This window comes from Elusimicrobiaceae bacterium (assembly GCA_017528825.1).
Classification (GTDB): domain Bacteria; phylum Elusimicrobiota; class Elusimicrobia; order Elusimicrobiales; family Elusimicrobiaceae; genus Avelusimicrobium.
The window spans coordinates 1-57,671 of sequence record JAFXOI010000003.1 but is presented as its reverse complement, the minus strand read 5'-3'; the positions used below and the strand labels follow the sequence as shown (position 1 = coordinate 57,671).

Genomic DNA, 57,671 nt, shown 5'->3' with positions numbered 1-57,671 from the left:
TTATCCCGGATACGCTCTCCCGTTACTTCACGCTCAAACTGGGCAAATGAGAGTAGCATATTTAATGTGAGCCGCCCCATACTGGTGGTGGTATTAAAATGCTGGGTGATAGACACAAACGAGGCATTATGCTTGTCTAATATCTCCACAATTTTGCTAAAGTCCATTAAACTACGGGTTAAACGGTCTATCTTATACACAACGATAATATCAACAAGGCCGTTTTGAACATCTTGGAGTAGGCGTTTTAAAGCCGGGCGTTCCATGTTACCACCTGAATACCCGCCATCATCATATTCGGTAGAAAGCAATTGCCAATGCTCATGCTTTTGGCTTTTAATGTAAGACTCGCACGCCTCCTGTTGGGCTTGTAAACTATTAAACTCTTGCTCTAATCCTTCTTCGGTTGATTTGCGTGTATAGATAGCGCAACGTATTTTCTTATCACTCATTTTTTCACTCCAAAGAATACCTTCCCGTTCCAACTTTTACCTGTAATGGCCTTGGCTACACCGGATAGGCTTTTATAGAGTGTATTCTCATATAGGTACCCATTGGTAACGATTTCTACTTCGTATTTAAGCCCTTGGTAGGAACGGATTAGTTTTGAGCCTATCTCAAGAGTAGCTTTGGGGCGTTTATCAGTAGTTTTAGCAGCTTGTGCCACTTCATGAAAAAAGCCAAGTGGAGAAATCTTCTCACGCTTGGCTTGTTCATACCACAACAGATATTTGATAATTAAACTTCGCCCAATTGGTGGTATAGGCCGGCCTACCAATTCCAGCCATTTTAACTCCAATTCCCGGGTGGTTAAATGTGTATAGTTTTGCATATTCGCTCCTATACACATTACCGCTTATAACGCCCTAGAAGTCAAGTTATATTATTTAAGTGGGAAAAACCCTTTGGCGATATTTTCTACTGTGAAAACAGACACCCAATCGTTCTGCCCTTCCAATAAGGTTTGCAGTTCTTGATAATTCTTCCGAAGATCCACATACCCCCCAAATGCTTCGGCCAATTTGTCGTTGAGTATTACTTTCTTCTTAACATCTTCGGCACGAACTATATCCAAAGAAATTCGGGGAATTGCCAAATAATCAGTAGGTTTCCAGCCATATTCTTCCTTCAAGGGAATTACAACTGTTCGCGCTTCTTTTGGAGCAAGAGGCTTTTCAAAATCAATAAATAGAACTCGTGGATTGGGTAATGAATCCTCCGTAGGGGCCACTAATCCCAATACTAAGAGTTTCTTTAGTGAAGAATTAGTTTTATTTTCTAATTTCATAGATAAGTTCTTACTATCTATGGCCTTGTCAGTTATGATAATTTTAGATAATTCTGTTTTAATTTTCTTAGCGGCAACAATAGCATCAATCGTATTCATCAATTCTTCTTCATATTGTTCCTTAGCCCTTTCCATTTTTGATTTCATGACCTGATCACTCCGAGATATTATTTGCTTGTAATTAAGGCCGTGCAAGGATTTTTGGAATGCTTTCTTAGCTTGTTCATCTTGCTCGTCATCGGTCATGATAACTCCATCAACAACGTGTTCCTTAACAGATTCCATGGCCAAAATACTGATAGAAAAGTTAAAATTTTCTTCCTTTTCTTTTGGTACGGACTGACTTACACGATCCAACGAGGCCTTATATGTTTCCGAAGTGCTACTATCTACCGTTGGTAATTTTTCCCCACAAGCAAAAATAAATAAACTACTCATCAAAACAACAAAAAATTTTCTATTCATAACCATTCTCCTTATTTTATAATGATATATTTTTCCAAAAAGAAATGACTTTGTTTACAATCATTTCCACAAATATCAGTCCAATCGCCAATAAAACCCCATGCATAGTTCCGGTAAAGCAAAGGCCGACAGCCAAGCAAATGCAAATACCTAGACGTAATTTAGAGTTTTGAGGCACCATAGCATGTAGTCCACCTACAATCAACAATACAAATACTCCGATCCCACCCACTAATTCCATAGTTATTCTCCTTTTATATCTTTGTAAAATTTTTCTACGGCCGGATTCGGCAAAATATCCGACTCTTGCAACGGTTTTTTGAGCCACAATCCGTCAACGGTGCGCACACGACTTAAGGCCACATAGGTTTGTCCGATACTAAAAGCTCCCTTTTCGCCCATATCCACATAAGCAGAGTCAAAAGTCATACCCTGTGCCTTATGGATGGTTGTGGCCCAGGCCAGTTGTAAAGGGAATTGGCAAAAATAATTTTCCATATCCGGTTCCTGACGGCCCGTTTTTTTGTTAAGTATCGTCTTATACCAAGTACAACAATGCACTTCCACTTCGCGATTTCCGGCAACTTCCACGGTAATACTTTTAATCGTCTTTTCCTTCACGCAGTTGATACTTTTAACCCGCCCCAACATACCGTTTACAAATTGTTTTTTCTCATCATTGCGTACAAACATAACCTTAGCGCCAATTTTAAGATATAGCACTTTGGGAGCAGGGCAATTACTTTCTTTCCAGTCATTGTCATAGCGACTGCTTTGAAAAGCCGAAATACGATATGTAGGTTGCGGCAACTTATCTAATTCGGTTTGATTAATTTTCTCCGCATCAATTTTACGCGCGCATAAACACACGGCTTCTTGCGGTCGTTTATCGGTTACCCGCTTGTTGAAATAAGCAAGTGCTTTGGTAAAATTCTCACTATTCGGAGATTCCAACGCGGCCAAATTACCTGTAAATTCCGTATCCGTTTGACGAAAAATTTTTGTAAAGAAAACATGCTTAAAATTCATTTCTTTCCAGCATTTGGCTTCAAACACATAGGAAGTTTCATAAGTTTCCTTACACTTTTGGTCTTGCTCTAAATTGGACTTTTCGTTCAGTACCGGGGCTAACTGATTCAAATCCCCCACCACAATAATTTGTTTATGGGCAAAAGGGCGTTCATCATCTAATACCTTCTGCAAACGCTCGTTCATTTTGTCAAAAATATCCGCCCGCACCATGGATATTTCGTCCACAACTAAAATATCCAAGTTTTTCCATGCAGTTTTTAAGGCATTGCGGTTAGCATAGTCCAACGGCGCATGCATATCTTGCGGGTTAATGTGAAAAAATGAGTGAATTGTTTGCCCGTGAATATTCAAAGCTGCAATACCCGTAGGAGCCACAAACATGGCAACTTTACTTTTGACATTTAAATGCGCCCGCAACCCTTTTAGAAAAGTTGATTTACCCGTTCCCGGCCTACCGTGAATAAACACATTATCCCCATGGTTAATATGATAAATAGCATCTTTAATTTCAGTTGTCATTTCCAAGTTAGAAGGCATAAGTTCCTTTGTCATAATAATCTCCTTATAAAGCGATATACGGCCAAAATCCTTTTAGAAAATCATAAGTATATTGCACATTAGCACCGCAAGCACGAGATTTTTGGATGATGTCGTTATCCGCGGTTACTACACAGACATCATGAGCATAGTTTTGCGTATGTTCGTAAACGGAATTCACGATTAGTTTGTCTGCTTTGTGGTTGGCAGAAAAAAATACGCTAAGTCCGCGCGGGCGGCTTATGGCACGCTTAAAACCGTCAAAGTAACACTCAATCGTGCGGGAAGTATCGGTATTAAGACCGGATAGATATTGAACCAATTGATTAGCCAAGCGGGCTTCTAGGTCAAAATTTGGCTTACCTTGCAGGCCGTAAGCCGAACGAATCACGTTGGAACCGTCAATGATAAGACTTGTCATATAATTCTCCTTAGCTATACCCTTTTGTTAAGGGTGATATTAAGATATGCCAACTATGGGATTACTCCCTACCGGGTGTGGCCCCCTACACTATAAGATTAAATCTGGCATTTTTTGACATTTCCCTATACAAATCATAGACACCAAGCTGTGAAATTCAATTTACTTGGCCAATTATGCTGCCGAGCTTTTAGATTCACTTACGGCACTTATCACGAGCTAACAAGCTCTTTTTAAGGTTATGAGAGTAAACCAGAAAGTTTAGGTTTCCAGCTATATGCGCCTACAAGCTAATATGCTGTTTCCGTAAAGCCTGTTTCTACCTGAAAAATCGGGGCAGATAGAAACCTATTTTGAGAAATCCGCGGAACGGGAACCATTTCTTTCAACGGTTGGACCCAACGCACAGTTGGCGGAGGTCTTTGCCCTAACAAAAGGCAGATTTCTTCTATTTCCGGGCTTCCTTTCGCAGCAGAAAGTTATCCCATAAACCGCACATAACTTTCTTACGCACTAAATATGTAAATACTTCACAACCTTAAATACCCTATCGGGATAATAAGCCAGTTCGTTTCCAAGTCGCCCTTCTGTAACGGACCGCCCCTGGCCCAACTACCTAGACAGTAACTGTTGTCTATACTACACCACGTATTTTTAACAAGGGCCCTATCCCCTGTCTTTCACAACGCTAAAATTATTTACCGGTATGCGGGTCTTCTCCGTATTTATTAGGGCCTTTTGTGCCAGAGAAGAGAAATAACCCAAGCCCCAATATCAAGTTAATTCCGGGGATAAGAGCCAACAAAATTATCCATCCGCTCCAACCGATATCGTGTAACCGTTTAATTTGAGTTGGGATCAGAGCTAATTGGGCTAGAAACATAAGCACCTGAGCTGCCCCTTCGCTACCTCGTCCATCGGATACCCCAGCAGCGAGTATAGCGGTTCCGAAAACTATCAGTATAAATGCCAACAAATATTGACGACGGCAAATACGTCCTTCCCAACTAAACAACTTCAACGCATTAACGAACATAATTTTCTCCTTGATTAAGAGTAAATGTAGGGCGGCGATCACACCGCCCAATTGCTTAATGGCAATGGTATATGCCAGTTCTATGGTCGTAATGGCAGCCCCAAGCATTTGTTCTGCCACTATGGGCATAAGCGGAAACCGCTGATACCGCAAATATTCCAATTACTGCGAGGAATAAAATTATTTTCTTCATGTGTTTCTCCTTATCTGATTAATGTGTCCTACACTTAAGGAGCCTATCTGGCGTTTTTTGACATTTTCCCTATACAAACGACACTTTAAGAGAAATTCCACACAAATAAAAAAGCCCCTTCACTTAAAGGGGCTTCCTGGCATTTTGTGACAATTCTCTATACAAACAATGATTTTTAAGGTATTCGCATATAAAAAATAAAGGCCCCTTATTTCGAGGGACCTTTTGAGTGTAAAAAACGATGGGGTTAGGATTTCTTAGTACGTGAGATTTTTAATGCTTTCTCGCATGCTATTATTTTTTCCTCAACATGTAATGCAAATTTTGGAAAAAATAGGGTCGGGAAAATATCATTAGGATGCAATGCTTTCTTGTAGTCTTCTAGCGCCGCTGCGTAGTTCTTAAGGGAAAAATAACACTCTGCGCGTTGATAATATGCATTATCGATATAGTTTCTGCCTAAGCGCACGACTGGCCAAATAAAAAAAAGTTCGTTTTTGGCCAAACATTGTCTATAATAATTTTCGAAACATTCACGAATGCTTGGGATATCTCTTTTATCATCTTTTTTAGTGTATATGGTATTCAAAGAAGGACCATCTTCAAATATCTCCAATTCTAATACCTCAAAAAACGATTCAAAAGCTAAATTCAAAAATTCTTTTTCTTTTTCCTTATTTCCGCATTTAGCATAGCATAGGGCCTTATTGGCAGCCAATTCTGTTATTGGCCCTGAAGATTGCAAGCAATTAAAGTGTTTTAACGCCTCCTGATAGCAACCCAATTTATATAAACACATCCCCTCAAAAAAATCAATGTTAGGATCAAAATTTTCTAATTTTTCTATGCAAGCTAATGCTTTCTTATATTTACCGAAATAACAATAGCATCGTATTTTTGAAAGGAGCTTTGTATTTGCGGGCATCTCATTCCTGCTGATCACATTACGTTTAATAGGATCTCTCCACTCACTAACCACCAAATGATCCCCGATATAATGACTACGAAACATTCTTTTGAATTCCACAGAATTAGATGCAGAACCTATTGAAACCATTCCAGTTTCGTAGGTTATTGACTCCCAACTTTCGCCAATTGCTATACTGTTGTATATGTCTCGCATATATCCGTTGAATAGGGGTTTGGAAACACAAGCTTGTTCGGGATCCAAGTCCATTGCTATTGTGTAATCATTTATAGCCTTTGTATATTCGCTACATTCCGCATACGCACGTGCTCTATTATAGTAAGCTGGAGCATACGTCGGATCTATCTTAATAGCTTTACTAAAATAAGGGATTCCCTTGGATCCCCGACTGGTCCGTAATGAATCATTATCATACGAAAACCAATTTGCCACATAGCATCCCATTTCATTTAAAATTGGTGCCGTTGGATGTTCTATACACATCCGATTATAAAATACAGAACGCATGTCGGGTTTTGTAGGAAATCCCAAATTGGCTAGTTTGAGACTTTGTTCGTCTTGTTTATCGAACCAATCCGCATATTCCAACGGAAATTTTTGAATTTGTCTTCTCAATTTCCACAATTCTCGAAACTGTTTGAGACTTTCCCTTTTGTTATAGTTCGTTGGCAAATGAGTCAAACGTTCATATTCTACCTGAAAACGAACTCTATTCAATAATTGTTGCCGTTCGTTAGGAGAAAGATCTTTGTAATTCAAATGCTGCTCGTACCATAAATATGCTTTCTTATACTTCTTTTGTCGACAGTAGTATAAAAAGATCCATACATAAATCCCATAAAAGAGACCTATTGGGAAAAACCATTTTTTAGCACTTTGTAATTGAGTATATTTAGCACAATCTTTGAGTGCTTTTTTTTCTTCTTGCTGTAACAAATATATTGAGGCTCTGTTTGCATATGCCACTGCATAATTTGGCAATAACCTAATGGCTTTAGTAAATTGAGCGATTGCTCTTTGATAATGGCCAGCCTTAGCCTCGAAAACCCCCAAATTATTATGTAAATATGGATCCCGTGGATATTTGGCAGAATATTTGGCAAAGTTCTTTAAAACCTGTTGAAGAGAAATATTAAATTCGTCTTGATATCTTTTCCATTCACGATATTTTTCCAACTCTATCAGATTGGCATAGAAAGCACTATTTTCTTGGGCACACTTATTGTCACTCCTAATTTGTTTAGTTGCTTTGTTCATGGCGCTATCTCCCCATATTATCTTCGACAGTGAGGGGCAGATTAAGCCATGTATTTCTTCAAGAAGTTTACTATGGTAGTAATGAGCTGCGGCATGTTTGGGACTCAAATGAATACACTTGTTGAACAGTTTTTCTGCTTCTCGGTTTAAATGGTCATTCTCTCTCCTGTCGAAAGTTCTTGAATATTGTCTTAATAAATAAACTCCAAGCCCTTTTAAGAAATATTCGTCCGCTGTTGTAGAGTATTTTGGAGGTTTAGATAATATATATTCGGGAAATCGTAATTTCAATTCTTTAATTAAATCTTTTTCCAAACGTGTAAAACTTTGATACCGTTTCTTGGGATCGGTAGCCAAACATTTCTTCAATAAATCGTTTCTTGCTATTTTAGTTTCGTCAAGAGAGGGTGAAGATGTATTGGTAAAAAGTTGATACAATACTACTCCAAAAGAGTAAATATCACTTTGTTCTGTTAAAGCTTTTTTTCATTATATTCTGGTGGAAAGTATCCTTTTGTCCCACCCTTTTTGTTGGAAGCGGATAGCCCAAAATCAGTAATACGAATGGTATTATCTGGGGCAATCAAAATATTATCTGGTTTAATATCCTTGTGTACAGAAATCCCGTATTTATGTAAATACTGCATGCCTCGACAAAATTCAATACCCCAAACCAAGGCCTGCTTATATTCTACCTTTGTATTTCGTAAGACATGCGTTAATGTTTCACTCTGTACAGGTTCATCAAAGCTATGGGGTTGTTTCCCTACAAAATCCATGACCAAATACATCTTTGTTTCATCCAAAATGAGTGTCCGTGTAAACACCACATAGGGTAAACGAGGCATTTTAAATGTAAGAAGAGCCTCTTTCCTAAAATCTCCTAAAACTTGAGATTTCTCTTTATCATCTCTTTCTTTAAACGTTTTTAATACATAAAACTTGTTATCACGTTTATCTCGGCAGAAAAATACGTCCCCCATGCCACCTTCGCGGGCTTTATCCGATATTTCAAAAAATTCGGACAAAATATCCCCGCGCTTCATAAACAAGGGTTGTGATTTTTCTTTTTGTTGTATGTATTGAGTTTTAGGCATAATTTACTCTACAAATGATTTCTCGGCAAAGCTCTTCATAATAGTTTTGCTGCGGCGTTGCGCCTTTACTTCTATGTACCACCCTATCGGCAATCGTCCTAACAATGGATGTTTTACTCCCTGTAATAGTTGCCCTGCAAACAATACCGATCCTTCCCAAAATACTCCGATCCCGGCAATGTCCGACAGCCAAATATCACGTGTCAGCGACTCAAAACTTTCCGTATAATCAATATTTAACTCGCCGACACTACCAATTTGTCTGTCTAATAAATTAAACAACTTATCTTGAGATAAAAACCACAAATTTCCTTCTTGTTCGTGTTTAGGATGCACCAACCAATCTTGCCTGTTTGCCTGATATTCAAGCGTTAACATATCGCGTGACATAGCCAATCCGTCAGGTTGGCACACATTAATCTGCGGAATATCCAGCGGATCTTCTTCATCCAAGCGGCCAATGGCAATCTTAGGGGAACGCAACGCATTCAAATGATATTCATCTTCTTTGCCACAAGCACAATATAAAGATATAACTGTTCCCATAGTTGAATTTGTAGAAAGAGTAACGGTGTCATTAGACGTCAGCAAATCTTTAGCTTTTTCAATTTTGCCATTGCGCTTATATGCCAATGCCAAATAGTATTTGTGTAATTCACAGTGAATTTTATTGTACCGTTCCTTGTAATACTGCACTAATTCTTGGGGAGTTGTAGCGCTTATTTGTCCGTTATTGGGTTTATGGACAGGATAAATTGGCTTATTCATTATTTCTTGCAAGCGGCCATAGCGATATTCCATTACTTCACGCATAGATTCTTCGGCTTGTTTACATTTGGCACAAGTTCGTCTATGTTCTAAATAAGCATAATTTATGGGCGCTTTTTCGGTTTTAATAAACTCATTTCTTATCAGGAGCAGCCGCTCTTTATCGTATTGAGAACATCCCTTAAATACTTCCGGCAATATGATATGCATTTGGTCTCTTCGGCTTACCGCCTGTTTGGGCAAATCCTGCAGTCTTGTTTGCAACGGAGCACGCATAATAGATTGTATAATTGGCTCTTGTAACTCTACGAATTGACCAGGAAACTTATCAAAGAAAGAACTTACAATTTGTATCAACTTTTTCTTCTCACGACTTGAATTGGTAATGTGAGCGGCCTTGTACAGTTTCCCATATTGTTGTTGCTGGACTTTTTGATCAGATAAAATGTATTTATTACCTAAAATCCGATCAAAACAAGCCCAAAAGGGATATAGTCGTTCTAAATGCAGCCTTTTTGTTTCATAGGACAAATGCCCTCCTTGAGCCGGCATGCTATTTTGGACTTCTTTGGGCATGTCGGATGGAGATTTGGCTGCATTTACAACTATAAAGTTGTGGGTGGACAGGAAAAATACTAAAAATTTGTTAAAGGTACTGCTAGGCAATGACGATAGAAATTCCTTTAACTTTCCTATAAAATCATCCACATTTGTGGCCTCTTGCGGTAATTCCGCATCTACTTCTTCGTTACCTGATTTGCCTTCTCTGTCGGAAACATATTCTGAAACAACTCCCGCTTGTGGGCATTGTTCCCAATCTTCGCCTTTCCCTATCTTGGATATGCAAAAGTCCGCAAACTCTCTTTCATGTTCGCTAATTTCGCCGTATTTACCCCAAAATTCATGCAAATCGATAGAGCCACTTTGCCATAATTCACAAAACCGGGAAGCCCTTTCATCGCTCTCCTTATTGCATGGGAATACCATCAATGCAACATACTCTAACAGAGCATATTCTGCTTGCTTGCGATCTTCCTGAAAATCTCGTTTTGTGGGTATGGCTAGATTCATAATAATTTCATTGTATCTTATTTCCAATGCGAATTGTCAAAAAATGCCAGATTGGCAATATATTTAGAAATGGTATGGATTTAAGGAGACCTTATGGCTATAGGTAAAATATCACTTATGCTAACCTGCGTACTGTTCTTGGCCAACTGTGCCCATGTAAGCGCAAGGCAACAAAAAGATATGGCAAATTTTGACAACGCATCCTTGATATCTGTATATGACGGAGATACGTTTTACATAGATATTCCCTCTTGCGATATTGACGTTTTCTGCAAACATATTTCCGTTCGCGTACGAGGAGTAGATTGCCCTGAAATGAAAGGTGGTACCGCAGAAACGAAAGCACGCGCCAAACAAGCCAAGGAGTTTAGTGAACGCTTTCTTAAAAGCGGCAAAATTCTACTGTACAATTGTGGACGAGATAAGTATTTCCGGCTACTTTGTGATGTGGGGGTTAACGATAAAAGCTTAGGTGCAGAGTTAATTAAGTCCGGACATGCTGTTTCTTATGATGGTGGAACAAAAAATCCTTAAAATTTAAAGCAAATTCATTATTTTTCCCTGCATTTACCCTGTTTAACAGGGAAATAGCATCCCTCGCCTGTTTGTCCCCTGTTTAAAAGCCATTTTCCTCGCTTTATCGTCGCTTTGGGAGTTAGCATTCTCGCCGCTTTCTCCCCGCTTCAAAATTTATCAAAAAGTACCATTTTCAGCCGCTTTTCTGCCGCTTTGGCAAAACAAAAAAACTAGCACTTTTTGCCGCTTTATTGCCGCTTTGGAAAGAAAAAAGTGCCATTTTTTGCCTGTTTTCAGCCTGTTTTAAAATTAGCATAGTGCTAGCAAAACTACACCCACCGTATTTTAGTTTTAATTTTAAGCAAAAAGCCCCGTTAGGATTAACTCCCGACGGGGATTTTTTGTGGACAACTGATAGCATGGGAAATTTAGCGGATTTGTGCGCGTTTTGGTAAAAATTCTCTTTTTATGCTGACAAGAGTAGGTAGGAAGTCGCGCATTTGCGATTAGTAACGGTCAATTCTATACAGAATTTTGTAATATTTTGTTAGGTGGTGCGTATTAACTAGTGACGGACCTAAAAAAGGAACACTTATGCAGTTTGAAGAATTGTATGAAACTTTCTTTATACGTGTTTACAACTATGCACGTTACCGCTGTGAGACGGATACGGAAGCGGAAGATTTAACGGCGTGTATTTTTGAAAAATTGTATAGAAAGTTTAATTCATACAATGCAGATAAATCCCCTATTGAGGCGTGGATTTTTACCATTGCCCATAGTGTAACGGTAGATTTTTTCCGGCGTAAGAAAATCCATTCTTGGTTTTCGTTTACACCACAGCAAGAAGAAAATTTACCTGCCGATGATAATCCGGCCCACACGTTGGAACGAACCTCCTTGGAGGAAGAACTGCAAGCTGCTTTAGAGGTGTTGACAATCCAAGAGCGAGAGCTTATCAACCTGCATTATTATCAGCATCTTAAACAGACCGAGATTGCCGCTATTACAGGGCTCTCACAAAGTAACGTAGGTGTTCTTTTACACCGGGCCGTTAAGAAGTTAAAATTTAAATTAGGAAATGAGCTATGAAATACAATGACAAATTGAACACGATGTTAGGGAGCGGTTTCCAACCCGGTGTTATGGCTAAAGAACGTGTCAAAATGGCCTTGGAACGGAAATTGAACTCTCATGCCCATCGGCGTTTCCAATGGGCGTTAGCTGTGGGAAGTTTGCTTGTACTTTTAGGGATAGGCTTGTATGTACGTCAGCCCCACCCAGTAGAATTGTTAGGGCCGTCGGCTTTACATGCCACGAATATATACGTGGCACAGAATTTTGGCGAGTGCGGTCCCCGTGGGCTTGAAAGCCAACCCAATTATATTCATTTCCAATAAGGAGCGCTTATGTCTCGTAAACTGATGATGTTAATTGTTTTGTGCGCAGGACTTGTCCTCTCGGCCATGGCTAACCCAAATTGTGAGGCGGCTTTTGGTCCAAATGCAAAATTAAATCCCAAACAAGATGAAGTCAATCTTCCGTTTGTAGATGATCCCCAACTGCAAGGGAATTGGGTATCGGTGGATTTTGTAGATAAAATCGAAGATTTTAATCCTTCTCAAAAATCTTTCCGCGGCGAGCTCTTCCTGCAAGAATTGACTTTCTTACCGGAAGGGAAAGTGGTCAATTCCGGTTTTACTTGGACCAAAGGCCATATTTTACACCAAGGAGATAAAACCGATTCCGTTTATGAGATTAAGAAAATCAACGGCCAGGATTACTTATTCTTTGAATGGAAAAGCGGCGATTATACATGTTTGGGGTTAAAACCCTCGTATTATGTACTTCGCAAAACGTCTAATTTGCGCACCGATAACATCAATATGCCTTTCAAAAATGATCCTCAGGCGGTTGGCAAGTGGGAATCGGTCGATTTCGTCTTTGAGCCTAGCCAATTCAAACCGGGAGAAAAGTTTTGGAAAGGCGACCTGTATATGAAAACTATGACTTTACAGCCCAATGGGAAAACGCCCATGTCTCCCGCTATTACGTGGACAAAAGGTTATGTCCTACACAAAGGAGATAAGACTGCCTCGGCGTACGAAATTAAAAAGATAGGTGGTAAAGAATATATGTTCTTTGAATGGAAAAGCGGAGATTATATTTTCCGTGGCCAAAAACCCGCCTATTACGTATTAGAAAAAGAAGATAAATAACTCTATATTCAAAACCCTGCAGAAATGCAGGGTTTTTACATGATTTAAAATATTAGCATAGTGCTACTCAAACTACACACACCGTACTAATTTAAGAGCTCCGCGTAAGCGGGGCTTTTGATTTAGTAGGGCATAAAACACCCCAAGCGCAACGCTCGGGGTGTTTTAATATATAGCACTACTTATTTTAAGATTTCTACAATTCCTTTACTGCCGTTTACGCGTACTTTTTGACCGTTTTTAAGCGTCTTAAGTACATTGCGTACCGACATAACGGCCGGCAGTTTCATCTCACGCGCCGTAACAGCCCCGTGCGACAAGGGCCCACCGCTTTCCGTAATTAAAGCACACGCATTATAAAAAAGCGGCGTCCATGCCGGATTGGTGGTTCGGGCTACCAATACCGCATTTTTAGGAAATTTGGCAAAATCTTCGGTGGAGTGTACGATAAACACTTTGCCTTCGGCCACACCGGGACTTCCGGCCAACCCCGTCATTTGCGAAGAATTAGATGCATGTTGTGTAGTTTCTTCCGCTTGCAAATCCCATACAGGAGTGCGTTCTTTGTTTTTCAAATAGGCGACTTTTTCCGCGGCAATTACTTGTTTCAACTGCACCTTTGTTAATTTTCCTTCTACAAATTGTTGCAAACTATCCATATGGCAGAAAAACACATCATACGGATTCTTAACAATTCCAGCTTTTTTAAGCAGTTTGCCCATTGCCAAAGTTCCTTTCCGAATAGGCAAAGTAAGCCGCGTCGTTTGATAATGCTCAATGTCATCTAGCGAAGTATACGCCCGCACCAAACGCAACATTTCATAGTAAAAGAAATGTAAATCTTGCGGCAATTTACTAAATAATTGGGCTTGAGCTTCCTGATTAGCTATCTTGATTTCGTATTCCTTTTCTAACGGGGTTTTCGTTTGCGGAGTGGTGATAATAAGTTTCAAATTATCCAGCACCACCCAAGGCGCTTCCACCCAAGTAGGAATGTAATAATCAAAATCTGTTTCCCGATGCCCGTGCATACTTAAAAAATTGCTAAAGGCTTTGTCAAAAGCCGGAAATTTCTTTAGACTGCGTTTTTGAATAATATCCCGGGAAGGCGTTTTGGAAAGTAGCGTCAAAAGCGCTTTATCCTTTTTGGCAAGTTGTGCCAGCCCGTACAATTCCGTATTGACCAAATTTGTTTTTGTTTCAGTAGTAGCAATCAACAAGGGAAATAAGTGTTTGGCCTCTGCCTCCCCAACCGCCAGCGTAATGAAATACAGAAACATCTTATACAAAAGTGCTTGTGTGATGGAAATAGCAATATTCGGGCGGAAATAATTCGTTCCCAACTCTGCTACACGCAGCAAGTAGTCCCACACTTGCGAAACATTTTTCTTAGACAAATCTTCCGCCATCAGCGCACCGATACCCAGCAAATAAGTGTCTAAATTGCGCGTCCATTTAACAGGCAGTTCTTGGACATATGAAAAGCGATCCTTTAAGAACCCAATTTTATTGCGCAAATCATCTAAATTGGCAATTTGCACAGGTGTCTGCCCCATATAGAGCCACACGGCATTTTGGTTGCCGTAAATATAATTATCAAACATAGCAAACCATTTTCCTTCAAAAGGAGGCAGGCCCATCAAACGGAAAGAGTGATTGAGTGAAATGTGAAAAGCTTTTTCCACAAAATCCCATGTAAAAGGTGTGATAACACTTGGATACCGTTCTGCCGATTCATCCCGCGTCCAACGAGCAGGCAACGTAGTAATGGGACGGGCTTGGAGTAAAAATAACTGACGCCCTTGAAATGCCCATTCAATATCTTGCGGAAAACCATAGTGCTTTTCCACTTTTGCGTTTAATGCGGCAACTTGTTTAATTTGGCTATCGGTTAAACAGGGTTTCAGCGCTTCTTTACCGCTTAATTTTACTGTTTTTGTACCGCGGGACAACGAGACAATTTTTTCTTCTTTTTCGGCCACCGCACGCTGTAAAATACGGCTGTCTTTTTTGGATATAATAAACTGGTCTACCGTACTTTCCCCGCTCACAACCGATTCGCCTAGTCCGTAGTTGGCATTGATTAAAATTTCATGTACATTCCCGTTAACCGGATTGATAGAAAAACCGACGCCGGCCGTATCTGCCTGAATCATCCGTTGCACCACTACCGCCATAGTGGTATCGTGCTGATTAAATCCTTGTTTATGACGGTAGGCAACGGCACGGTCATGCCACAAAGAGAGGAAACATTGCTTGATTTTATCTTCAATTTCTTTCTCTCCCACGCAATTTAAGAAAGTATCGTGCTGTCCGGCAAAGGCCGCGCCCGATAAATCTTCCATCGTAGAAGAAGAACGCACGGAGAACGCTTTGATATTCTTAAATTTGCCCAATGCCTGATGAATTTCTTTACGCAAAGAAAGCGGTAAAGATAAGCCGGCTAATTTCTTTTTAAGGGATTGTGTTTGTTTAACTAATTTTTGAGGGTGGGCATAATCAAAGTGTGCAATTTCTTTCTCTAAAAAATCGGCTTGCGCAATAAAATGGCTATAAGCCTGTGCCGTTACAATAAAGCCTTGCGGTACCGGAAATCCGGCACGTGTCATTTTAGATAAATTAGCTCCTTTTCCACCGCTAAAAGCAATGCTTTGGGCTTGTTCATCCGTGAATAACAAAATATCTTTCATATCAGTTTCCCTCCCAATGTTTCATATAGTACTCAGCAAATAAGAACATGGTAATTGCTAATACAAATCCGACCAAACAATCTACCGTATAATGGTACCGCAAATATACCGTAGAAATCCATAACCCCACACAAGGCACCAAATATCCCCAAAATCGCAACTTATGATATTTAGAATCAAAAAGCAGAATAAATAAAGAAACCGCACAATGCAGACTTGGGAAAACATCCGTATAGTTTGTCCCCTTAGGGTACATATAATGCAAAAAATCCATGACGGGTCCTGCCTGTATAGGCCCGCCAAAAACATCTGACATGGCTAAATAAGGGCCAACGGCCGGGACAAGTAAATATCCGGTAAAGCCGAAAGCATACAGCGTAAATAATCCCACGTAAAAACCTTTTGCCGTTTTAAGCGGCTGAAATAAATAATAAATACAAGCTACAGGCAGTTGTATCATAAACAGCATATAACAAGCCGCTAAAATTTCCGTCAGCCACACACGCATATAGGGCGTTAACCATACGGATAAGTTACCGCCGATAAGCAAATTATCCCAATGCTGTAAAAGCGCATCCATTTTACCTTGCGGATTGATGAGCGGAGAAATCGTTCCCAAACTGCCAAAGACTAAATTCATTACTACAAAATAAATTACCAGTCGCCATTTCCATCTGTTACGAAACACATACGCATACCAACCTAATGCCAACGGGAGCAAGGTATATAACACACTATTAACAGAAAATCCAGTCATCCACCACAACCGAAGAGCCGTAATGAATAAAAACAAATTAAATAATAGTTCATGAGGTAAAATTTTAGTGAACAATTTTTTCATATAAAGCCTTACGCAACTCATTAAATTTTTTCATACCTTTTGGCCAACGCAACCAGTTGTATAAACTAACCGTATGCTTTTTCCATGCTCCGTAAATAATAAAACCAAGTAAAGAAACAGCCAACGACAGTATAGTTAATTTGGGGAACAATACAAGTTCCAAAACCGTTAATACTAACCACAACGTAAAAGAAGGAATAATTTTCCACAGAGAAATTACATTGTTATCATCAGCAAACTTTTTAGAGCAGAAATACCCCGCTGATATTGGCAGTAAATTCCACCCAAAAGCATATAATACAAAAGGCGCCGTAATACACCAAGTCCATACGCTATTTAGTAGCGAGCGCGGGAAAATCGGCACTCCTTTATATAATTTGAGTCCCGCGTGATTTAATTGGGCTAATATATCGGCTGCTTGCTGGTATAAATCTTTATTTTCATAAATTTTACGCAGAAAAATGTGATAAGGAACATCCCCATACAAAGACAAAAACGCCGCAGCCTGTTGTATCGTGCGTTGCTCTTCTTCATCTGCATAATCTATACCCACTCTTTCTAAGGCTTCTGTAAACAAACGGTGAATTTCTTTACGGTCTGTGGGTTGCGTAAAGACAATGGGTTTTCCTGCCACCACTTCTACTTTACCGCCCAAACAGGTTGGGTCATCATAAAACACACCGCAAGGCACCACCGTCAATGATTTTGCTTTTTCAAAATTGAAGCGGGAAGCCAAAATAGCCGCTCCCTCCTTAAAGGGCAAGTGGGCGGGGCCCAAGGTACTTGTGCCCTCCGGGAAAACAAACAAACGCCCTTTTTCTTCCAAAAATGAAATACATTTTTTAAGTGCGGCGATATTACTATGCACGCCTTTATCTTTATCGCGTGTGACTTCTATCCCGTCAAAAAACAGACGGACAATTGGATTACGCCGCAGTTGTGCCGCCAACATAAATACCACCGGCGCTAATGCCCGATGATATACAAAACCGTCCACCGCTCCGTTTTTATGTAACCCAATAAAAAGGACAGAATCTTCAGCCGGTATATTTTCTTTTCCGTAGAGCGAAACTTTACGAAAATATACCAGCGTAATCAGCGTAATAAAGCTTGAATACCAGCATTTTTTAAATAGATTCATTGGTGGCAGCCATTTCTTTGAGTTTCACGTAATCTACTTTGCCCGTACCCATCAGCGGAATTTCTTCCACTACGCGAATGGTTTTGGGTACGGCCAGTTCACTTAGGCCTTTTTCTTTAAAAGCGGCCAGTAATGCCCCGCGTTCTGCAGTGGGTTCCGTGCTAAACAGTACCAACTGTTCTCCTTTTTTCTCATCGGGGATATTGACTACCGCGTGCATTTTGTTCGGCCACAAGGCATTGATTTCCGTTTCAACGGCCGTTAAAGAAATCATTTCGCCCGCTATTTTGGCAAAGCGTTTTGCGCGACCTAAAATAAATACAAATCCGTCTTCATCTACACGCACAATATCGCCCGTATCATACCACCCATCCTGCGGCGGTTCCAATACGCCGGGGTTGCTGTCGCGCAAATATCCGGCCATAATATTGGCCCCTTTAACAAGCAGTTTACCACCGTCTTCCACGCCGGGCATTTGTTCCAACTTATATTCAATACCCGGTAACAGACGGCCTACACTGCCGCGTTTGAAATACATAGGCGTGTTGACGGCCATCACAGGCGCGGTTTCGGTTGCCCCGTATCCTTCCATGATACGCAAACCGAACTGGTCGTAGTATCTGCGGATGGTTTCTTCTTTCAGTTTTTCGGCCCCCACCACTGCTAAACGTACCGAGTAGAAATCATACGGATGGGCCATTTTGGCATAACCGTTGAAAAAGGTATCTGTTCCGAAAATAATGGTGGCATTGCGATCATAAATAAGTTCCGGCACAATACGGTAATGTAACGGAGACGGATAGAAAAATACAGGCACCCCACACAATAACGGAAGCAATGTGCCTACCGTCAGGCCAAATGAATGGAAAATCGGCATTGCGTTAAACACACGGTCTTTCAGCCCAAAGTCTAACACGCTTTGCAGTTGCAAACGGTTAGCTTGTATGTTTTCATGGGAGAGAACAACCCCTTTAGGCGTGCCTTCGCTGCCCGATGTAAAAAGCACAACGGCCGGATCTTTGGGGCCTACGTTACCACGTACTTTTTTATAATAACGGCGCGGGAAATAAGACGCTGTTAAACCGACTAATTTATCCCAGGTAGTAATTTCTTTTTTCAAATCTTCCAAATACACCAGTCTTATCCCCGCCTTTTTTAAGGCTTCGGCTGTTTCCAAAAGGCCGCCTTGCCGCAAAAATAACTTGGAAGTAAAAATGGTGGTGATTTTGGCCGCCTTACAACACGCCAGCATATTTTTTACACCGATAGAAAAATTGAGCATGCACGGTGTAATATTAAACGCACGCATGCCAAAGAAAGCCACCACGCTGGCCGTCATGTTGGGCAATAAAAATCCTGCCTTTTCGCCCGGTTTTTGATGCTTGGCGATTTTCTTCCCCAGTACAAATACCGCAGTTAAAAAGGGCCCAAAATTAAGCGGCTTGCGCGTGGCATCATTGATAATACGTTTGTTACGGCCAACCAGTTCATACGCATCTAACAAGGAATCAAATAGGGTTTCTTCCGCGTTGCCGGCCTCATACTTCATATTGACCATAATGTCATAGAGCCCGCGCGCAGCTGCTAAACGGCGGGCTTTGCCTTTTATGCTTTCATCAATCTGTAAGGTTTTGGGGGCTTGAATAGTAATTGTAATTTTACTTTGCGGACGTGTTTTTAACTGCGTGCCGAAACGAGAGAATAGCGAGTACTGGCTTCCTTCCAAACAAATGGGCAGCAGTTGTGCATTTCCTTTATCGGCAATCATGGCCGGGCCGGGATAAATTTTCATAAGACCACCGGTAGTCGTAATGCGCCCTTCCGGAAAGATAACGACCCGCTTGCCCGATTTTACTTCTTCAATAATGGATTTTACTGCCATCGGGTTAGTGGGGTCAATCGGGAAATACTTTACTAAGTGTAAGAAAGGTTTTATCCACCATTTTTGAGTAACGTATGTATCTATTGCAAAATACAAATGCCCCGGAATATATACCCATAACAATACCGCATCTAAAAATGAAGTATGGTTAGCGATAATAAGGGCATTGCCTTGCAAGTTTTTCCAATGTTCTATTCCTTTTACTTTTACCCCGTACACAAAATTTAACACGCGTGTTAAAATCATACGGATAATGTGATGTGGCAACAAACCGCAGATGTAGATGGCCGCTATCGCATTAGCAAAAGCAATTACTCCAAAAACAGTAGGAATTGTGAAGTGCATGGCCAAGAGCAGCGCACAGAACCCGCTGCCAAGCACCATAAAAAGCGAGTTAATAATATTATTAGTGGCAATTACGCGAGAGCGTGTATCTTCACCCGCCAAAAACTGCAGCATAGCATTTAGCGGTACCACATACAACCCACCACAAATAGCAAAACCAAGCAAATCCACCGTAATGCGTTTGCCCGTAAATGTCATCAAAAATTCTTTGTAGTCTATCGGTAATGCAGAGGGCACATAACCGGAAGTGGCACAGGCTAAATCTGCCAAGAACACCGTCATTAATAGCGCACTGACGGGCACATATTTACTGGTAATTTCACCTTTCACTAAAAATTGACAAAGCAGTGACCCAAGCCCAATTCCACACGAGAAAAGCGTAAGTAAAAAAGTAAATAACCCCGGAGTTCCATTTAAAATGTTGTGAGCCAAAGACGGCATTTGTGCCACAAGCGCGGTGCCCAACATCCAAAACCAGGAAATACCCAAAATACACAGGAAAATATCGTGGTTTTGCTTGGCAAATGCCATATTTTTCCAGGTGCTACGTAGAAAATTCTTATCTACTTTCAAAGCCGCATTGGCCGGTTTTTGTGCCGGAATAAACAAACTGGCAAGTAGTCCTAAAATTGCTACAACTAAAATAATACCCGGCAAAAATTTATCGGTTACAGGAAAAGAGCGCCCGAATAGGTCAATGTGTGTTACCGTAATGATTAAGCCACCAAATACCGTTCCTTGTAAAATGGAACCATAAGTACCCGCTTCAATAATACCGTTACCGGAAATGAGTTGTTTTTCCCCTAAAATATCCGGCAAAATACTATACTTGACCGGCCCAAAGAAAGCCGATTGCGCCCCCATCAAAAATAATATGCCAAGCAAAAGCGGTACGTTAGTTGTTAAAAATCCAACGCCGGCTAACAGAACAATAACCACTTCCAATCCTTTGATTGCTTTAATGAGGATGTCTTTGCGAAATTTATCCGCCAGTTCCCCGGCTAACGCCGAGAATAAGAAAAACGGCAACATAAATAAGGCTACTGCTAAAGAAACTATAACCGATTTACTGCCGGCAGACATACTGGTTACTTTATAAGTAATAAAAGTAGCCATAGCCGTGCGGAAAAAATTATCGTTAAATGCACCTAGATATTGCGTACAAAATAACGCTAAAAACGAACGATTAAAGAAGGTTTTAAGAAGTGCAAACATAGTCATTTATCCTTTTGTAAAGTTACAAACCAATTACATAAAATGGTTTCAAATTGGGCACGATCGGCAGACGGAATTCTCTCCGTCAATTCCCTTACCAGTTTATCATATTCCGGCCATACCTCATCAATCAAATTTTGTCCTTTTTGCGTAATACAAATAATATTTTCGCGGCGGCTTTTTGGATTGGTTTGGCGCGTAATCAAACCGACATTGACCGATTTTTCTACCAGTTTCGTGATGTTACTGGCCGAGGCAATGAGGCGTTTGGATAACTCCACTTGGCTAAGTCCCTTACCATTATTCTGATAAGCGGCAAGCATCAGTAAATTAAATTGCACAGCCGACAAACCATGAGGAAGCAAGTATTTTTCCACGCGCGTTTGCAACAGGTTATAAACCAGCGCTAACACATACGTAATATTCTCATAATCGCGCCCTTTTTCCGGATTGATACCGTAAGGACGTAAGTTCGTTTTATTTGTTTCCATATAAATAGTTTACTAATAAATTATTTATTTATCAAGCATTTTTTGATTTTAACTTTGAAAATAACATTTCTCGCCTGTTTGTCGCCTGTTTAAAAGCCATTTTCCTCGCTTTATCGTCGCTTTGGAAAGAAAAAAGGGCCATTTTTTGCCTGTTTACTGCCTGTTTGAAAAATCAGCATAGTGCTAGAGAAACTGGAAGCACCGTACTAATTTGAAACCTTGCCTTGTGCGAGTTTTTTGATTTTAAGCATAAATCCCCGTTGAGGCAAAAGCCCAACGGGGTTTTGGCACACCATTTCCCTTACAGAAGTAATGTTGATTTTTCTCTCTATTCCACTATAATATGAATATACCTATATTAATATAGGAGGTTTATCATATGAAAAAGGGTTTTACACTTATTGAATTGTTGGTAGTAGTTTTAATTATCGGTATTTTGTCGGCTATTGCCTTACCACAATACCAAATCTCTGTATTGACTGCTCGCTTTGTGCAGCTCAAAACAGTGGTGGAGTCAATGTATACTTCTGAGAAAATTTATCATATGACAAATGATGAATATACCGATGACTTCGAAAAATTGGATATAGGTATGCCGGCTTCAACCAGTACCTTCAAGTCTGAGCGTAAATATGACTGGGGGACCTGTTATCTTTCTCCCTCAAATAATGAGATTTACTGCAAAGACAAAGATGAAAAGGTCGCGTACCTAGTCAAATTAAGCACAGGAGTTAGACGTTGTTACGTCTATGGTACGGATTCCTTGTATCATCGTCTATGTGCTAAGGAAACGGGTACACCTGTAAATACGAGCTATTCATACTACACTTATCCTTAATGTTTAGTCTGTAGCTCCTTATGTTGGGTGCAGGATACCTGCCGTATTGAGTTTTAAGTTTTAACACATCCCCGTTAGGATTAACTCCCGACGGGGATTTTTATATAAAACCACTCCTGGGACTTCACCTATTAACCAAGAGATTTTAATCATAAAGCCGTACGAATAGGTATCTCTCACAGTTTTTGAATAAACCGGTCAAAAGCTTTTTTTCCTTCTGGGGTCCTTTTATAAACTCCGGCATACTCCAAAACTTTAGCAAACACATTTCCTACTTCTGCTCTCAAAATTTTAGTTACATTTCGTGCAGTGAATTGATGTTTTTCCAACAAATCGCTCGCCCATATCGCGTGCTTCTTTAAGGATTCATGCTTAGATAATCCTGTTAAATCACGCCGAATTAAATAAGGTTTCAAATCGTTTAGCTCTTGTGCAAGCCGGGCCGGCAACACCGCCAAGCCCATCACCTCAATTAAACCAATATTTTCTTTTTTAATATGATGTACTTCGGCATGCGGATGGAAAAGCCCCATGGGGAATTGCGGTGTGGTACGGTTATTGCGCAAAACCAAATCCAATTCAAAAACCCGACCGCGACGGCGGGCAATCGGCGTAATGGTATTATGCACGGTATTTCCGGTTTTGGCGATAATATCTGCGTTGAGATCGCTATATCCGCGCCATTTTTTCAGAATATAAGCACCGGCTTCTATCAAATCCTGTTTCTTGCCGCTGAGCCGAATAACGCTCATCGGCCATTTCACAATGCCGGCTTTCACAGCCGGGAATTGGGTTAATTGAAATGTTTTTTCCAGCGGAGCCTTTTCCATGGCAAATACATATCGCCCGCCTTGGAAATGGTCATGGGTCAAAATAGAACCGCCTACAATGGGCAAATCAGCATTCGAACCTATAAAATAATGAGGAAAAAGTGCCACAAAATTTAATAAACGCGCAAAACTTTTTTGGGTCAGTTTCATCGGTTCATGTTTGTCAGACAAACAGATACAATGCTCCCGGTAATATCCGTAAGGAGAATATTGTAAATACCACGGGTGACCGTCCTTCAGTAAATCTAATGGAATGAGCCGAATCGTTTGGCGGGCTGGATGATTTATCCGGCCGGCATAGCCCTCGTTTTCTTTACATAACAAACAAGCCGGATAAGCCGAAGATTTTGCATGCAAGGCCATCTCAATATCCTTAGGGTCTTTTTCCGGTTTAGACATATTAATCGTTATATCCAAATTTCCATACGCGGTACGAGATTTCCAAGCCAGATTCTTAGCAACGCGCGCCGTACGAATATAATCCAAAGCACACGCATCGTGATAAAATTTGTCAGTTGCTTTGCGTGGATCTGTCTTCAAAAGTTGAAAGAACTCCGCAATCGTTTCCGAAGGCCGTTTGGCAAATACGCCCATAATCTTTGTGTCAAATAAATCACGCATGGTTACCGTATCGGGAACAATCAATCCCTTTTGGGCTGCGAAATCACATAATTTAGAAAGAATTTCGCAAGGATATTGCGGCGTTTTCCCGGAAAAACCAGTGGGTTTATAGTCATCTATCTGTAAAATAGAGAGCAACTGGTTTACCGCCCAGACACGATCTTGCGGTACAATAAGTTGTTGGCGTAAAGCATACAAAACTAATTTATCTATCCATAAGTTAACGTTCATAGATTCCTCTACTATCTTTTCTGCATCTGCCTGGCAGGTCCCCCAACAGAAGCAATATAAAAATCGGCTTTTAATCCGGTTTGTTCCTCATACGCTTTTCCCACCTGATCGATTACGTTTTTGATGGCTTCATCTTTGACCAAAGCCACCGCACATCCGCCAAAACCTCCCCCTGTAATTCGCGCACCTAATACCGCCGGATTTTTCCAACATTCTTCGGTAATAATATCTAATTCCTTACAACTGGTTTCATAATCATCCCGCAAGGAAATATGAGACTGATTCATCAGTTTGCCAAAGGTAGCCAAATCCCCTGCTTTTAAAGCCCGGGCAGCTTGTAAGGTGCGTTGGTTTTCATAAACCGCATGTTTGGCACGCTTGCGTTCTACAGGGTTTTGGATTAATGCCTTGTGAGCTTCAAATTCTTCTATAGACAGTTCCCCCAAACTACCAATCGGCAGCTTGGTTTTTAATGCTTTTAGAGCATTTTCACTTTCCCGTCGGCGGTCATTGTAAGCGGAAGAAACTAAGGAATGTTTTTTATTACTATTAATAATTAAAATAGATACTCCTTGCAAATCAAGAGGTACATATTCATATTTCAAACTATTACAATCTAGCAAAATAGCATGATTTTCTTTTCCCATGCCACTGGCAAATTGATCCATAATTCCGCAATTCATCCCCACAAATTTATTTTCCGCTTCCTGAGAAATTTTGACTAACTCAATTTGAGGAATGTGCAGCTGGAAAGCATCGTTCATGGCCACCGCTGTCACTAATTCAATAGATGCCGAAGAGGATAAACCCGCTCCGTTCGGGATATCTCCCCAAAACAACAGCTCAAATCCATGGTCAATCCGATACCCATGTTCCTGCAACATTTTGATTACCCCTAAAGGATAATTAGCCCAATCTTTTTTCGAATCGTATGCAATGGCATTTACATCCGCTTCAATAATACCTTGTTGAGGAAAATTTACTGAGTGCAAACGTATTTTACGATCTTCTCGTTTACGAAATACACAATGGGTGCCAAAAGAAAGGGCGCACGGGAAGACATGCCCCCCATTATAATCGGTATGTTCGCCGATCAAATTAATCCGACCGGGGGCAAAAAAATATAATTTTTCTTTTTGAAAAACTTCATTAAATTTGTTGTGTAAAGCCAACTGGTCCATACTCTTCTCCTTACCGGTCAAGATAGTGTCATTTTCAGCGTCCACTTTTGTGTTGCTTTGGGAGCAAGCACGGCTACCCGACCCATTTTATGAGCTACATACAAGTCATCATAGATACCGGTACACGGCTCCAAGGCAATATTATAATCTCCGCGGTATCCTCCTTGCGTTTTCCATACCCCTAAATAGGGAATTTTGTCTGCCGGATAGCTATAAATCAATCGCTCATGCGTATCTGTATGTTCAATTCCGCACCACCCCGCCAAATTGCGGGCAGTAAAATAAAATTTCTCACAATTATGTGCACTGACCGGCTCTGTAGCCGCCAAATCAAGTGTTTGGCCGCAAACATCCGTTGTGATAGGATACGAATGAATGGTTCCCCATGGGCCCAAATGTTTTGTGGCATGCTCAACAGTTATAATTTGATTTAATTCCGGCGGAATTAAGAGACGAGTGGCTGGGGAACATTGCAACAGGCAATGTGGGGTCCAAATAAATTCAAATGCGGAGTCGGCCGTATTTTCGACACAATAGGAAAATAACACTTCATTTTTTTCAACAGTAACTTCCCTGGAGAAAATATACGCAAGCCTTTGGCTATGCACAAGTGCTTTGATTTTATTTTCCCGCTCCTCATAAATCACTTGCCAAGGAAGCGCCCATATCTCCCCGTGGTCCGGGATAGGGGTTCCCTGAAAAGGTCCGGACGGATAAGGGCACGCATCAATCGATGGGAAAACTTCGTCAAACCCGCTGGAATCATAAGCTGAGAAAGATGCCCCATAAGAAGGAATAATCAATTTTTCCAGCGCGGATTGAAACAAGAATTCCCGTCCTGTTTTTTTAGAAATTAAACTAGCTAACTTACAACCATATTGCGGTAAAAAAGTAAGTTGCAGATTTTCATTTTCTATTATATGGGCTTCTAAACCTTTATAAATTTTCTTCATAAGAACGCAATTTATACTGTCTAATATAACAAAAACATACCTTAATCAGCCATTACCTATTATCCCCTATTTTCATTATTATATTAACAACTCCAAAAGTCAAGTAGACCTGGCTTAATTTACAGTTGACGAATCATTTTTTTATATCTACAATGAGAGTAGCGAGCCTATATTGCCGGACCGATAAGTCCTCTGTCTAATATAGGCCTATTCGCTAGTAAGTCGATTGTATCAGAGAAAAAAATTATAAAACTAGGAGATAAAATGCTACTAACTATTACGTCATTTATAGGATTTACTTTGCTTGTGTTAGCAATTTCCTATTACTTGACACGCAAAAAAGATGCTTCTTCCTCTGAAGGCTATTTTTTAGCCGGTAGAGGACTGACCGGATGGGTAATTGCGGCCTCATTATTACTCACCAATTTATCTACAGAACAAATGGTGGGACTCAATGGTCAAGGATATATGTTTAATATGTCCGGCATGGGTTATGAGGTGGGAGCTTCGTTAGCCTTAATTATTGTGGCATTTTTCTTCCTGCCGCGGTATCTGAAAAAAGGGTACGCTACCATCCCGGATTTTATTGGGGAACGCTACGATAATGTCACGAAACAATTTGTAAACTTTTTATTCTTAGCAGGTTATGTATTAATTTTACTGCCTACGGTGCTTTATTCAGGGGCTATCGGTATGGGCGGTATCTTTGATATTATGGGTACTTTTCACTTATCTCCTATGATGGCTATTATTGTAGTAGTGGTAGCTATTGGTATTTTGGGATGTATGTACACCGTTTTTGGCGGACTGCGTATTATGGCCATTGCGGATACGTTAAACGGTATCGGTTTACTGATCGGTGGATTAATGGTGCCGTTATTTGCACTGGCCTACGTAGGAGACGGAAACATTATAAATGGTATTACGGAAGTAGTGCATGCCCATCCGGAAAAATTTAACGCCATTGGCAGTGCCACGGATCCGGTACCGTTTGCCACTATGTTTACCGGTATGTTTTTAGTGAACCTGTTCTATTGGGGTTGCAACCAAACTATTATTCAACGCGCTTTGGCGGCTAAAAACCTAAAAGAAGGGCAGAAAGGGTTATTATTTGCCGCTATTTTCAAACTTTTTGGCCCCTTATATTTAATCATACCGGGTATTGTAGCCTTTCATATTTTCCAAGACACTCCCCTTAAAGTAGGGGATATGGCCTACCCGATGTTAGTCAATAAAGTGCTTCCATTCTATTTAATCGGTTTCTTTGCGGCCGTATTGTTTGGAGCCATTTTGAGTTCATTTAACGCAGCTCTAAATTCTACCTCGACCTTATTTATGTTAAATGTATACAAACCACTGGTCAATCCGCAAGCAACCGATCATGAACTGGTTAGAAAAGGCAAATATGTAGGTATTTTGTTAGCCATTTTCTCCATGTGTGTTGCTCCGTTGATTGCCATGGCTCCTTCCGGGCTGTTTAACTATCTACAAATGGTAAATGGTTTTTACAATGTGCCCATTTTTACTTTGATTATTATGGGTATGCTCAACAAAACAGCTCCGGCATGGTCTGCCAAAGTAACCCTTTTCTTCTTCATGATTGGCTATGGATTAACCCAATTAGGGGTTATTAAAACCGGGCTGCATTTCTTACATATTTTAGCGATCTTATTTGCTGTGTCTGCTATCTTCATGTATATAACAGGGAAGTTATGGCCTTGCCAAAGCCGCTACGATGCCAATAAAGATCTAAATGTGGTGGATACTACCCCCTGGAACAAAATGGGTATTGTCAGCATAGCTATCGTGCTATGTGTGTTTGGGGTGTATGTCATCTTCTCCTCATTAGGATTGGCAGCCGGTTCATAAACCGTTTATTACTTACAAACACCTACCCAAATCTATTCATGATGTATCAGGAAACCCGCCCCGTGCGGGTTTCCTTTTCTAATTATTTTTTCGGCTTGCCCGGAAACGTTAAATCCTTATAATAATCCTATGGGCAATACGTTTGCCATTATTTAGGGGGTATGTATGGGACTAAAAGCAAGAGAACTGGTAGAAAAAGCCAAACTAAACGCAGATGAACTAATCCGCCTGCTCAATAAAGCATATTGCGATGAGTGGCTGAGCTATTATCAATACTGGATAGGAGCGCAACTAGCTGTAGGTATTCCGCGTCAGCATGTGCAAGCGGAACTGGAAGAGCATGCCAAAGATGAGTTGGACCACGCGCAGCGTTTGGCCGCGCGCATTATTGAACTGGGCGGCACGCCGGAAATTGATCCGACAAACTGGTTAGACCATAGCAACTGCGGCTATGCGGCGCCGACCGATCCGGGGGTAGAGGCTCTACTGGAGCAAAATGTGAGAGGAGAGCGTTGCGCCATATGCGTATATAAACAACTCTTAGACTATGTACGTGGGAAAGATATGATTACCGGTCATTTGGTACGGCATATTTTACAGGAAGAACTGGAACACGAACAAGATTTGGAAGACATCCAAAACGATATAGCCTATTTGTGTAAGTGCAATAAAAAATAAGTAACTAATGTACTGCTTTATGAAACCACCCCCGCAACTTTGCGGGGGTGATTTTTACGAATATGAAAAGAAAATTTGTTATACTAGTAAAATAGTAAAAATTTAATCTGTTTTTGGAACCGTTTAAGAGACGGAGTACCTGCCAAGGTTCTTAGCACGCCAAAGACAGCTCGTTATCAGGTATACCACACTGAAACTTATAATCTCAGTGTTGTGTACCGAATGTTTATCGCTTTGCGATAAACTACGGCTGTTATTTTTGGACACTGTGCTAAGAGTTCAAATTTAGGAGCCTTTTTTTGTTGTGTTTCAAAAACAGGAAAAGGAACAGGATATGAAACACAACCCTAAAGCATTTACATTGATTGAACTACTTGTCGTTGTCCTTATCATCGGCATACTGGCCGCCGTGGCGCTGCCGCAATACCAGACCGCACGGGATAAAGCACTCATCTCTACATATATACCGACACTAAAAAGTATTAAAGACGCACAAGAAGTATATTATATGGCAAATGGGAAATATGCCGAAGATTTAGGACAATTGGACATTGATATAACCAAAACTTGCCCAGATTTATATATCAACATGTTATTTGGTTGCAAAGAGGGTTATATCAATCTACAACGTTTGAGCGGAACGGTTACCGGTTTGTTGGAATTTGTTTTCTGCCCTGCTTTTCACGAAACAACAAGCATGTATAATTATACCACTTGCTCACAACAAAGGGATGCTCAAATTGGCTTTTATCTTGAACACTCCGAATACCCGGGAAAAATTGGCTGTAGCCATACTACTGAACGTGGCAGACGTGTCTGTCAAATGTTCCAATGAGAAAGGCGGAACAAAAATGCTCCGCCTGTTCTAATAGATTTTTTATTTTCCTTTGGCTTTTTTGAGGGCCGCTACCACTTTGGGCATCAACTGCCGGGCATCACCCACAAAGCCATATTTGCACACATTGAAAATAGGTGCGTTGGCATCTTTGTTTACGCCGATGATGACATCGCTATGTTCAATCCCCACGGTGTGTTGCACCGCGCCGGAAATTCCGCACGCCACGTACAACTTGGCAGACACCGTTACGCCGGATTGACCGATTTGTTTTTCCTTGGGTTGTAACCCCATATCAATAGCCGCGCGCGAAGCACCCACCGCGCCGCCCAACTCGGTAGCCAGTTCACCCAATACCGCAAAACCGGCCGCATCTTTCATACCGCGGCCGCCGGCAATCACTACTTCGGCCTCATCCAGTTTTTCGGTTTCAGTTACTTGGTCAAAATGTTTGCTGACAATGCGTACCTTTCCGGCCGCTACCGGCACGGCAATGGGCTCGCTAATCACTTGCGCCATGCTACCCGGGCGGGTAACCACTTTCTTAAATACATTCGGGCGCACAGTAGACATTTGCGGGCGATAGTCCGGACATTTGATGTCCGCCATAATGTTTCCGCCAAAAGCCGGACGGGTTTGAATTAATAAACCCTCTGCAATGGACAAGCCCGTACAATCGGCCGTAAGCCCCACAAAGAGTTCCGCCGCCACGCGCGGGGACAAATCCCGCCCGATATAAGTGGACGGATAAAGCACCACGCTGGGACTGTACTTTTTAATCAAAGTAATCAGCGCACTTGCATAAGCGGTGGTATTATAATCGTGATAAGCCGGACCGCTGACAGCATAAATCTTGTCCGCCCCGTAGGAGGATAATTCCGCGAAATACTTTTCTACTCCGTCACCAATCACTACAGCGGCTAATTCTTCGCCTAATTGGTCAGCCAGTTCGCGCCCTTTGGTTAAAAGTTCTAAACCAACGGAACGCACACTTTGGGTTTGACCGTTATCGGCAATTTCAATAAACGCCCACACTCCTTTGTAGGCTGATAAATCTTTTTTAACCGCACCGGCTGTCGGCAAAGATAAGGCTTTCACCGGACATACGCCTACGCACGCACCGCACATGGTACAGCTGGCACTCGGCACCGCTTTACGGTTGACCAAGGAGAGTGCACCAAACGGACAGGTGCTGACACATTTACCGCAACCAACACATTTCTCAGATACTTGAATCATTTGATAAAACTCTCCTTTTTCAAAATTTCAATGAATTTAGCGGCCATTTCCTCGGCAGAACCGCTAATCATTTCCCCTTTCTGACGCACCGCCGGCGGGAAAATGCGCGACACGCGGGTCGGAGATCCTTCCAACCCCAGTTTATGCACATCGGCTTGAATGTCGGCAGCGGTCCAAACAAAAATTTGTTTATCTTGGGCTTTGTGCGCGGCTAAGAAAGACGGATATTTCGCCACATAATCAACCGGCATAGTCATCGTAATCAGCACCGGTAAATCGGCCTCCATAATTTGGTGACCGCCCTCGATAAGTTTTTTCACAATGACCCGTTGTCCGTCGCTATCCACCCCGTCGCAGAACGTAATTTGCGGAATGTTTAAGTGATACGCCATTTCCGGACCAGTTTGCGCGGTATCCCCGTCAATAGCCATTTGTCCACATAAGATTAAATCATATTGGCCGATTTTTTTGACAGCCGTTGCCAAGGCATAAGCAGTAGCCCATGTATCCGATCCGGCAAAAGCGCGGTCAGACAGTAACACCCCTTCGTCAGCGCCTAATGCCAACGCCAAGCGTAGTACCGCCACGGCTTGATTGGGTCCCATAGACAGTACTGTCACTTTGGCCCCTGTTTTGGCCTTAATGGCCAAGGCCTTTTCCAGTGCATAGTGGTCGTACGGGTTTAAGATACTGGGCACACCGGCGCGGATTAAGGTGCCGGTTTTCGGATCTACTTTTACTTGTGCAGAATCAGGTACTTGTTTAATACAAACAATGATATTCATACAGTTTCCTTATGCCTTAAAAATTTCACGAAGTTTGGCTGATACCAAATCTTCATCATTAATCAGTCCGGTCATCTTTTCTTCAATGCCGACTAAGTTGACCGCTTGAGACAGTTCTTGCGCCGAAGCGGCCCCTACACCTAAAATCAACTTCATGCCGTCAGTAGCAATTTTGAAAGCACTCAAACGGGCATTGACGCGAGACATAATTTTGAGCGTGTTCAAATCAAAGCGGCTGCCTTCGGTCACTTTTCCTTCGGCACATTGTCTGGCAAATACGGCCGCCACTTCCGCCTCGCTGATTAAATCTCCCAGCATAAAAGTAATATACTGGTGACGGGTCAGTTTTTGCAAACGGCAATCTTCCAGCACGCGCGCCAAGGCTCTAAAACCAAGGGCCACGCTGTCTGCCCCCACGTCGGGGCACTGGGCGTGCAAGGCTTCAAATTCTTCAGCTTGTTTAATATAGTATTGGCCGCGGCTCTTCAAATGTTCCTGCCAGCGTCCGCGGAAAATGGTCATTTCCAATACTTCGCTGGTACCCTCATAAATGCAGGTGATTTTGACATCGCGTTTGATTTTCTCTACCGCAAATTCTTTCGTATAGCCAAAGCCGCCCATAGCCTGAATGGCATCTTCGGCCGCTTTGTTGCCCGATTCGGTGGCGTACAATTTTGCAATGGCCCCTTCGGTAGCCAGCCCGTGATTATTGACTTCCAACTGTTTAGCCGTCCAGTCAATATAGGCTCGCGCCGCTTCAAAGCGTACATAGTGCGGCGTAATGAGTTTTAACATAAAACCTTGCTTTTGGGCCAAAGGTCCGCCAGCTTGGATACGTTGTTGGGCATAGTGCAAGGCCGTTTCCACCGCCTCTTCGCCGCCGCCCAAACCAAAGGCCGCCACCATTAAACGCGTGTAGCCAAACACAGCCTGTGCTTGCAAAAAGCCTTTTCCTTCTTCTAAACCAATTAAATTCTCTGCCGGCACATATACTTCATCAAAGGCCAGCCCTGCGGTATTAGACAGGCGGATGCCGTGTTTATCTTCGTGGGCATCTTGGGTAAAGCCCGGAGTTCCTTTTTCTACGATAAACCAACTCGGGCCGCCCGGAGCTAAAGCCAGCACGGTATAAATATCGGCCACCCCGCCATTGGAAATCCACATTTTACTGCCGGTGATTTTATAACCGACAATTTTACCGTCCTTTTCCACCCGCTCGGCACGCGTGCGCAAGGAAACCAAGTCAGAGCCGGCATCGGCTTCTGTGGCTCCATAGGCCACCAATTTATTCTCGTGCGCAATTTTTTGGAACCATTTGGCTTTCTGTTCCGGCGTACCGCCCACATTGAGAGGGTCGCTGCCTAAAAACGTAGCGAACACACCGGTCGCAATTCCTAAATCAATGCGCGCCAACTGCTCACAAACGCGGTAAATTTCGGTTGTTTGGCCACTAAGACCGCCATATTCTTCCGGAATTAAGAGCAGATGTATGCCCAAAATATCGTGATCATACATCTCTTTTAAAATTTCTAAAGGCATTTCGTTTTTCGCGTCTTGCTGACGGATAAACTCATGAGAGATGCGGTTCTTGGCGTATTGTTTCAAACTGTCCAGCATCAAGTTCCGCGTGGTGAGGTCATTTTTTGCCATAGGATTTCTCCATTACAATATATAGATACATAATACCAATTTTAAGGGTATTGGGGCAAAAGGAGAAACAAGAAAATCAAAATTTGTTATACTGAGAAGTAGTACTTATCTTTTTTCAATCAAAGGAAATAGAATATGATACAGGAAGAAAGGAAGGAACGGGTTTACGCTGATTGAACTCTTAGTTGTAGTACTCATCATCGGTATATTGTCTGCTATTGCTTTACCTCAATATACTCTTGCCGTAGAAAAATCCCGCGTGGCTGAAGCCCTAACCAATGCCGCCAGTTTACAAAAAGCCATTGATGTGTGGCTGTTGGAAAATGGGTATCCGACATCTGATGCAAATTTTCTAGGAAATAATACGAATGCTTCCGGTCAATTAGTGGTAAATCTAGAAAGTGGTATGGATTGTAACGCAAATAGTGGGGAAGCCTGTGCCGGTAAAAATTTCTCTTATACAGCAGCTTGTTCTATCCTCACTTGTTACATACAGATTAACAGAATTTCTTCTACACCCTACTATATCGCTTGGGTTAAACAAAACGATACATGGAGTGGAGATGAATGCAATTATACCGACGAATCCCCTATCGGTGAAAAAATTTGCAAAATGCTAGAAGCGCAAGGAAACGGCTTTTTCGCGTGTAAAGATTGTTAAGTGATTTTAAGGTATTTTGCAAACCGCCTATTCTTACGGGCGGTTTTTTATGAACTCGTACGCACCAGCCGTTCTATATATGCTAAAATACCTATATGCTATTACCTCGTATTATAACTGCCGTAATCGGCGTCCCCCTCATTCTTGCCGCTATCCATTTTGGCGGTGTGGTGTACATGGCTTTTGTGGCCGGTGTCATCTTATTATGTTTGTATGAATACGGCCTTGTCTTGCGCGCGGGCAAAAAACCGGTGCATTTCATTTCCTTGATGCTCTTTGGGGCGTTGATGGGCGCGGTGGCTATTTTGGGAAGGTCCACTATTCCGTCTTTAGAACTGCCGGACAATTTATACCCTTTTACCATTAGCGTAGTATTATGCGGCACTTTACTCATTGAAGTAATTACCCCGCACCGCAGTTGGGACCGCGTAGCCAACACTTTTGTCGGCATTTTCCTCATTCCGTGGTCGCTAGCACATTTAATTAACATCCGCGACATTGCCCACAACGGCGAGTATTTAACCTTGCTGATGATTGTAACCGTATGGATTTGTGATACTGGGGCGTATTTTACCGGTCGTTTCTTGGGCCGTCATAAACTAAACAAAGAAGTCAGCCCTAAAAAAACATGGGAAGGCGCTATCGGCGGCACTTTACTGGCCGTAGGCGGGGCACTGCTTATGCAACATCTATTTCTGCCCGAAGTATTATCTATCAAACAAACGGTTTGGTTGGGCATTTTAATTGCCGTAGTGGGCCAAGTGTCTGACTTATCCGAATCGGTCATCAAACGTTCCACCGGAGTCAAAGACTCCTCTAATTTATTGCCCGGTCACGGCGGTTTTTTGGATCGTTTTGATTCTTATCTGCTACTGGCACCCATTTTCTATTACATTGTGCTGTACATGGGATTATGAAAAACATCATCGTACTCGGCTCTACCGGCTCTATCGGCACCTCGTCTTTAAGCGTCATTTCTATGCTGGGCAAGGATTACCGTGTCTTGGGTATGAGTGCCCATCGCAATGCCGATTTATTCTTAAAACAAGTGCATCAGTTCAAACCCCGTTTCGCGGCGGTACTGGATGAAACGGCCTATGAACAAATCAAAAACCAAATGCCGGCCGGCACCCAATTACTGCCGCCGGAAATGGAAAGTTTAATTTTCTTGGCTTCTTTACCCTCTGCCCATTTAATCATCAACGGTTTAGTAGGCTCGGTGGGATTTAAGCCTTTAATTGCCGCTATCAAAGCCGGAAAAACTATTGCGCTTGCCAATAAAGAACCTATGGTTATGGCCGGCCAAACTGTCATGCAAGAATGTCAGCGTTGGAAAGCCACCATTATTCCGGTGGATAGCGAACCTTCGGCCATTTTTCAATGCTTAGAAGGCATTGATGCCGATTCCTATCACAAAGAAAACAAATCCATTTCCAAAGTATTTTTAACTGCCTCCGGCGGACCGTTTGCCCGACGCAAACAATCTCTTTCTACCGTTACACCGGCAGAAGCATTAAATCATCCGCGCTGGAAAATGGGTAAAAAAATTACCATTGACTCGGCTACGCTGATGAACAAAGGATTTGAAGCCATTGAAATTATGAATTTGTTCAATTTGCCACCGGAAAAAGTGCAAATTGTTATTCATCCGCAATCCCTAATTCACTCAGCAGTAGAATATGTGGACGGGGCTATTTTAGCGGAAATGAGCGAGCCGGATATGCGCATTCCCATTCAATACGCCATCACTTATCCCAAGCGTATGCCCAGTCCGGTACGCCCGCTCAATTTATTTGAAGCACAAAAATTGGAATTTTTTGAGCCGGATTTTGACCGCTTCCCTTGTTTGGATTTGGCCTTGGCGGCGTACGCCCGCGGGGGCATTTTCCCTACGGTGCTCAGTGCTGCCGATGAAATAGCGGTAGAAGCATTTTTGAGCGGACAGATCAAATTTACAGATATTGCCAAACTCATTTACACGGTCTTAAAAGATACGTATAGTCAACCCGGCCGCATCACCCTCAACCAAGCCGCCGAGGCCGATGAATGGGCCAAGGAAAAAGCCCGTGTCTGTTTGGCAGAGAAAAAATATAAGAAAACGGTTTTATAAGGAGTAAATATGTTGCTTTCCGTACTTGGGGTATTAATAGCATTAAGCCCGATTGTAATTATTCACGAGTTTGGCCATTTCTTAGCTTGCCGTTTAACCGGCATCGGCGTAAAGGAGTTTTCTTTCGGTTTTGGCAAAATTTTATGGCATAAAAAATCTGCCAAAGGGACCGATTTCCAAATCCGCGCCATTCCGTTTGGCGGCTTTGTAGAGCCGGAAGGCAAAATGTTCTTAGACCAAGACGACCCTGCCCCCAAACCGCAGGAATTTGCCGCTAAGAAATGGTATGCCAAATTTTTCATGGTCGTTAACGGAGCCCTGTTTAATTATGTGTTGGCCGCCCTCATTTTTAGTGCCTTAATTTACTACCGCGGCATGCCCGAACAAGATCCCGCCAAATTGCCGGCACGCATTGGCCAAATTGCCGAAAAATATCCGGCTGAGGCCATCGGATTAGAAGTGGACGATTTGGTATTAGAGGTAAATGGAAAGCCGATAGCCAACTGGCTGGAATTAAATCAGGCGCTTAAAAATTTGCAAGGCGATCTGCAACTGGTCGTTGCCCGCGGAGAAGAAAGACTTCCCTTTACTGTAAAAGCAGACGAATTTTTACCCGAGCATCCGCACGTACTGGGCGTTATGGCTAAAAGTCAGCTCAACCCCGTAGGACCGTTTGCCTCTGTAGGCTTGGGGTTGTATCAATGTTGGTATTGGACCAAATTTTCTTTGCAATCACTCTGGGATAGTTTCACCCACAAAAAAGCTCCGGATTTGGCTGGCCCGATCGGCATTGTCAACATTATTCATAAATCGGTACATACCGGACTGGAAAATTTCATCTTTTTAATTGCTATGCTTTCGCTGGCGGTGGGTTTATTTAATTTATTTCCCATTCCTATATTGGACGGCGGCTATGCGCTGGTATTTTTGTTTGAAGGATTAACCGGCAAACTACCTTCTATGAAAATGCTGACCCGCGCCGCCAATGTAGGCTTTTATATTTTGATTGCCTTAGTGTTGTATGCTTCGTATTCGGATATTAAACGTATTTTTTTCAATAAACCGGCCGCACAAACGCAGTCTGTTTCACAAGAGGATAAATAATGTATAAAACCCGTGAAGTAAAAGTAGGTCCTTATACGCTCGGCACCAGCCACCCGGTGCGCGTGCAAAGTATGTGCAATACCGATACACGGGATGCTGCCGCTACTGCCGCGCAAATTATCGCGCTGGAAAATGCCGGCTGCGAAATTAACCGCGTAGCCGTGCCGGATATGCAGGCGGCGCAAACCTTGGGAGCGATCAAAAAACAAATTCACTCCCCCCTCGTGGCAGACATTCACTTTGATTATAAACTAGCCTTGGAAGCAATTAAACAAGGGGTAGACAAAGTACGCATCAATCCGGGCAATATCGGCGCGATTGAAAATACCAAAGAAGTAGTCCGCGCCTGTGCCGATAAAGGCATTGCCATTCGTATTGGGGTAAATGCCGGCTCAGTCAAATACCTCAAAAGCGTACAAGGCCGCATGGAACTTTCTGATGAAAAATGGGCCGAAGTAATGGTGAATGAGGCGTTGGAGCAGGCCAACATTTTAGAACAACTCAATTTCAAAAATGTAGTTGTATCCTTAAAATCCGACAATTTCCGCCGCACCGTTTTGGCAAATGAATTGTTTGCCAAGCAAAGTGATATTCCGCTGCATATCGGACTGACCGAAGCGGGTAGTTTTTTAAGCGGTACGGTCAAAAGTGCGGTGGCACTCGGAACACTTTTACAGAAGGGAATTGGTGCCACCATTCGCGTTTCTTTGACAGAAGACCCGCGTATGCAAGTGCGCACGGCGTATGAAATTTTGAAAGCGGTCGGTCTGCGTACGTACGGCCCGAATCTAATTTCTTGCCCGACTTGCGGCCGCACCCAAGTAGATGTAACCGGTACTGTACATGAACTGGAAAACCGGATATATAATGACAAAGAATTGCTCGCCAAATCAACCGGACTGAAAATTGCGGTAATGGGCTGCATTGTCAACGGCCCCGGCGAAGCGCGGGATGCCGACTTTGGTATTGCCGGCGGCAAGGGTGAGGGATTATATTTTGAACACGGGCAAACCATGTTCAAACTCCCGCAAGAAAAATGGATCGATTTTTTGATTGAAAAAATTAATACATGGAAGAAAAATTAATATGAAACGTTCTAATTATTACATACCCACTTTGAAAGAAGCCCCGAAAGATGCCGATAATCTTTCCGCTAAACTGATGATTCGCGCCGGACTTATCCGTAAGTTAGGAAGCGGACTATATGAATGGTTGCCGCTGGGCCTAAAGGTGCTCAAAAAAGTAGAAAATATCGTGCGCGAAGAAATGGACCGCGCCGGTGCGTGTGAAGTGTGGCTACCGGTCGTGCAACCGGCGGAGTTGTGGAACGAAACCGGCCGCTGGCAACATTTCGGTGATCAGTTGTTAAAACTGACCGATCGCAAAAAAGCCGAGTTTTGCGTGGCCCCCACCGCCGAAGAAGTGATTACCGATTTAGCCCGCAAAGATATTTCTTCTTATAAGCAATTACCGGTATGCTTGTATCAGTTCGGCACCAAATTCCGCGATGAAATCCGCCCGCGCTTTGGCGTGATGCGTGCGCGTGAATTTTATATGAAAGATGCTTATTCTTTCTGTGCCACCGAAGAGCAAGCGGCCGATTGGTATCAGCGCATGTATGAGGCTTATCAGCGCATTTTTACTCGCTGTGGTTTTAAGTTCAAAGCGGTAGAAGCCGACACCGGTGCTATTGGCGGAAATTTCTCGCACGAATTTATGGTACTGGCCGACAATGGCGAAGATGTCATTGCCGATTGTCCGGCCTGCGACTATGCCGCCAATACGGAAAAAGCCGCTATCAAAGCCCCGCAATTTACGATTAATGAGGCCGATTTCAAACCCATGGAAAAGCGCCCCACCCCTAAAGCATATACGGTAGAAGACGTAGCCAAATTATTGGGTGTGACGCCGGATAAACTGATTAAACTATTGGTTTTTACCGCCGACGGAGAACCGGTGGTGGCGCTGGTGCGCGGCGATCATGAACTCAATGAACCCAAACTTCGCGCGCTCTTAAAATGCACCGAACTGGCCAAAGCCAGCGAAGAAGTTTATACACAAGTCACCGGCTCGCCTGTTGGATTTGCCGGACCGCAAGGCTTAAAAGAGCGCAACCCGAAAGTGAAAATTTTGGCCGATAATTATGTCAAAGGCGTAGTCAACGGCGTGGCCGGCGGAAATGAAACCGATGTACACGTTATCAATGTAAATCCGTCGCGCGATATTGAAGTAGACGGCTATTACGATTTGAAAATTGCTTCCGAAGGGGACTGCTGTGCCAAATGCGGGGCCAAATTTAATTTTACCCGCGGCATTGAAGTAGGGCACGTGTTCAAACTGGGCACCAAATATTCTGCCGCTATGAATGCGACTTTTCTGACGGAAAAACAGACCAGCGAACCGTTTATTATGGGTTGCTACGGCATTGGCATCAGCCGCGTAGTGGCGGCCGCCATTGAGCAAAGCCACGACGATAACGGGATTATTTGGCCCGCTGGGGTTGCGCCGTTTGATGTGGCACTGGTGGCCATTGATTATGACAGCAATCCCGATGTCAAAAAAGCCGCAGATGAAATGTGTGCCAAATTGGAGGCGGCGGGACTTTCTGTACTGATGGACGAGCGCGATGAACGCCCGGGCGTGAAATTCAAAGATGCCGATTTAATCGGTCTACCGCACCGCGTGGTGATTAGCAGCCGCACGGTGGCTGACGGCCAATTTGAGTATAAAAAACGCACCGACAAAGATGCCGTGCGTAAAAACCTGTCCGATATGGACGCGTTTGTAGCTGAACTTAAGAAATAAAATCGGATGTAAAAAATCTACTACTAAAAACCCCCGCTTTCCGCGGGGGTTTTGTTTGCCCTAAAATTCACCTTCCTGATAAGTCCATCCTTGACTTTCTAACATGTGGCAGATTTTTATTCCCATTTCATCACCAGCACCATTCAAACACTCATGAACATTGTTTACTCCACCTACAAAAAATTGATAATAGTATGGACCTTGTCTAGTTACTTCAATACCAATGCCATTAGCTGTTATATATGCATAATAACTGAAATTATCAGTATTATAATCATAACCATCCCATTCCCCCCCAGATAATTCTACAGACAGAACATCTTTCAAATACACTATATTATTGTTCGTTGGTAATCCATTTTCCAGCACATACAATTTAGCTTGCTCTTCTAGCATGCGGATATTTTGCAGGGCTTCGGTAACGCGCGCTTTTTCCACTGCCATACGATATTGCGGCAAAGCAATAGCTGATAATATGCCGATAATTAAAACAACTACCAATAACTCTATAAGAGTGAACCCGCGCACGGTGGCCACACTTTGGGTCATCCTGAGGTGCTTTTGCTCAGGATCTCGTTGTTTTCTTAATAAGGTTGAGATGCTGAGCAACAACGCCTCAGCATGACATTTTAGATTTTTTACTTTCATATACAATCTCCTTTTTTATTTTTTCAAATTTGCACAAAAAAAGCGGCGACTTTGTTAAAAGCAGTTTGAGGTGACCTTTAACAAATAATCGCCGCCTCCCCAATTCTCAATAAAGAAATGGGTAAGACAAAGCGATTATTTGTTGACCTCAAACTTGCGCCGAAAGAAAAATATTTCTTCCTTTGCTCGGCGTAGGCGATCCTACGCTTCAACAAATAATCTTCAAATTGTACATCTTTACGTCTTTATTTTATTATAGCACAATACTCTCATATAACAAGAGATAATCTACGCTGAATTTTCTATAATATACCTATGGAAAAAGATCAAGGCGTAATCGTCGCCAAATCGGCCGGGTTCTGCCCGGGAGTAAAGGGCGCTATTGATAAAGTGCTGGAGCTGGAAGCCTCCGGCAAAAAACCTATTTATACTTTAGGGCCGCTTATTCACAATAAACAAGTGACCGATATGCTCGCGGCCAAGCAAATCACTTCCGTAGATACTCCGGCGCAAGCTACCGATAAATCCGGCGTACTGGTCATTCGTGCGCACGGTATCACGCCAGCTTTCCGTGCTGAGGTGATGCGTAGCGGCATGGAAGTGGTAGATGCTACCTGCCCGCTGGTTAAACACGCACATGATGTAATTTCCAAATATGCAGACCAAGGCTACTCCACCGTTATTGTAGGCGACAGCGGACACGCAGAAGTATTGGGACTACTGGGTAGCACGCAGGGAAAGGGTGTCGTCGTTTCCGGGCCGGAAGAAGCCAAAAAACTTCCTCATTTTGACAAAGTCAACGTCGTTTCACAAACGACGCAAAAAGAAAGCGTGTTTTTAGAAACCGCGGAAATTATTAAAGCAAAAGCGGATGTATGCCAAATTTCAAATACTATTTGCCACCCTACTAAACTGCGCCAAAGTGAAACAGTAGAACTGGCCAAAAATGCAGATTTGGTAATCGTGGTAGGTGGCAAACATAGCGCCAATACCACGCGCCTGGCACTGTTGTGTCAGGAACTAGCACCGCAAGTGCTACATATTGAAACCGAAACAGATTTGACCGAACAACAAGTATTAGCACCAAAACATATTTTAATTACGGCAGGAGCTTCCACCCCTAATTGGGTAATTAATCAGGTGACTGCTTGGGTGCGCAGCGTGCGCCAAAATCATTTCACACAACAGGGAGAATAAAATGGATACGACCATCTATATGCCTTTGCCGGAAAGCAAAGAAAAAACAAACATTAAAAAAATCGGTATTTTGACTGCCGGCGGAGACTGCCCCGGCCTCAACGCAGTTGTGCGGGCCGTGAGCAAAAACGCACTGCGCCACGGCATTGAAGTCATTGGTTTTAAAAATGGTTTTGATGGACTGGTACGCAATGAATTTATCCAAATTACTCCCGAAACCGTATCCGGTATTATTAATCGCGGCGGCACGATTTTGGGCTCTAGCAATATCGCGAACCCGTTCAAATATACGTTGCCCCCCTTCGGCTCACCGGAACACCCGCGCGATTTATCCTCTGTAGCCATGCACAATTTCAAAGCTAATCAATTAGACGCGCTGATTGCCACCGGCGGCGACGGTACCTTGCACATGGCCCATCAATTTTGTGAAATGGGCATGCCGATTGTCGGTGTACCCAAGACCATTGATAATGACTTATGCGCCACGGACCAAACCTTCGGGTTTGATTCGGCTCTTTCCATTGTAACCGAAGCTATTGACCGCATCCACACCACCGCTCAGAGCCACCACCGCGTGATGATTATTGAGACGATGGGCCGCTACGCAGGATGGATTGCCTTGCGCTCTGCCATTGCCGGCGGGGGCGATATTGTACTCATTCCGGAAATTCCGTATAGTGATGATGTAATCGTAGAACAGATTTTAGCCCGCAAAGCCAAAGGCCGCACGTTTAGTATTGTCGTCGCGGCGGAAGGCGCTAAAAATGAAGCCGGCGAACAAGCCGTCAGCCGCACCGTGGCCGGTAGCACCGATGCCATCCGCTTGGGCGGCATTGCTTATAAACTAAGCGATATGATTGAAAAACGTACCGGCATTGAGTCGCGCGCGTGCGTGCTCGGGCATACCCAACGCGGCGGCACACCGACCGCGTTTGACCGCTGGCTTTCTACGCTCTATGGCACGAAGGCATTGGATATGGTACTGGAAGGCAAATTTGGTTATATGGCGGCCTTGCGCGGCTTTGCCATGACCGAGGTCAAAATTGCCGATGCCATCTCCAAATTAAAAATGGTAGACCCCAACGGAGCAGAAGTAAAAGCCGCCTTAGAAGCGGGCATGAGCTTTGGTTCACGCAAAGTGGGATAGGAGTAAATATGAGTGAAAATTTAGATATTTTATACGGCATTCACGCCGTCATGGAAGCGTTGAAAAGTAAAAAACGCAACGTAGTGCAATTGTATGTTTCCGATAATAAAGCCGGGCACCGCGCGGTGGAAGAAATTATCCGCATGGCCAAGCGCACCAATGTAAAAATTGACCGCATGGACGTAAAGATGATGGACAAACTGACCAAAGGGGCTAATCACCAAGGAGTCATTGCCAAAGCGCAACCCGTGCGTTTGATGAAATTGTCCAACGCTATTTATGAATCCGAAGGCAAAAAAGATGATTTGTGGCTGGCCGTAGATGAAATGACCGACCCGCAAAATTTAGGCGCCATTATCCGCAGTGCGGCGTGTTTGGGTTTTTCTACGATTATTTTGCCGCAACGGCGCACCGTCGGTTTGACGTCTACTGTTTATAAAGTGGCCTGCGGCGCGGTGGAAAATGTAAACATTGTAGAAGTGGCCAATTTGTCTAATGCCTTGCTAGACCTGAAGGAAGAAGGATTTTGGATTTACGGGGCAGATATGGATGGGCAGTCCATCGCCAAAACCGATTATGCCTCTCCGGCAGTACTGGTAATTGGAGCGGAAGGTACCGGCATCCGTGAGAAAACGGCCGAGCATTGCGACCAAATTATTTCCATTCCGCAAAAACAACTGGGCGATGTGGACAGTTTGAATGCCGCCGTTGCCGCCGGCATCATCATGTACGATATGATGAACAAGGTGCAAGGAAAGAAATAAGAGTTACTTATCAATAAAACACCCCCGCTCATTTGAGCGGGGGTTCTATTTAGCTTTTACATTTTGGTGCACTACCGCAATAATCTCCTTCACAACAGGCAGTTCCTTCATAAGTTGTGAATCTATCACAAGTACCTAATGAAGTAGCAATGCACTTGCTGCCACTTTTAAAAGTAACGGCTTCACAACAGTTCCAACAGTTTGACTCGCAAACTCCTCCTGCGTTAATAGTAGAATGCTTGCATCCTCCGTTACAAAGGCCGCCTTCATTGATAGTAGAATATTCACAAGAGCCAGAACATACACCTCCTTTATTGACAGTCGCATAAAAACAAGCGCGATCATTCCAAGAACCCTTACACTCTCCTCCTGCATTAATCGTGGCATATTGGCACCCTCCATCAGGTCCTGTTCCGCTGACTTGACATACTCCTCCCTCATTAATTACCGCATTCTTGCAACCACCTGCCTTGTTAGCACTACAAACTCCATCTTCTTCAATAGTTACATTTTTGGTATTAGTATATCCGCACACTCCATTTGCATATGGCATACCGTTTGCCTCACAACGGTCTTGTCTCGTTTTATAACATTTTGTTTGTTTCTTAGACCAACTGCGGCTCACATTATCACAGGTGGCTTTATCAATGTCTTGGTCTAATAAATATGCGATATATCCGTCAGAGGTTGTTTTTAAGTCTTGGCCCATGAGTAATTTTCCGCAAAGTCTTTCCGCCCGTTCATCTCCACTCTTTGCCTCACAATGTAACTGTCCTCCCATCATCGGGTTTTCATCTAAGTAACTGGCTAAGCGTACATTGGCTAACCTGGGATTCGTCACTCGAATCACATTAGCCTCGCCCCCATTATTAATCGTTTGTAATTGGAACTGTAAATCGGCATTATTCATGGTAACACCTAAATGTTGCATATCCGCACTATATAGTCCGTTGCTCATTTTAATGGCTTCTTCGGCATCTTTAATGGCCTTGGCTCCGGGGAGCATAGTGCTCCAATGACTTTTATCTACCACGCCCTGATACATAGGCAGTGCTACGGCAGTTAATACGCCTATAATCAGTACTACTACTAACAACTCAATAAGCGTAAACGCTTGTTTGTTTTTTTGCATACTATTCTCCTTTGCGTAAATCTGTTGTGGAAAATGAATGCAAAAAACGGCTGTTAGCATCAGGTTACCTAGCCGCAACCTAATAACTAACAGCCGTAGTTTACCTATCCGCAACAAGTGCGAACAGGTAAACATTAGGCACAACCCATGCGGCTTGCAATTCCGTTTGCGTTGTACCTTTATATCGGCTGTTTTTGGCGGCTAGGTTTTTTGAGATTTCTCTCAAAAAGCCCGTATTCTGCATACGGTCCAAAAACAGATAAATTTTTATTTCAGCACGGTACGCGCCTTACTACTTCCTCCAAGTCATTTTATTATAACATAAAAATATTTTACTTACCGGTTAACGTTTTAACAGCCGCATGGAAAACAGCACGCATGGCGGTAACCACCGGTTTTTCACCAAAGTGCGGTTGCCATTTATAATTAAACAGCTCGTCACTAATGGCAAAGCACGCCGCCCCTTTTACTTTGCGCTGTTCGCAAATAGCAAAGAAAGCAGAGGCCTCCATTTCCACCGTTAAAATATCTTTCTTTTGATAGTGTTTTACTTCTTCTACCGTTTCACGGAACAAAGCATCCGTAGTCCAGGTAGGGCCAAAATGATAATTCAATTCCGCTTTATCTAATTGTTTGGCAAAGCGTTGCGTCATTACTTCAGACGGAGTAGAAATTTCTTTCGGAGCATAATGGGCAGAAATACCTTCATCAGCCACCGCCCCGCCACACAGCACGATATCCCCCGCCAACACTTCCGGCTGTAAAGACCCAGCTAAACCCACTAACAACAATTCTTTGACTCCTAACGCAATTAAAATTTCCAACGCGCAGGCCATCGCCGGGGCACCGATACCGGCCCCGGTTACATAGCAATAGCCTTTTTCTTCATCTACATAAATATCTGCTTCACACCAATAATGTTTAAATTTTCCTTGGCTGAGCACGTATTTTGTCATAGAAGACAACGGACAAACAATGGCTTTCTTAGGCAATTTCAAATCGCAATGAATATGTTTCAAATAATTTTTCGCACCGGACAACTCATGTGCTTTTATTTTTTGTTTCTTGGAAAAAAGAATTGGCATTTTGGGCTCCTTATGATTAGTTTTTTATACTATAGCAAATTAATAGCCATCGCACGCGAACGAAAAAATGCTTTACAAGCCGCTTTTTAGGTGTTATCATATAAAAAAGAGCTTTTTAGGGCAGGTACAATTATGTTGACCAAATACAACATTGTAGAACGCAAGCTCAGCCAAACAGACGACGAAAAAGCACAAGTCTATTTGTTCACCAACCCGACGTTGGAAGAACAACGCTTTTTGGTGTCTGATTTCCAAATTGATGAGCACACCTTGGCTTCTGCACTCGACCCGGACGAACTCCCGCGCTTGGAATTTGAGCCGGAGCATATCGTCATGATTTATAAACGCCCTAAAAATTATTCCGGCAAAGACCAACTCGAATTTAAGACGGCATCTGTGGGACTGTTTTTGTTTGAGGAAAAATTGGTCATTGTACTGGCCGAGGATATTCCGCTGTTTACCGGCAAACGTTTTCAAGCTGTTTCGTCCATCAAAAATGTTTTCTTAAAACTGGTGTATAACTCTATTTCACATTATGTGGAGCACTTGCGCATTATTCACTTAATTTCCGAGGAAATTGAAGATAAAATGACCGAGTCTATGGACAATACGTACCTGCTAAATTTGGTCAGCTTGGAAAAAAGTTTGGTGTATTATGCCGAGGCCATTACTGCCAACGGATTTGTGTTTGAAAAGATGCGCAACCTATCTGCGCGATTTGGATTTTCGGAAAATGACGAAGAAATGTTGGACGACATCATCGTAGAAAACCTGCAATGTAAAACGCAGGCCGACATTCACTCCAACATTTTGGCGCAACTCTTGGGTGCACGCGCCAGCATCGTCAGCAACAACCTCAATTTACTGATTAAAAAACTCAATATTATCACCATTTCACTCATGGTGCCTACGCTGATTGCCAGTATGTATGGGATGAACGTACACTTGCCAATGTCCCAACATCCCGATGCATTTTGGATGCTGATGGGGCTGGGGCTTATTTCTGTGTGGCTCGTTATGATGTACTGGCGGCATAAAAAGTGGTAAAGATTTTAGCCGTTTTTGTATCTATGCAAAAACCCTGTCCGTCGGACAGGGTTTTGAAATTTCTTGCAACCTTTATAAATACATTTCTAATTTATCGATTTGTTTTCCTTGTTCATTGTACACTTTCATGGTCAACTTGCGATCTACAATGTGGAAATCAGCATAATGATAATTAGACACGAACCGGGCAGTAGAAGGATGCTGTCCGCTACGGCGTTTGGGAGTGGCGCCCCCGCCGCCTAAAGTAATATACGTAACCCCTCGGGGATTGGTAGCATCTTTTAAGAGTGGGAACGTACGTTCGTAATCCGCCTCTGCTCCTTGCAGCACCAAATCTACCCCATACCGTTCAAACAAAGGCACCAAACGCGCCGCTACTTCATAGGCAGGGCCTTTTTCTCCGGTGGAATAAAGCGGAGCATTAAGCACTACGATTTTCCACTTTTCAGGCGCACCTGCTAAGGTGGTTTGCAGCCATTTGTATTGGGTGGATTTTTCATCTAAATCCGGTGCCCAGGTCGCTCCGTACGCCGAATTACTATCTAAAAACACAAAACGGGCATTGGCTGTATCAAACGAATAATACTTTGGCGTGGCATTGGACCAGCTCATATTATGAAAGCGCGTATAATTCGTACGCAAAAAGGCTTTACTATCCTCGCTCGCGCGGTCCGGGCCGTATTCATTGGCCCCTAAGGCAATAAACAGAGGCGTTACTTGCAACATATCCCGATAGGGTTTAAAAAATTCAGCATCCGCATCTGCATCCAAACCGGTGGAAGTAATATCTCCGGTATGAATGACAAAATCTGCTTTTTGCTCAGCCATTTGCTCCGATAGCAAGGCCTTGGCCCCTTGGTTTTCACCGGCTGTATTGCCAAAGGCTAAAAAATGTACTTCTTTGCGTTCGGGGGTATAGAGCGTGCGGAAAGAGCCTTCCACCGGCGCTTGCAATCCGTCTTTGGCACTGTTATAGACGTACAATTTATAACAAAATTCCTGATTGGGCACTAATCCATATAACACCGCTTTATGTTCGGTACTCTCAGGACTGATTTTCATGATTTGATTGCAACGCGGCGCAGGGCCATATTCCAGCCAAGCCGGCGTCTTCTCGTTCGTTTCCCAGCGCAAAATCAGCGTCGTTTGGGTGGGATCTTCTAAATACGGGCCGCGTACCACTTGTGCCGCAAAGCTCAAAAGAGGTGCAAACAAAAAACCTAATAACAAATACTTTTTCATCATTTATATTTTAGCAAAATATCTGCCACACTCACGCTAACCCTAAAATTTTCTGTCGAACTGCTATAAATTTGCTACATTATAGGATATGAGAAAAATCTTACTATTAAGTTGTTTGTTTATTTTTGCGCTGGTCGCGCAAGCTGACACCGTAGATACTTCCGTTTCGTATATCTACTCTTCCGATTATAACCAAGCCCGCTTGGGAGCGGCTGTCCCGTTGGGGATCAATGTCTCCGTCGGGTTGGAAGGCAAATATGTGGAAGACAAGTTCTCCCTTGAACAGGGTGCCTTCAAAGACCCCGTCTATTCCGTCTATTTGCCCGTGCAAATGGATTTTGAGTTATTTCGTCTAAACCTCACTCCTTTCTATTACTTCAAAAATGATTTTGAGAAACAACCTCACTTAAAAGATGCTTATGCTTACGGGATCAACTCACAATTCATCATGGATTTGCTGAAAGATGACGTAGATCAGCTGTATTCTCAAGCCTATGTAGGCGTTTCTTATGCCCGGCAAAAAGCCAATACCTTTGATGGAACTCTATGGGAACACGATGATTATGACCAGATGGCTTTTAGTTTAGGGCTGCGGCAAAATTTCTATGATGCTTTTATGTTTCAAGTGGCCGGAGCCGTTTTCCAATACCCCGACGGTGTCAGCCACATTGAAGCCTTCCGCGGTATTTTGGATATGAAAGATTTAGCTTTTACAGAATCTTTCGACGTGACCCGCTCTTTAACCAAGTACGCTCTTTCCGCTCGTATTACGCGCATGTGGGCAGACAATCATTCTTCTCTTTACGCTGCCTACCATTATGCGGAATCTTATACGGCTGAGCCGGAACATTCCATGCTCGTCGGAAATACATTTTTAGTAGCTAAACGCGCCCATGTGGATATTGCCTTTAACCATTTACAAGATAGCCATGGGAGCAACAAACGCGATTTGTTATATGTTAATTTGAACATCCCATTTTAAGAGGAAACATGGATCAGACATCTGAAAAAAATCCGGTCGTAAAGACCTTGCAAGGGGAAGATGATGGGAAAATGCTGTCTTTGGTTTCCCATAAGTTGCGCACTCCCCTTTCCATTATTAATGGCTATTCAGAAGCTATCTTATCCCAATCCTCTAAAGAGAATTTCTCTCCGTTTACCACCAAAGCCTTGGAAGAAATTAACAAACAGGGCAACAAATTGTGTAAATTAGTAGACAAATTATTGTTCTTCAATAAGGTCAACAATTTAACCGTTAAAGATTTATCTCAAAAAACAATCAATCTAAAAGATTTACTCAAAATGTGCGCTAACGATGCCGTGGCCCAAGAAGACGAATTGTCGTCAACTTCCCCCTCTTCTACTGTAGCCAAGCGCGGCACATCTATTAAAATCGATTGCCCGCCCACCCTAGAGTTAAAAGCCGATGAGGAACTGATTATCTTTTTAGTGGAAGAAATGTTGGCCAATGCCATCAAGTTTAACAATAAACTGGAAAAGATTATCAAAGTACAGGGCACCCATCACGGGGACAGCATCTCCATTTCCGTGCGTGACTATGGGGCGGGTATCCGTCCGCAAGATGTACATAAAATTTTTGACCGTTTTTATCAGGTGGACGACTATTTTACGGGCCAAATTGAAGGATGGGGCCTTGGTCTGACTATCGTCAAAAAAATTATGGACTTACACGGCGGTACTATCACCGTGGTGTCTGACCGGGGATTAGGTTCCATTTTCACCTTGAGTTTCCCCCTCACCTATGCGCTATGACAGATTTATTTGATCAATTAGCCACCCAGGCGGATGCCGCACGCGGTATGCTCGCTATTCAAACGCAACAATTGCGTGATTTCACGCGACGCCTGGAGCTTATTTTAAGCCAAGACCACAAACAAATTCAGATACGTGATACCGCTTTTGGAACTGATTTTACCCAATTTTGCACCCAACTGCGTAGCCATATGGACCAACTTGTAGATACCTGGCAACATTTACGGGGGCAATGCCGCATCTCTCCTTATAAGGAGCTGGTGCCGAACTCTTTGCAAGCCAAGAATTTTTCTTTGCGGGCCAAAAATTTATCCCGTTGCTGTGATGATTTTACCACCGCTTATGATCAATTTAACCGGTTTTATAAGAATTATACTTTAGCCAAATTGCCTGTTTGGATGCTAACCGCTTGCTGCGACGATTTGAACAATATAACAGGAAAAATTTTGTTTCTTTCTCGTGAAATTACCAAACGAATGGAATCAAAGGGGGTCTAATGTTTACCGATAAAACTGCGTGGTACTATCAAAAAACAAGTGCCATTTGTCTTACTATTATTGCGGCCGGAGTTATTACGGCAGCGCTGATTTATACCCGCGCCTTGATGATTCCGCTGGTAATTGCTATTTTTTTCTATACCATCTTAGCCCAATGCGCGGCGCTGTTACATAAAAAATTATCTTTGCCTGCATGGCTTGCATTGACAGTTTCTATTCTTTTCTTTACTTTATGTTTTGCAGGTGTGATTTATTTCACGGTCAATTCCGTAGGAAGTTTCTTAAAGGGAGCCGAGATTTACCGCGACAATTTACTGGGTATGGCCACTGATTTAATGCACAAACTGGCTCAGCACGGCATTGAACTGGACCAAGCTTCCGTCATTGAGTATATACGTGAATTACCTTTGCTCAATTGGTTCCAAAACTTTGGAAAACAGCTCTTCTCTGTTCTCTCGACTACTACCTTAATTATTTTGTTTATTATTTTCTTATTTATCGGTGAGAAAAAGGCGATTCCTTCTCATACTCCCAATGACACGGTACAGGCTATGCTGGCTAATGTATCCAAATACCTGTCTGTTAAACTCATTACTTCCTTGGTGACGGCTCTGGTGGTATGGATTATTTTGATTTGTTTCAAAGTAAAATTAGCCTTCCTCTTTGCCTTGTTCACGTTCCTGCTCAACTTTATTCCCAGTATTGGGTCCATCGTGTCTGTTATTTTGCCGGCCCCCGTCCTATTTTTACAGTACGGAATCGGAAGTCAATTTTGGGTAATTATCGGGCTGATGACGGCCACCCAGTTCTTAATCGGCAATTTAATTGAACCGCATTTAATGGGAGAAGGAATGGATTTACATCCGGTCATAGTCGTGGCCTCTTTAATCTTTTGGGGGCTGGTGTGGGGTATCCCGGGCGCCTTTTTATCTGTACCAATTACTGCCTCTGTCAAAATCATATTAAGCAAGATAAGATATACGCGACCGATGGCAGAATTACTGGCAGGAAGACTTCCCCGCTAATACACCATAAAAAACCCCGCCTTTCAGCGGGGTTTTTATTATTTCACACTAGTAGATTGAGTAATCGGTAGTTCTTTGCGGACTTTTTCAAATAATCCGCTGGCCGTAGCACGCGATAAGAAACTTTCCCATTCGGCCGGTGACATTTCAAAATCATCCATAACAATAAATGAAATCTCTCTGGAAGTGTCTTTTCCCATCGTATGGTTACTGGCATATTCCCGTTCTAATTCCACATAACGGCTAGCAATAGCATAGTCAATGTCTTGTTGGGAATAGACAGGATGCTTTGATTCTTCCTGCAAGGTGTTCGTATCAATCACACCCTGATGCGGAGCCTGATCGGCCGTAGGGGTAAACATCTCATCCGGTTGATTTTGCGTGCTGGATACGCTTTGACCTTGTTCGTTCATCGGATTACGTTGACCTTGTTCTTGCTGGGAAGAAGACCGTTCCCGTCCAGCCAACATATTAGAACACGCAGTCGGATTCACAATAAGATACACACTCATAACAATCAAAAATAAAACTGCTGCTTTTAATAATATTTTTAACACAGAAAATCCTCCTCACTACAATCCACTACTTACTAGCATACCAAAATTTTCTTATCTGCACACGGATATTTAACGTGGCCGATTTCCTTGTTGTTGCAAAATCATTACACTTTGCACAAACTGCGGATTAGCAAAAATCTCTTGCAACGTTTTAGCAAATTCCGGATCTTTGGCATATTTGCTAATTACTTCTTGTACTTGCGGATGCTGTTGCAACAACACCCCCAGATTTTCTCCGCTTAAATCTTCCAGCGTGATATTTTGGCCGGTATTTTTTTGCAGTTCCGCATAAAAGGCCTGTAGTTTTTCATCCTTCTGATAATCTGCCAAAATAGATTTAACTGTCTGGCGGGCCTGCTCTTTTGCAGCGTCCGGTGTCAACGGAGCATCTTCTAAATAAATTTCCTGTGGTTGCGCATCTTCCGAATAGCGTTTATACACGGGCACTTCCGGTTCCACGGGTTCGAACGAAACCGGTACCTGATTAAAAGTTTGTGTAGCAAAGGGCTGGGATTCTTGTTGGGTTTGCGCGTACCGTTCATAGGCACGGTACAAGTGCAAGCTCGCTATAAAAGCCAGCCCCGCTATAATTACACCAATCAAAAAACGGCTTAATTTAGACATAATTAGTCAGCGATATCAATCATTTCCACTTCAAAAATCAAGACGGAATTAGCCGGAATAACCCCAATGGGACGATTCCCGTAAGCCGTATCGGCCGGACAAACTAAAGTGGCCTTGGAAGCCGGGCGCATATACTGCAATCCTTTTGTCCAACAAGGCACCACATCCGTCAATTTGGTGGTAAAGGCCTCTCCACGGTCGTACGAACTGTCAAATTTGGTTCCGTCCATTAATTTCCCTTCATAATGTACCGTTACTTTGCTGTCCGCTTTCGGGGTGCGACCTTTTCCTTCTTTGGATAATTTAATCATAGCCCCGTTGTCCAGCACTTTTACGCCTTTTTCTTTAGCGAATTTTTCTAAATACTCCTTCTGTTCTTTTTGGCGACGTTGGCTAATCGTCTGGGCATCTTGTTTATATTTTTCCATGATTTGAGGTTTATACGTTTCCAAATCTGTTTGAGCCTGTTTATTGAGCAAACTATCGCGCATCCCTTGGGAAAGAGCTTTGTAATCGTCATCATTATCCAATACTAATTGATGTTTTAAATTATCTCCCAATAAAAACCCTAACGAATACAGCATTTTATTGCGTTCCGCCGGGGTTTGTACGGCAGGGGCTTGTTTGTCTGCTTCCGACTCATTTTGTTGCGCACAAGCCGGTACTAATAACGCGGCACATAAGATAAAAAATAATGTTTTTTTCATACAGTCTCCTCATTTTGTTTTCAAATAGTTTGTTAAACGTTCTACAATTTCAGTAGCGGCTTTCTGTCCGACCCCTTCCATGCTCTTACGCAAAGAATCGGCTTGGCGGCCCGTACCGGCCCGGTCATGCACATCAAAACGGGCAAAGGTGGTTAGGTTCTGCAAGTCCCGCATGCTTACGGAAGCCCCGGTAGCCGCCCACTCTAGTCCTTTCAAACGATCGGAAGTATAACCGTCCACCTCGGCATCTACTTCCACCGATAACAACGCTGTACTATCCGTCGGTTCTACAACACTTAGACCCATCCGGTTCACCGCATCTGTAATACGAGAGAGCAAGACGAGATGTTCTTCTCCGCGCACTACAACCGCCACTTTAACAGCGGCCAAACGGTCGTTATACATTTTTTTGAATGAATCAAACCGCTGTGCTTCGTATCCTTCATGCTCTTCGCTTATAAAAATATACAAATCCTGCAGGACATTGCGTTTGACGATTAGCGGTTCCATGGCAAAAGCGGCGCGCAGACCTGCAAATTTGTCCTCTGTAGCCTGTAGTTTAGCAGTTAAAGCTCCCAAGCGGGCATCCAAGTCATTGGCCGGCGCCTGTAAAATGGTTTGGGCTGTAGCACGTTTCAATACGGCCAAAGCAAAATAATTTTTGACGTCTTGCTGACTCTTATCACGCCACACTTTCCCTATTTTTGCATTGGCTAATAAATCGTCCAACTGTTCAATTTTCTGAGCATCGGGTACATTTTGCAAGATATTTTGACGCATATTCGACAAAGCATTCTCTGCCGCGGCGTCCTTGGTCGCGCCCTCGCCTGCTACCACGTAATAGGCATGTTGGTCATATTTGCTCATTTGATAGCTGACCGTATTTTTATTGATCCCGGCGCAAGCACATAACAGTAATGCGCTGGCCACAATTCCTATTTTTTTCATATATTCTCCTCTTTATTTGGCTGTGCGGTGGTGTAAATATACGCGTCCCCCCGCCGGCACTGCAACATCCTTAAATGTATACTCTCCTACTATCTTACCAAATCCATTTCTAAAACGCAGCGTAATATCTTGTGTACCGGCCGGCACATAAAAACGCGCCAGGCGCAACTGGGCCGGTAAAGTGAACCATTGGCGTGTATCGGCTTTCTCGGTTAAAGCGCCTAAGAAGCTGACCAGCATGGCGGCTAAATCTCCCACATACTCTTGTTGGGACGAACGTGCCGCTGCATGTTTGGCCTGTACGGCCGCCACCCGTTTTGAAGCGGCTCGTATTGCTAAACGAAATAAAGTTCCCGCTTCTTTTTCTTTCAAATCCGTTTTCATAGAACCAGCCACATCCCCTAGTAAACTGGTGGGATAAGACTCCCCTTGTTGGGTGATGACTTCGGAAGATTGAATCTCAAACGGTTGTTCCGATACAACGGGATAAGCTACTGTAATGGCATTGCCCAACAAGCCGGCGGAAATGGCATTTTGGATTTCAGGACTTACGGTATTAGCTTGTTCCCGCGGGTCATTGAGCCACAGAAATACATCTCCCCACGCCACTTGAAAGGTTTGGCTTTTTTTAAGCGGTACCACCCCGTTGGCATGTACCAAAATCACCTCTCCATAATCGGCTGGCGGAACAGGCAGTCTTAATGCTTGGACGATGGCGGGAGCCGCTTGGGAAGCACGCGCGCGTGCAATACGGGCATCATCCCGTTTCCCTGCTGACTCAAATACCAAACTCATAAAATACTGTACGAAGGGGTCCTCCCGCCAACCGGATTTTTTACCGTCACGCAAATGATCCAGATAATACACCGCGCGGTTGGCCTCCACCAAGGCATCTCCGATTCTTCCTTGGCTTAAAAAATTCATGGCGCGGTAATAATAGGTCAGCACTCGTTCGTAAGGGGCCGGCTGATACGGAGCGGTTAAATCATTAATAAGATAGCGAGCCGTGTAGGCAGAAAGACTTTTGGTAAAAAGTTCGTCTATGCGGTCTTGCGCGTAAGCAAAATGTTTATCACTGTCTGCCTCCATTCCTCCATCATGCAATACAGCCCCCACATCCAAGGCATATAGCAAACTATCCTTACGGCTATATTCTTTGGTTCTTGATTTTTCTATAGATTGTTGGGCAGCGATGAAATCGTTCGAGGCGAGATGTTTATTAACTTCTTTTTTATGACGTAAAGAAGGCGCGCTGCACGCTGAGCAGCATAATAAGACTGTCAGGAGTGTACACCAACGCGCCTTCGTCATAAAATTTACCAGCTGGTTTTGCTTCTAGTAACGTATTTTTTAATTTGTTTTTGGCCGTTCCAGACAATTTGATTGGTTTCAATATTGATCAGTTTCATATTAACCTGATAAAATACAACGGCCTTTTTATTTTGGGAATCCACGATAGAGTTGAGCACTCCCGAGAGCATAAAATCCGCTCCCACTTCCCGTCCGAAAGCCTTGCGGGTTTCTTCGGATGCGAACTCATCTTGTTCCAATCTTTCTTGGCGGACTTCACCGCGTTCGTTTTTGCTGGCAACAAATTCCACTTTGCCGGAATTAATCAATGCCCGTTGTATCTCCTCCACAAAAGTGGCGGTATTGATATGTTCCATACTGTCATTGGTTACCGTACCTACGATCACGACCGGTTCTTTTCCCAGTTTGGACACTGTTTTGGCATACCAACCGGAGTTCAGACAATCCGAAATCATCTCTTGGGCTACCATTTGTGAGTCCGTATCATTCCAACGGCCGCTAATATCCTTTACCTCATTTGTGTCAATACGATTCACCTTTGTGGCACAGGCAAATAAAAACGGCACTATCAACAAACTAAACCATACTTTTTTCATGATGTTCTCCTTTACTTCTTATAAATGGACAGCCTTGCACAATAAAGCCCCCACCGTCGAATCGGTTTCATATTCGCATTTCAAATGCGGATCTTCTATATCCAACTCAAACCATTGGGGATATTTCAGACTGTGGGCCTGCAAAACATGTGCTTGTTCCAGGCTGATTTCATATTCAGCACATTGCATGCGACTCTGTCCTTCCCGCACCGCGGGATGACAAGCCGGATCCGTTGTCAGAGAAGCCAAATCAGCACTATATACGCCATATTGGGCATAGAAAGTTCTTTCTTGTTCTGCCAACTGTTGCAATATATGTATTACTTGGTGAGCGTGACGTTGGTCCGTGTGCTTTTTCCAAGCCGGCAACGTCAAAGCTAGGCCAAAACCGGCCACCAAAATAACTACTAACATCAGTTTATGTAAAATACCGTGTTGATTCATAGTTATATTGTATCATATGTTTTAGAAAAGCTATACAGAAAAAACCTGCCCAACAAATAGGCGGGGCATAATTAAGAAAACAGACTTGATAAAAAAGGCAGAAATCACTATACTGACTGTAGGAGAAAAATTCTATTTGGCAAGATAGGAGGGTTATTATGGTTTGGTTCTTATTTGGTTTTATGTGTGCGCTAGTGGTAGGGGCTATAGGAGCTTATTTCAAATTTGCCGCGCTAAGGAAGGCAGTACTACAAGCGAAATTGCGATTAGATGTACAACTTAAAAAACGTAGTGATTTAATTGGACCGTTAGCACTTTTAGCCACTGCCATACCCGAACTGGGCAAAGGATTTGCCTACTCCCTCAATCAATTAAAAGACCGAGAAGCCTTCTGCGACAATTTGGCTAAACGGGTAGCCTGCGAAGAAGATCTCAGCCGTACCCTACATCTTTTGTTTGAAACTTTGCAGAAAGACGCCTCTTATCAACACGACGCCCATTTTTTGCATTTACTGGAAGAAACATCGCAAGTGGAAGCCCGCATCCAACGCAATAAAAGGTCTTATAACAGTGCGGTGCGGGATTTTAATACGTTAACCGGCGTATTTCCTTTGAATGTTTGGGCGCGCCTGCTGGACTTTGAATCTTTTGAATATTTTGACTTTCAGCCCAGCACCAATAAACTACTTTAACGCTTACGCACGAGGCGGCAATTTATCAAACATGCCGTCCATATCATGCAGGGCAAGCAGCCGCTTGTCCAGCGACGGATATGCTTTGTAAATTCCGCTGATACGTTGTAGTAGTGTGGGCTCTCCGCTCGGCTTTTCAATACACATAATACCCACTAACTGTAACCGGTCCAAAATTTCAATCCGGTTATCCTGATCCATATGCCACAGCGCGTGACGCAGTCCTGCCGGATAGCGGGTGACTAATACGGTATTAGCATCGGTTTGCAATTGTCTGGCGGCAGAAACACCGGCCCGCAAAAACGGAGCCAGCAAATATCCATATCCCAAAAGACAGAGCCCAATATAGTACCGGAAACCGCTGCTAGCTATCCAAACCGGTTTTCCCCATGAGCCCGCCAATTCTTCCCGT

54 protein-coding genes and 3 pseudogenes (1 of these 57 running past the window's edge) are annotated in these 57,671 nt (G+C 42.9%); 24 read left to right on the top strand and 33 right to left on the bottom strand.

The window, feature by feature from the left end; genetic code table 11:
- From IKN49_01325 to IKN49_01280, 10 genes are all read right to left on the bottom strand, one after another.
- Nucleotides 1-452 carry the beginning of a recombinase family protein gene (locus IKN49_01325; protein ID MBR3631699.1) on the bottom strand. The gene continues 1,165 nt to the left of window position 1, outside the view, so 452 of the gene's 1,617 nt are visible here — the first part of the coding sequence; it begins with the start codon at nucleotides 450-452; the stop codon falls past the left edge of the window.
- Complete coding sequence (locus IKN49_01320) at nucleotides 449-832, bottom strand: DUF2924 domain-containing protein (protein ID MBR3631698.1); 384 nt, start codon at nucleotides 830-832, stop codon at nucleotides 449-451. Before IKN49_01320 ends, IKN49_01325 begins: the two co-directional genes overlap by 4 nt.
- Before the next feature lie 51 nt (nucleotides 833-883).
- Nucleotides 884-1,753: a hypothetical protein gene (locus tag IKN49_01315; GenBank protein MBR3631697.1), complete on the bottom strand. Its 870-nt coding sequence runs from the start codon at nucleotides 1,751-1,753 to the stop codon at nucleotides 884-886.
- Between the two features lie 16 nt (nucleotides 1,754-1,769).
- Nucleotides 1,770-1,994, bottom strand: coding sequence for a hypothetical protein (locus IKN49_01310; GenBank protein ID MBR3631696.1), 225 nt, complete (start codon nucleotides 1,992-1,994; stop codon nucleotides 1,770-1,772).
- A gap of 2 nt (nucleotides 1,995-1,996) precedes the next feature.
- Nucleotides 1,997-3,337 carry an AAA family ATPase gene (locus tag IKN49_01305; protein MBR3631695.1) on the bottom strand — a complete coding sequence of 447 codons (1,341 nt, stop codon included), beginning with the start codon at nucleotides 3,335-3,337 and terminating at the stop codon, nucleotides 1,997-1,999.
- Nucleotides 3,338-3,347: 10 nt separating this feature from the next.
- Nucleotides 3,348-3,743, bottom strand: a complete 396-nt coding sequence (locus tag IKN49_01300) for an NYN domain-containing protein (GenBank protein ID MBR3631694.1) — start codon at nucleotides 3,741-3,743, stop codon at nucleotides 3,348-3,350.
- A 694-nt stretch (nucleotides 3,744-4,437) separates the two neighbouring features.
- The gene (locus IKN49_01295) at nucleotides 4,438-4,908 is read right to left on the bottom strand and encodes a DUF805 domain-containing protein (protein ID MBR3631693.1); all 471 of its coding nucleotides are present in this window, start codon (nucleotides 4,906-4,908) and stop codon (nucleotides 4,438-4,440) included.
- A gap of 311 nt (nucleotides 4,909-5,219) precedes the next feature.
- The gene (locus tag IKN49_01290; GenBank protein MBR3631692.1) at nucleotides 5,220-7,514 is read right to left on the bottom strand and encodes a tetratricopeptide repeat protein; all 2,295 of its coding nucleotides are present in this window, start codon (nucleotides 7,512-7,514) and stop codon (nucleotides 5,220-5,222) included.
- 116 nt (nucleotides 7,515-7,630) lie between these two features.
- A complete protein-coding gene (locus IKN49_01285) occupies nucleotides 7,631-8,254 on the bottom strand; it encodes a protein kinase (protein MBR3631691.1) in 624 nt (207 codons plus the stop codon).
- A gap of 3 nt (nucleotides 8,255-8,257) precedes the next feature.
- A complete protein-coding gene (locus IKN49_01280; GenBank protein MBR3631690.1) occupies nucleotides 8,258-10,093 on the bottom strand; it encodes a hypothetical protein in 1,836 nt (611 codons plus the stop codon).
- 93 nt (nucleotides 10,094-10,186) lie between these two features.
- On the opposite strand from IKN49_01280, the gene IKN49_01275 reads away from it, so the two are divergent.
- From IKN49_01275 to IKN49_01260, 4 genes are all read left to right on the top strand, one after another.
- Complete coding sequence (locus tag IKN49_01275; GenBank protein MBR3631689.1) at nucleotides 10,187-10,627, top strand: thermonuclease family protein; 441 nt, start codon at nucleotides 10,187-10,189, stop codon at nucleotides 10,625-10,627.
- A 576-nt stretch (nucleotides 10,628-11,203) separates the two neighbouring features.
- Nucleotides 11,204-11,701 (top strand): sigma-70 family RNA polymerase sigma factor, encoded by a 498-nt coding sequence (locus IKN49_01270; GenBank protein MBR3631688.1) that lies wholly within the window; start codon nucleotides 11,204-11,206, stop codon nucleotides 11,699-11,701.
- Nucleotides 11,698-12,009, top strand: coding sequence for a hypothetical protein (locus IKN49_01265; protein MBR3631687.1), 312 nt, complete (start codon nucleotides 11,698-11,700; stop codon nucleotides 12,007-12,009). The genes IKN49_01270 and IKN49_01265 overlap by 4 nt, the downstream gene beginning before the upstream one ends.
- Nucleotides 12,010-12,018: 9 nt before the next feature.
- Nucleotides 12,019-12,828, top strand: coding sequence for a hypothetical protein (locus tag IKN49_01260; protein ID MBR3631686.1), 810 nt, complete (start codon nucleotides 12,019-12,021; stop codon nucleotides 12,826-12,828).
- Nucleotides 12,829-13,010: 182 nt separating this feature from the next.
- On the opposite strand, the gene IKN49_01255 is transcribed toward IKN49_01260, so the two are convergent.
- The 5 genes from IKN49_01255 to IKN49_01235 are packed head-to-tail and all read right to left on the bottom strand — an operon-like array spanning nucleotide 13,011 to nucleotide 21,433.
- On the bottom strand, nucleotides 13,011-15,518 hold the full coding sequence (locus IKN49_01255) for a hypothetical protein (GenBank protein ID MBR3631685.1): 2,508 nt from the start codon (nucleotides 15,516-15,518) through the stop codon (nucleotides 13,011-13,013).
- A gap of 1 nt (nucleotide 15,519) precedes the next feature.
- The gene (locus IKN49_01250) at nucleotides 15,520-16,359 is read right to left on the bottom strand and encodes a phosphatase PAP2 family protein (protein MBR3631684.1); all 840 of its coding nucleotides are present in this window, start codon (nucleotides 16,357-16,359) and stop codon (nucleotides 15,520-15,522) included.
- Nucleotides 16,340-17,500 carry a 1-acyl-sn-glycerol-3-phosphate acyltransferase gene (locus IKN49_01245; GenBank protein MBR3631683.1) on the bottom strand — a complete coding sequence of 387 codons (1,161 nt, stop codon included), beginning with the start codon at nucleotides 17,498-17,500 and terminating at the stop codon, nucleotides 16,340-16,342. The genes IKN49_01250 and IKN49_01245 overlap by 20 nt, the downstream gene beginning before the upstream one ends.
- Complete coding sequence (locus IKN49_01240; protein MBR3631682.1) at nucleotides 17,487-20,942, bottom strand: acyl-[ACP]--phospholipid O-acyltransferase; 3,456 nt, start codon at nucleotides 20,940-20,942, stop codon at nucleotides 17,487-17,489. Before IKN49_01240 ends, IKN49_01245 begins: the two co-directional genes overlap by 14 nt.
- A 2-nt stretch (nucleotides 20,943-20,944) precedes the next feature.
- A complete protein-coding gene (locus IKN49_01235; protein MBR3631681.1) occupies nucleotides 20,945-21,433 on the bottom strand; it encodes a winged helix-turn-helix transcriptional regulator in 489 nt (162 codons plus the stop codon).
- 379 nt (nucleotides 21,434-21,812) lie between these two features.
- Between IKN49_01235 and IKN49_01230 the strand changes: the two are divergent.
- Nucleotides 21,813-21,899 (top strand): annotated as a pseudogene (locus tag IKN49_01230) (prepilin-type N-terminal cleavage/methylation domain-containing protein).
- A gap of 548 nt (nucleotides 21,900-22,447) precedes the next feature.
- Here IKN49_01230 and IKN49_01225 read toward each other — a convergent pair.
- From IKN49_01225 to IKN49_01215, 3 genes are read right to left on the bottom strand one after another with little or no spacing between them, the layout of a single operon-like run.
- Nucleotides 22,448-23,953 (bottom strand): UDP-glucose--hexose-1-phosphate uridylyltransferase, encoded by a 1,506-nt coding sequence (locus tag IKN49_01225; protein ID MBR3631680.1) that lies wholly within the window; start codon nucleotides 23,951-23,953, stop codon nucleotides 22,448-22,450.
- Nucleotides 23,954-23,964: 11 nt separating this feature from the next.
- Nucleotides 23,965-25,134 (bottom strand): galactokinase, encoded by a 1,170-nt coding sequence (locus tag IKN49_01220; protein ID MBR3631679.1) that lies wholly within the window; start codon nucleotides 25,132-25,134, stop codon nucleotides 23,965-23,967.
- Between the two features lie 17 nt (nucleotides 25,135-25,151).
- Nucleotides 25,152-26,087 carry a DUF5107 domain-containing protein gene (locus tag IKN49_01215; protein MBR3631678.1) on the bottom strand — a complete coding sequence of 312 codons (936 nt, stop codon included), beginning with the start codon at nucleotides 26,085-26,087 and terminating at the stop codon, nucleotides 25,152-25,154.
- 264 nt (nucleotides 26,088-26,351) lie between these two features.
- On the opposite strand from IKN49_01215, the gene IKN49_01210 reads away from it, so the two are divergent.
- The 3 genes from IKN49_01210 to IKN49_01200 all read left to right on the top strand — a co-directional run bounded on the left by IKN49_01210 (nucleotide 26,352) and on the right by IKN49_01200 (nucleotide 29,469).
- Nucleotides 26,352-27,956, top strand: a complete 1,605-nt coding sequence (locus IKN49_01210; GenBank protein MBR3631677.1) for a solute:sodium symporter family transporter — start codon at nucleotides 26,352-26,354, stop codon at nucleotides 27,954-27,956.
- Between the two features lie 165 nt (nucleotides 27,957-28,121).
- Nucleotides 28,122-28,634: a ferritin gene (locus tag IKN49_01205; GenBank protein MBR3631676.1), complete on the top strand. Its 513-nt coding sequence runs from the start codon at nucleotides 28,122-28,124 to the stop codon at nucleotides 28,632-28,634.
- 334 nt (nucleotides 28,635-28,968) lie between these two features.
- Nucleotides 28,969-29,469 carry a prepilin-type N-terminal cleavage/methylation domain-containing protein gene (locus IKN49_01200; protein MBR3631675.1) on the top strand — a complete coding sequence of 167 codons (501 nt, stop codon included), beginning with the start codon at nucleotides 28,969-28,971 and terminating at the stop codon, nucleotides 29,467-29,469.
- 42 nt (nucleotides 29,470-29,511) lie between these two features.
- Here the strand turns inward: IKN49_01200 and IKN49_01195 are convergent, their stop codons facing one another.
- The 3 genes from IKN49_01195 to IKN49_01185 are packed head-to-tail and all read right to left on the bottom strand — an operon-like array spanning nucleotide 29,512 to nucleotide 33,143.
- A complete protein-coding gene (locus IKN49_01195; protein ID MBR3631674.1) occupies nucleotides 29,512-30,708 on the bottom strand; it encodes an electron transfer flavoprotein subunit alpha in 1,197 nt (398 codons plus the stop codon).
- The gene (locus tag IKN49_01190) at nucleotides 30,705-31,493 is read right to left on the bottom strand and encodes an electron transfer flavoprotein subunit beta/FixA family protein (protein MBR3631673.1); all 789 of its coding nucleotides are present in this window, start codon (nucleotides 31,491-31,493) and stop codon (nucleotides 30,705-30,707) included. The genes IKN49_01195 and IKN49_01190 overlap by 4 nt, the downstream gene beginning before the upstream one ends.
- Nucleotides 31,494-31,502: 9 nt before the next feature.
- Nucleotides 31,503-33,143 (bottom strand): acyl-CoA dehydrogenase family protein, encoded by a 1,641-nt coding sequence (locus IKN49_01185; GenBank protein MBR3631672.1) that lies wholly within the window; start codon nucleotides 33,141-33,143, stop codon nucleotides 31,503-31,505.
- A 169-nt stretch (nucleotides 33,144-33,312) separates the two neighbouring features.
- Between IKN49_01185 and IKN49_01180 the strand changes: the two are divergent.
- From IKN49_01180 to IKN49_01150, 7 genes and pseudogenes are all read left to right on the top strand, one after another.
- Nucleotides 33,313-33,378, top strand: a pseudogene (locus IKN49_01180) (prepilin-type N-terminal cleavage/methylation domain-containing protein).
- A gap of 24 nt (nucleotides 33,379-33,402) precedes the next feature.
- Complete coding sequence (locus IKN49_01175; protein ID MBR3631671.1) at nucleotides 33,403-33,804, top strand: hypothetical protein; 402 nt, start codon at nucleotides 33,403-33,405, stop codon at nucleotides 33,802-33,804.
- Between the two features lie 95 nt (nucleotides 33,805-33,899).
- Nucleotides 33,900-34,721 carry a phosphatidate cytidylyltransferase gene (locus tag IKN49_01170; protein ID MBR3631670.1) on the top strand — a complete coding sequence of 274 codons (822 nt, stop codon included), beginning with the start codon at nucleotides 33,900-33,902 and terminating at the stop codon, nucleotides 34,719-34,721.
- Entirely contained in the window at nucleotides 34,718-35,914 is a 1,197-nt protein-coding gene (locus IKN49_01165) for a 1-deoxy-D-xylulose-5-phosphate reductoisomerase (protein ID MBR3631669.1), read from the top strand. Before IKN49_01170 ends, IKN49_01165 begins: the two co-directional genes overlap by 4 nt.
- Nucleotides 35,915-35,923: 9 nt before the next feature.
- Complete coding sequence (locus IKN49_01160) at nucleotides 35,924-37,018, top strand: site-2 protease family protein (protein ID MBR3631668.1); 1,095 nt, start codon at nucleotides 35,924-35,926, stop codon at nucleotides 37,016-37,018.
- Nucleotides 37,018-38,103 (top strand): flavodoxin-dependent (E)-4-hydroxy-3-methylbut-2-enyl-diphosphate synthase, encoded by a 1,086-nt coding sequence (ispG, locus tag IKN49_01155; GenBank protein MBR3631667.1) that lies wholly within the window; start codon nucleotides 37,018-37,020, stop codon nucleotides 38,101-38,103. Before IKN49_01160 ends, ispG begins: the two co-directional genes overlap by 1 nt.
- Nucleotide 38,104: 1 nt before the next feature.
- Nucleotides 38,105-39,823 carry a proline--tRNA ligase gene (locus tag IKN49_01150; GenBank protein ID MBR3631666.1) on the top strand — a complete coding sequence of 573 codons (1,719 nt, stop codon included), beginning with the start codon at nucleotides 38,105-38,107 and terminating at the stop codon, nucleotides 39,821-39,823.
- A gap of 414 nt (nucleotides 39,824-40,237) precedes the next feature.
- Here IKN49_01150 and IKN49_01145 read toward each other — a convergent pair.
- Nucleotides 40,238-40,372 (bottom strand): annotated as a pseudogene (locus tag IKN49_01145) (prepilin-type N-terminal cleavage/methylation domain-containing protein).
- A 414-nt stretch (nucleotides 40,373-40,786) separates the two neighbouring features.
- On the opposite strand from IKN49_01145, the gene ispH reads away from it, so the two are divergent.
- Genes ispH through rlmB form a run of 3 tightly spaced genes read left to right on the top strand, consistent with a single transcriptional unit; the run spans nucleotide 40,787 to nucleotide 43,579 of the window.
- A complete protein-coding gene (gene ispH, locus IKN49_01140) occupies nucleotides 40,787-41,668 on the top strand; it encodes a 4-hydroxy-3-methylbut-2-enyl diphosphate reductase (GenBank protein MBR3631665.1) in 882 nt (293 codons plus the stop codon).
- Nucleotides 41,669-41,687: 19 nt separating this feature from the next.
- The gene (locus IKN49_01135; GenBank protein ID MBR3631664.1) at nucleotides 41,688-42,815 is read left to right on the top strand and encodes a 6-phosphofructokinase; all 1,128 of its coding nucleotides are present in this window, start codon (nucleotides 41,688-41,690) and stop codon (nucleotides 42,813-42,815) included.
- An 8-nt stretch (nucleotides 42,816-42,823) separates the two neighbouring features.
- A complete protein-coding gene (gene rlmB / locus IKN49_01130) occupies nucleotides 42,824-43,579 on the top strand; it encodes a 23S rRNA (guanosine(2251)-2'-O)-methyltransferase RlmB (protein ID MBR3631663.1) in 756 nt (251 codons plus the stop codon).
- A 49-nt stretch (nucleotides 43,580-43,628) separates the two neighbouring features.
- Here the strand turns inward: rlmB and IKN49_01125 are convergent, their stop codons facing one another.
- Both IKN49_01125 and IKN49_01120 read right to left on the bottom strand, forming a co-directional pair.
- Nucleotides 43,629-44,711 carry a pilin gene (locus tag IKN49_01125; protein MBR3631662.1) on the bottom strand — a complete coding sequence of 361 codons (1,083 nt, stop codon included), beginning with the start codon at nucleotides 44,709-44,711 and terminating at the stop codon, nucleotides 43,629-43,631.
- A 332-nt stretch (nucleotides 44,712-45,043) separates the two neighbouring features.
- The gene (locus IKN49_01120) at nucleotides 45,044-45,796 is read right to left on the bottom strand and encodes a nucleoside phosphorylase (protein ID MBR3631661.1); all 753 of its coding nucleotides are present in this window, start codon (nucleotides 45,794-45,796) and stop codon (nucleotides 45,044-45,046) included.
- A gap of 132 nt (nucleotides 45,797-45,928) precedes the next feature.
- Here IKN49_01120 and IKN49_01115 point away from each other — a divergent pair, with 132 nt between their 5' ends.
- Entirely contained in the window at nucleotides 45,929-46,843 is a 915-nt protein-coding gene (locus IKN49_01115; GenBank protein ID MBR3631660.1) for a magnesium transporter CorA family protein, read from the top strand.
- A 72-nt stretch (nucleotides 46,844-46,915) separates the two neighbouring features.
- On the opposite strand, the gene IKN49_01110 is transcribed toward IKN49_01115, so the two are convergent.
- Entirely contained in the window at nucleotides 46,916-48,088 is a 1,173-nt protein-coding gene (locus tag IKN49_01110) for a metallophosphoesterase (GenBank protein ID MBR3631659.1), read from the bottom strand.
- An 85-nt stretch (nucleotides 48,089-48,173) separates the two neighbouring features.
- Between IKN49_01110 and IKN49_01105 the strand changes: the two genes are divergently transcribed.
- Genes IKN49_01105 through IKN49_01090 form a run of 4 tightly spaced genes read left to right on the top strand, consistent with a single transcriptional unit; the run spans nucleotide 48,174 to nucleotide 51,380 of the window.
- The gene (locus tag IKN49_01105) at nucleotides 48,174-49,067 is read left to right on the top strand and encodes a hypothetical protein (protein ID MBR3631658.1); all 894 of its coding nucleotides are present in this window, start codon (nucleotides 48,174-48,176) and stop codon (nucleotides 49,065-49,067) included.
- Between the two features lie 8 nt (nucleotides 49,068-49,075).
- On the top strand, nucleotides 49,076-49,858 hold the full coding sequence (locus IKN49_01100; protein ID MBR3631657.1) for a HAMP domain-containing histidine kinase: 783 nt from the start codon (nucleotides 49,076-49,078) through the stop codon (nucleotides 49,856-49,858).
- Nucleotides 49,855-50,355, top strand: a complete 501-nt coding sequence (locus IKN49_01095; protein ID MBR3631656.1) for a hypothetical protein — start codon at nucleotides 49,855-49,857, stop codon at nucleotides 50,353-50,355. Before IKN49_01100 ends, IKN49_01095 begins: the two co-directional genes overlap by 4 nt.
- Entirely contained in the window at nucleotides 50,355-51,380 is a 1,026-nt protein-coding gene (locus IKN49_01090) for an AI-2E family transporter (protein ID MBR3631655.1), read from the top strand. Before IKN49_01095 ends, IKN49_01090 begins: the two co-directional genes overlap by 1 nt.
- A 38-nt stretch (nucleotides 51,381-51,418) precedes the next feature.
- Here the strand turns inward: IKN49_01090 and IKN49_01085 are convergent, their stop codons facing one another.
- The 7 genes from IKN49_01085 to IKN49_01055 all read right to left on the bottom strand — a co-directional run bounded on the left by IKN49_01085 (nucleotide 51,419) and on the right by IKN49_01055 (nucleotide 56,567).
- Nucleotides 51,419-51,892, bottom strand: coding sequence for a hypothetical protein (locus IKN49_01085; protein MBR3631654.1), 474 nt, complete (start codon nucleotides 51,890-51,892; stop codon nucleotides 51,419-51,421).
- Nucleotides 51,893-52,006: 114 nt separating this feature from the next.
- The gene (locus IKN49_01080; GenBank protein ID MBR3631653.1) at nucleotides 52,007-52,561 is read right to left on the bottom strand and encodes a hypothetical protein; all 555 of its coding nucleotides are present in this window, start codon (nucleotides 52,559-52,561) and stop codon (nucleotides 52,007-52,009) included.
- A gap of 2 nt (nucleotides 52,562-52,563) precedes the next feature.
- On the bottom strand, nucleotides 52,564-53,268 hold the full coding sequence (locus IKN49_01075) for an FKBP-type peptidyl-prolyl cis-trans isomerase (GenBank protein ID MBR3631652.1): 705 nt from the start codon (nucleotides 53,266-53,268) through the stop codon (nucleotides 52,564-52,566).
- Nucleotides 53,269-53,277: 9 nt separating this feature from the next.
- Nucleotides 53,278-54,216 carry a hypothetical protein gene (locus IKN49_01070; protein ID MBR3631651.1) on the bottom strand — a complete coding sequence of 313 codons (939 nt, stop codon included), beginning with the start codon at nucleotides 54,214-54,216 and terminating at the stop codon, nucleotides 53,278-53,280.
- A gap of 12 nt (nucleotides 54,217-54,228) precedes the next feature.
- Nucleotides 54,229-55,527, bottom strand: coding sequence for a hypothetical protein (locus IKN49_01065; protein ID MBR3631650.1), 1,299 nt, complete (start codon nucleotides 55,525-55,527; stop codon nucleotides 54,229-54,231).
- Between the two features lie 5 nt (nucleotides 55,528-55,532).
- Nucleotides 55,533-56,123, bottom strand: coding sequence for a penicillin-binding protein activator LpoB (gene lpoB / locus IKN49_01060; GenBank protein MBR3631649.1), 591 nt, complete (start codon nucleotides 56,121-56,123; stop codon nucleotides 55,533-55,535).
- An 18-nt stretch (nucleotides 56,124-56,141) separates the two neighbouring features.
- Entirely contained in the window at nucleotides 56,142-56,567 is a 426-nt protein-coding gene (locus IKN49_01055) for a hypothetical protein (GenBank protein ID MBR3631648.1), read from the bottom strand.
- Between the two features lie 158 nt (nucleotides 56,568-56,725).
- Between IKN49_01055 and IKN49_01050 the strand changes: the two genes are divergently transcribed.
- Nucleotides 56,726-57,259 carry a LemA family protein gene (locus IKN49_01050; protein MBR3631647.1) on the top strand — a complete coding sequence of 178 codons (534 nt, stop codon included), beginning with the start codon at nucleotides 56,726-56,728 and terminating at the stop codon, nucleotides 57,257-57,259.
- Between the two features lie 3 nt (nucleotides 57,260-57,262).
- Here the strand turns inward: IKN49_01050 and IKN49_01045 are convergent.
- A partial coding sequence (locus IKN49_01045; protein MBR3631646.1) for a hypothetical protein occupies nucleotides 57,263-57,671 on the bottom strand: 409 nt, incomplete at its 5' end.

What these genes read in the sequence shown, in the direction of transcription:
- IKN49_01320 (MBR3631698.1), bottom strand. Translation starts at nt 832, where the DNA reads ATGCAAAACTATACACATTTAACCACCCGGGAATTGGAGTTAAAATGG.
- IKN49_01315 (MBR3631697.1), bottom strand. Translation starts at nt 1,753, where the DNA reads ATGAATAGAAAATTTTTTGTTGTTTTGATGAGTAGTTTATTTATTTTT.
- IKN49_01310 (MBR3631696.1), bottom strand. Translation starts at nt 1,994, where the DNA reads ATGGAATTAGTGGGTGGGATCGGAGTATTTGTATTGTTGATTGTAGGT.
- IKN49_01305 (MBR3631695.1), bottom strand. Translation starts at nt 3,337, where the DNA reads ATGACAAAGGAACTTATGCCTTCTAACTTGGAAATGACAACTGAAATT.
- IKN49_01300 (MBR3631694.1), bottom strand. Translation starts at nt 3,743, where the DNA reads ATGACAAGTCTTATCATTGACGGTTCCAACGTGATTCGTTCGGCTTAC.
- IKN49_01295 (MBR3631693.1), bottom strand. Translation starts at nt 4,908, where the DNA reads ATGCCCATAGTGGCAGAACAAATGCTTGGGGCTGCCATTACGACCATA.
- IKN49_01285 (MBR3631691.1), bottom strand. Translation starts at nt 8,254, where the DNA reads ATGCCTAAAACTCAATACATACAACAAAAAGAAAAATCACAACCCTTG.
- IKN49_01280 (MBR3631690.1), bottom strand. Translation starts at nt 10,093, where the DNA reads ATGAATCTAGCCATACCCACAAAACGAGATTTTCAGGAAGATCGCAAG.
- IKN49_01275 (MBR3631689.1), top strand. Translation starts at nt 10,187, where the DNA reads ATGGCTATAGGTAAAATATCACTTATGCTAACCTGCGTACTGTTCTTG.
- IKN49_01270 (MBR3631688.1), top strand. Translation starts at nt 11,204, where the DNA reads ATGCAGTTTGAAGAATTGTATGAAACTTTCTTTATACGTGTTTACAAC.
- IKN49_01265 (MBR3631687.1), top strand. Translation starts at nt 11,698, where the DNA reads ATGAAATACAATGACAAATTGAACACGATGTTAGGGAGCGGTTTCCAA.
- IKN49_01260 (MBR3631686.1), top strand. Translation starts at nt 12,019, where the DNA reads ATGTCTCGTAAACTGATGATGTTAATTGTTTTGTGCGCAGGACTTGTC.
- IKN49_01255 (MBR3631685.1), bottom strand. Translation starts at nt 15,518, where the DNA reads ATGAAAGATATTTTGTTATTCACGGATGAACAAGCCCAAAGCATTGCT.
- IKN49_01250 (MBR3631684.1), bottom strand. Translation starts at nt 16,359, where the DNA reads ATGAAAAAATTGTTCACTAAAATTTTACCTCATGAACTATTATTTAAT.
- IKN49_01245 (MBR3631683.1), bottom strand. Translation starts at nt 17,500, where the DNA reads ATGAATCTATTTAAAAAATGCTGGTATTCAAGCTTTATTACGCTGATT.
- IKN49_01240 (MBR3631682.1), bottom strand. Translation starts at nt 20,942, where the DNA reads ATGTTTGCACTTCTTAAAACCTTCTTTAATCGTTCGTTTTTAGCGTTA.
- IKN49_01235 (MBR3631681.1), bottom strand. Translation starts at nt 21,433, where the DNA reads ATGGAAACAAATAAAACGAACTTACGTCCTTACGGTATCAATCCGGAA.
- IKN49_01225 (MBR3631680.1), bottom strand. Translation starts at nt 23,953, where the DNA reads ATGAACGTTAACTTATGGATAGATAAATTAGTTTTGTATGCTTTACGC.
- IKN49_01220 (MBR3631679.1), bottom strand. Translation starts at nt 25,134, where the DNA reads ATGGACCAGTTGGCTTTACACAACAAATTTAATGAAGTTTTTCAAAAA.
- IKN49_01215 (MBR3631678.1), bottom strand. Translation starts at nt 26,087, where the DNA reads ATGAAGAAAATTTATAAAGGTTTAGAAGCCCATATAATAGAAAATGAA.
- IKN49_01210 (MBR3631677.1), top strand. Translation starts at nt 26,352, where the DNA reads ATGCTACTAACTATTACGTCATTTATAGGATTTACTTTGCTTGTGTTA.
- IKN49_01205 (MBR3631676.1), top strand. Translation starts at nt 28,122, where the DNA reads ATGGGACTAAAAGCAAGAGAACTGGTAGAAAAAGCCAAACTAAACGCA.
- IKN49_01200 (MBR3631675.1), top strand. Translation starts at nt 28,969, where the DNA reads ATGAAACACAACCCTAAAGCATTTACATTGATTGAACTACTTGTCGTT.
- IKN49_01195 (MBR3631674.1), bottom strand. Translation starts at nt 30,708, where the DNA reads ATGATTCAAGTATCTGAGAAATGTGTTGGTTGCGGTAAATGTGTCAGC.
- IKN49_01190 (MBR3631673.1), bottom strand. Translation starts at nt 31,493, where the DNA reads ATGAATATCATTGTTTGTATTAAACAAGTACCTGATTCTGCACAAGTA.
- IKN49_01185 (MBR3631672.1), bottom strand. Translation starts at nt 33,143, where the DNA reads ATGGCAAAAAATGACCTCACCACGCGGAACTTGATGCTGGACAGTTTG.
- IKN49_01170 (MBR3631670.1), top strand. Translation starts at nt 33,900, where the DNA reads ATGCTATTACCTCGTATTATAACTGCCGTAATCGGCGTCCCCCTCATT.
- IKN49_01165 (MBR3631669.1), top strand. Translation starts at nt 34,718, where the DNA reads ATGAAAAACATCATCGTACTCGGCTCTACCGGCTCTATCGGCACCTCG.
- IKN49_01160 (MBR3631668.1), top strand. Translation starts at nt 35,924, where the DNA reads ATGTTGCTTTCCGTACTTGGGGTATTAATAGCATTAAGCCCGATTGTA.
- ispG (MBR3631667.1), top strand. Translation starts at nt 37,018, where the DNA reads ATGTATAAAACCCGTGAAGTAAAAGTAGGTCCTTATACGCTCGGCACC.
- IKN49_01150 (MBR3631666.1), top strand. Translation starts at nt 38,105, where the DNA reads ATGAAACGTTCTAATTATTACATACCCACTTTGAAAGAAGCCCCGAAA.
- ispH (MBR3631665.1), top strand. Translation starts at nt 40,787, where the DNA reads ATGGAAAAAGATCAAGGCGTAATCGTCGCCAAATCGGCCGGGTTCTGC.
- IKN49_01135 (MBR3631664.1), top strand. Translation starts at nt 41,688, where the DNA reads ATGCCTTTGCCGGAAAGCAAAGAAAAAACAAACATTAAAAAAATCGGT.
- rlmB (MBR3631663.1), top strand. Translation starts at nt 42,824, where the DNA reads ATGAGTGAAAATTTAGATATTTTATACGGCATTCACGCCGTCATGGAA.
- IKN49_01125 (MBR3631662.1), bottom strand. Translation starts at nt 44,711, where the DNA reads ATGCAAAAAAACAAACAAGCGTTTACGCTTATTGAGTTGTTAGTAGTA.
- IKN49_01120 (MBR3631661.1), bottom strand. Translation starts at nt 45,796, where the DNA reads ATGCCAATTCTTTTTTCCAAGAAACAAAAAATAAAAGCACATGAGTTG.
- IKN49_01115 (MBR3631660.1), top strand. Translation starts at nt 45,929, where the DNA reads ATGTTGACCAAATACAACATTGTAGAACGCAAGCTCAGCCAAACAGAC.
- IKN49_01110 (MBR3631659.1), bottom strand. Translation starts at nt 48,088, where the DNA reads ATGATGAAAAAGTATTTGTTATTAGGTTTTTTGTTTGCACCTCTTTTG.
- IKN49_01105 (MBR3631658.1), top strand. Translation starts at nt 48,174, where the DNA reads ATGAGAAAAATCTTACTATTAAGTTGTTTGTTTATTTTTGCGCTGGTC.
- IKN49_01100 (MBR3631657.1), top strand. Translation starts at nt 49,076, where the DNA reads ATGGATCAGACATCTGAAAAAAATCCGGTCGTAAAGACCTTGCAAGGG.
- IKN49_01095 (MBR3631656.1), top strand. Translation starts at nt 49,855, where the DNA reads ATGACAGATTTATTTGATCAATTAGCCACCCAGGCGGATGCCGCACGC.
- IKN49_01090 (MBR3631655.1), top strand. Translation starts at nt 50,355, where the DNA reads ATGTTTACCGATAAAACTGCGTGGTACTATCAAAAAACAAGTGCCATT.
- IKN49_01085 (MBR3631654.1), bottom strand. Translation starts at nt 51,892, where the DNA reads ATGAGTGTGTATCTTATTGTGAATCCGACTGCGTGTTCTAATATGTTG.
- IKN49_01080 (MBR3631653.1), bottom strand. Translation starts at nt 52,561, where the DNA reads ATGTCTAAATTAAGCCGTTTTTTGATTGGTGTAATTATAGCGGGGCTG.
- IKN49_01075 (MBR3631652.1), bottom strand. Translation starts at nt 53,268, where the DNA reads ATGAAAAAAACATTATTTTTTATCTTATGTGCCGCGTTATTAGTACCG.
- IKN49_01070 (MBR3631651.1), bottom strand. Translation starts at nt 54,216, where the DNA reads ATGAAAAAAATAGGAATTGTGGCCAGCGCATTACTGTTATGTGCTTGC.
- IKN49_01065 (MBR3631650.1), bottom strand. Translation starts at nt 55,527, where the DNA reads ATGACGAAGGCGCGTTGGTGTACACTCCTGACAGTCTTATTATGCTGC.
- lpoB (MBR3631649.1), bottom strand. Translation starts at nt 56,123, where the DNA reads ATGAAAAAAGTATGGTTTAGTTTGTTGATAGTGCCGTTTTTATTTGCC.
- IKN49_01055 (MBR3631648.1), bottom strand. Translation starts at nt 56,567, where the DNA reads ATGAATCAACACGGTATTTTACATAAACTGATGTTAGTAGTTATTTTG.
- IKN49_01050 (MBR3631647.1), top strand. Translation starts at nt 56,726, where the DNA reads ATGGTTTGGTTCTTATTTGGTTTTATGTGTGCGCTAGTGGTAGGGGCT.